Origin of the sequence: Pectobacterium polonicum, assembly GCF_005497185.1 — a bacterium.
Taxonomy (GTDB): Bacteria; Pseudomonadota; Gammaproteobacteria; order Enterobacterales; family Enterobacteriaceae; genus Pectobacterium; species Pectobacterium polonicum.
Genome location: NZ_RJTN01000027.1, coordinates 1 through 57,382, shown reverse-complemented (window position 1 = coordinate 57,382; position 57,382 = coordinate 1). Strand labels below are relative to the sequence as shown.

54 protein-coding genes, 1 other RNA gene and 2 pseudogenes (1 of these 57 cut by a window edge) are annotated in these 57,382 nt (G+C 49.9%); 25 read left to right on the top strand and 32 right to left on the bottom strand.

Annotation, left to right across the window (positions count from 1 at the left end):
- Window positions 1-728: the 3' portion of an AI-2E family transporter gene (locus EDI29_RS20300; RefSeq protein WP_137742332.1), read on the top strand. The gene continues 283 nt to the left of window position 1, outside the view; only the last 728 of its 1,011 coding nucleotides appear in the window; its start codon lies beyond the left edge, outside the window; it ends in the stop codon at window positions 726-728.
- A 141-nt stretch (window positions 729-869) separates the two neighbouring features.
- On the opposite strand, the gene EDI29_RS20295 is transcribed toward EDI29_RS20300, so the two are convergent.
- On the bottom strand, window positions 870-2,396 hold the full coding sequence (locus tag EDI29_RS20295) for an MFS transporter (RefSeq protein ID WP_137742331.1): 1,527 nt from the start codon (window positions 2,394-2,396) through the stop codon (window positions 870-872).
- A 383-nt stretch (window positions 2,397-2,779) separates the two neighbouring features.
- Between EDI29_RS20295 and EDI29_RS20290 the strand changes: the two genes are divergently transcribed.
- Complete coding sequence (locus EDI29_RS20290; protein WP_137742330.1) at window positions 2,780-3,154, top strand: hypothetical protein; 375 nt, start codon at window positions 2,780-2,782, stop codon at window positions 3,152-3,154.
- On the opposite strand, the gene EDI29_RS20285 is transcribed toward EDI29_RS20290, so the two are convergent.
- Window positions 3,147-4,634: a mannitol dehydrogenase family protein gene (locus EDI29_RS20285; RefSeq protein WP_137742329.1), complete on the bottom strand. Its 1,488-nt coding sequence runs from the start codon at window positions 4,632-4,634 to the stop codon at window positions 3,147-3,149. The two genes, EDI29_RS20290 and EDI29_RS20285, sit on opposite strands and share 8 nt — an antisense overlap.
- A gap of 322 nt (window positions 4,635-4,956) precedes the next feature.
- On the opposite strand from EDI29_RS20285, the gene EDI29_RS20280 reads away from it, so the two are divergent.
- Window positions 4,957-6,237 carry an O-acetylhomoserine aminocarboxypropyltransferase/cysteine synthase family protein gene (locus EDI29_RS20280; RefSeq protein WP_107170374.1) on the top strand — a complete coding sequence of 427 codons (1,281 nt, stop codon included), beginning with the start codon at window positions 4,957-4,959 and terminating at the stop codon, window positions 6,235-6,237.
- A gap of 61 nt (window positions 6,238-6,298) precedes the next feature.
- On the opposite strand, the gene EDI29_RS20275 is transcribed toward EDI29_RS20280, so the two are convergent.
- From EDI29_RS20275 to nifJ, 4 genes are all read right to left on the bottom strand, one after another.
- Complete coding sequence (locus EDI29_RS20275) at window positions 6,299-7,369, bottom strand: L,D-transpeptidase family protein (RefSeq protein WP_137742328.1); 1,071 nt, start codon at window positions 7,367-7,369, stop codon at window positions 6,299-6,301.
- Between the two features lie 181 nt (window positions 7,370-7,550).
- Window positions 7,551-8,348, bottom strand: coding sequence for a deaminated glutathione amidase (locus EDI29_RS20270; protein WP_137742327.1), 798 nt, complete (start codon window positions 8,346-8,348; stop codon window positions 7,551-7,553).
- Between the two features lie 21 nt (window positions 8,349-8,369).
- Window positions 8,370-8,906: a cytochrome b561 gene (gene cybB / locus EDI29_RS20265; protein ID WP_137742326.1), complete on the bottom strand. Its 537-nt coding sequence runs from the start codon at window positions 8,904-8,906 to the stop codon at window positions 8,370-8,372.
- 208 nt (window positions 8,907-9,114) lie between these two features.
- Complete coding sequence (gene nifJ, locus EDI29_RS20260) at window positions 9,115-12,648, bottom strand: pyruvate:ferredoxin (flavodoxin) oxidoreductase (protein WP_137742325.1); 3,534 nt, start codon at window positions 12,646-12,648, stop codon at window positions 9,115-9,117.
- A 390-nt stretch (window positions 12,649-13,038) separates the two neighbouring features.
- On the opposite strand from nifJ, the gene EDI29_RS20255 reads away from it, so the two are divergent.
- Window positions 13,039-13,464, top strand: coding sequence for a hypothetical protein (locus EDI29_RS20255; protein WP_137742335.1), 426 nt, complete (start codon window positions 13,039-13,041; stop codon window positions 13,462-13,464).
- 77 nt (window positions 13,465-13,541) lie between these two features.
- Here the strand turns inward: EDI29_RS20255 and EDI29_RS20250 are convergent, their stop codons facing one another.
- The 3 genes from EDI29_RS20250 to EDI29_RS20240 all read right to left on the bottom strand — a co-directional run bounded on the left by EDI29_RS20250 (window position 13,542) and on the right by EDI29_RS20240 (window position 17,890).
- Window positions 13,542-15,110, bottom strand: a complete 1,569-nt coding sequence (locus EDI29_RS20250) for a glycoside hydrolase family 43 protein (protein ID WP_137742324.1) — start codon at window positions 15,108-15,110, stop codon at window positions 13,542-13,544.
- Window positions 15,111-15,164: 54 nt separating this feature from the next.
- The gene (locus EDI29_RS20245) at window positions 15,165-16,601 is read right to left on the bottom strand and encodes a glycoside-pentoside-hexuronide (GPH):cation symporter (protein WP_137742323.1); all 1,437 of its coding nucleotides are present in this window, start codon (window positions 16,599-16,601) and stop codon (window positions 15,165-15,167) included.
- Window positions 16,602-16,957: 356 nt separating this feature from the next.
- Window positions 16,958-17,890, bottom strand: coding sequence for a LysR substrate-binding domain-containing protein (locus tag EDI29_RS20240; protein WP_137742322.1), 933 nt, complete (start codon window positions 17,888-17,890; stop codon window positions 16,958-16,960).
- 91 nt (window positions 17,891-17,981) lie between these two features.
- On the opposite strand from EDI29_RS20240, the gene EDI29_RS20235 reads away from it, so the two are divergent.
- Window positions 17,982-18,464: a GNAT family N-acetyltransferase gene (locus EDI29_RS20235; protein ID WP_137742321.1), complete on the top strand. Its 483-nt coding sequence runs from the start codon at window positions 17,982-17,984 to the stop codon at window positions 18,462-18,464.
- A 45-nt stretch (window positions 18,465-18,509) separates the two neighbouring features.
- Here EDI29_RS20235 and EDI29_RS20230 read toward each other — a convergent pair whose 3' ends face one another.
- Together EDI29_RS20230 and EDI29_RS20225 are read right to left on the bottom strand one after the other, a co-directional pair.
- Window positions 18,510-19,136, bottom strand: coding sequence for a LysE family translocator (locus EDI29_RS20230; RefSeq protein WP_137742320.1), 627 nt, complete (start codon window positions 19,134-19,136; stop codon window positions 18,510-18,512).
- A gap of 202 nt (window positions 19,137-19,338) precedes the next feature.
- Window positions 19,339-19,797, bottom strand: coding sequence for a hypothetical protein (locus EDI29_RS20225; protein ID WP_137742319.1), 459 nt, complete (start codon window positions 19,795-19,797; stop codon window positions 19,339-19,341).
- 104 nt (window positions 19,798-19,901) lie between these two features.
- Here EDI29_RS20225 and EDI29_RS20220 point away from each other — a divergent pair, with 104 nt between their 5' ends.
- From EDI29_RS20220 to EDI29_RS20200, 5 genes are all read left to right on the top strand, one after another.
- Window positions 19,902-20,231, top strand: a complete 330-nt coding sequence (locus EDI29_RS20220; protein WP_137742318.1) for a DUF1493 family protein — start codon at window positions 19,902-19,904, stop codon at window positions 20,229-20,231.
- Window positions 20,232-20,715: 484 nt separating this feature from the next.
- The gene (gene abiEi, locus EDI29_RS20215) at window positions 20,716-21,261 is read left to right on the top strand and encodes a type IV toxin-antitoxin system AbiEi family antitoxin (RefSeq protein WP_137742317.1); all 546 of its coding nucleotides are present in this window, start codon (window positions 20,716-20,718) and stop codon (window positions 21,259-21,261) included.
- Complete coding sequence (locus tag EDI29_RS20210) at window positions 21,245-22,162, top strand: nucleotidyl transferase AbiEii/AbiGii toxin family protein (protein ID WP_137742316.1); 918 nt, start codon at window positions 21,245-21,247, stop codon at window positions 22,160-22,162. Before abiEi ends, EDI29_RS20210 begins: the two co-directional genes overlap by 17 nt.
- Before the next feature lie 206 nt (window positions 22,163-22,368).
- Window positions 22,369-22,860, top strand: a complete 492-nt coding sequence (locus tag EDI29_RS20205) for a YhfG family protein (protein ID WP_137742315.1) — start codon at window positions 22,369-22,371, stop codon at window positions 22,858-22,860.
- The gene (locus EDI29_RS20200; RefSeq protein ID WP_137742314.1) at window positions 22,853-23,449 is read left to right on the top strand and encodes a Fic/DOC family protein; all 597 of its coding nucleotides are present in this window, start codon (window positions 22,853-22,855) and stop codon (window positions 23,447-23,449) included. The genes EDI29_RS20205 and EDI29_RS20200 overlap by 8 nt, the downstream gene beginning before the upstream one ends.
- 164 nt (window positions 23,450-23,613) lie before the next feature.
- Here EDI29_RS20200 and EDI29_RS20195 read toward each other — a convergent pair.
- Together EDI29_RS20195 and EDI29_RS23170 are read right to left on the bottom strand one after the other, a co-directional pair.
- Window positions 23,614-23,897 (bottom strand): annotated as a pseudogene (locus tag EDI29_RS20195) (type II toxin-antitoxin system RelE family toxin).
- A pseudogene (locus EDI29_RS23170) lies at window positions 23,887-24,136 on the bottom strand (type II toxin-antitoxin system Phd/YefM family antitoxin). Before EDI29_RS23170 ends, EDI29_RS20195 begins: the two co-directional pseudogenes overlap by 11 nt.
- Before the next feature lie 36 nt (window positions 24,137-24,172).
- Between EDI29_RS23170 and EDI29_RS22820 the strand changes: the two are divergent.
- Complete coding sequence (locus tag EDI29_RS22820) at window positions 24,173-24,337, top strand: hypothetical protein (protein ID WP_167494542.1); 165 nt, start codon at window positions 24,173-24,175, stop codon at window positions 24,335-24,337.
- Window positions 24,338-24,367: 30 nt separating this feature from the next.
- On the opposite strand, the gene EDI29_RS20185 is transcribed toward EDI29_RS22820, so the two are convergent.
- The 3 genes from EDI29_RS20185 to smpB form a co-directional block, all read right to left on the bottom strand.
- Window positions 24,368-25,555 (bottom strand): integrase domain-containing protein, encoded by a 1,188-nt coding sequence (locus tag EDI29_RS20185; RefSeq protein WP_137742313.1) that lies wholly within the window; start codon window positions 25,553-25,555, stop codon window positions 24,368-24,370.
- A 216-nt stretch (window positions 25,556-25,771) separates the two neighbouring features.
- Window positions 25,772-26,134, bottom strand: a transfer-messenger RNA (tmRNA) gene (gene ssrA / locus EDI29_RS20180).
- Window positions 26,135-26,184: 50 nt separating this feature from the next.
- Window positions 26,185-26,667, bottom strand: coding sequence for an SsrA-binding protein SmpB (smpB, locus tag EDI29_RS20175; RefSeq protein WP_010282425.1), 483 nt, complete (start codon window positions 26,665-26,667; stop codon window positions 26,185-26,187).
- A gap of 155 nt (window positions 26,668-26,822) precedes the next feature.
- On the opposite strand from smpB, the gene EDI29_RS20170 reads away from it, so the two are divergent.
- The gene (locus EDI29_RS20170; RefSeq protein WP_137742312.1) at window positions 26,823-27,269 is read left to right on the top strand and encodes a type II toxin-antitoxin system RatA family toxin; all 447 of its coding nucleotides are present in this window, start codon (window positions 26,823-26,825) and stop codon (window positions 27,267-27,269) included.
- On the top strand, window positions 27,259-27,540 hold the full coding sequence (locus tag EDI29_RS20165; RefSeq protein ID WP_374213747.1) for an RnfH family protein: 282 nt from the start codon (window positions 27,259-27,261) through the stop codon (window positions 27,538-27,540). Before EDI29_RS20170 ends, EDI29_RS20165 begins: the two co-directional genes overlap by 11 nt.
- Before the next feature lie 235 nt (window positions 27,541-27,775).
- Here EDI29_RS20165 and bamE read toward each other — a convergent pair whose 3' ends face one another.
- From bamE to nadK, 3 genes are all read right to left on the bottom strand, one after another.
- Complete coding sequence (gene bamE / locus EDI29_RS20160; protein WP_137742310.1) at window positions 27,776-28,111, bottom strand: outer membrane protein assembly factor BamE; 336 nt, start codon at window positions 28,109-28,111, stop codon at window positions 27,776-27,778.
- 153 nt (window positions 28,112-28,264) lie between these two features.
- A complete protein-coding gene (recN, locus tag EDI29_RS20155) occupies window positions 28,265-29,926 on the bottom strand; it encodes a DNA repair protein RecN (RefSeq protein ID WP_137742309.1) in 1,662 nt (553 codons plus the stop codon).
- A gap of 79 nt (window positions 29,927-30,005) precedes the next feature.
- Window positions 30,006-30,884, bottom strand: coding sequence for an NAD(+) kinase (gene nadK, locus EDI29_RS20150; RefSeq protein ID WP_107170356.1), 879 nt, complete (start codon window positions 30,882-30,884; stop codon window positions 30,006-30,008).
- 148 nt (window positions 30,885-31,032) lie between these two features.
- On the opposite strand from nadK, the gene grpE reads away from it, so the two are divergent.
- Both grpE and EDI29_RS20140 read left to right on the top strand, forming a co-directional pair.
- Entirely contained in the window at window positions 31,033-31,620 is a 588-nt protein-coding gene (gene grpE / locus EDI29_RS20145; protein ID WP_137742308.1) for a nucleotide exchange factor GrpE, read from the top strand.
- Between the two features lie 438 nt (window positions 31,621-32,058).
- On the top strand, window positions 32,059-33,297 hold the full coding sequence (locus EDI29_RS20140) for an Nramp family divalent metal transporter (protein WP_137742307.1): 1,239 nt from the start codon (window positions 32,059-32,061) through the stop codon (window positions 33,295-33,297).
- A gap of 46 nt (window positions 33,298-33,343) precedes the next feature.
- Here EDI29_RS20140 and EDI29_RS20135 read toward each other — a convergent pair whose 3' ends face one another.
- From EDI29_RS20135 to EDI29_RS20115, 5 genes are read right to left on the bottom strand one after another with little or no spacing between them, the layout of a single operon-like run.
- Window positions 33,344-33,634 (bottom strand): hypothetical protein, encoded by a 291-nt coding sequence (locus EDI29_RS20135; RefSeq protein WP_137742306.1) that lies wholly within the window; start codon window positions 33,632-33,634, stop codon window positions 33,344-33,346.
- Window positions 33,621-33,923, bottom strand: coding sequence for an immunity 53 family protein (locus tag EDI29_RS20130; protein WP_137742305.1), 303 nt, complete (start codon window positions 33,921-33,923; stop codon window positions 33,621-33,623). The genes EDI29_RS20135 and EDI29_RS20130 overlap by 14 nt, the downstream gene beginning before the upstream one ends.
- A 21-nt stretch (window positions 33,924-33,944) precedes the next feature.
- The gene (locus tag EDI29_RS20125; protein WP_137742304.1) at window positions 33,945-34,610 is read right to left on the bottom strand and encodes a hypothetical protein; all 666 of its coding nucleotides are present in this window, start codon (window positions 34,608-34,610) and stop codon (window positions 33,945-33,947) included.
- Window positions 34,611-34,623: 13 nt separating this feature from the next.
- On the bottom strand, window positions 34,624-35,076 hold the full coding sequence (locus EDI29_RS20120) for a hypothetical protein (RefSeq protein ID WP_137742303.1): 453 nt from the start codon (window positions 35,074-35,076) through the stop codon (window positions 34,624-34,626).
- 2 nt (window positions 35,077-35,078) lie between these two features.
- Window positions 35,079-35,309 (bottom strand): 2-hydroxymuconate tautomerase family protein, encoded by a 231-nt coding sequence (locus EDI29_RS20115; RefSeq protein WP_137742302.1) that lies wholly within the window; start codon window positions 35,307-35,309, stop codon window positions 35,079-35,081.
- A 180-nt stretch (window positions 35,310-35,489) separates the two neighbouring features.
- On the opposite strand from EDI29_RS20115, the gene nudK reads away from it, so the two are divergent.
- The 6 genes from nudK to EDI29_RS20085 all read left to right on the top strand — a co-directional run bounded on the left by nudK (window position 35,490) and on the right by EDI29_RS20085 (window position 42,345).
- Window positions 35,490-36,071 (top strand): GDP-mannose pyrophosphatase NudK, encoded by a 582-nt coding sequence (nudK, locus tag EDI29_RS20110; protein WP_137742301.1) that lies wholly within the window; start codon window positions 35,490-35,492, stop codon window positions 36,069-36,071.
- Between the two features lie 392 nt (window positions 36,072-36,463).
- Window positions 36,464-37,729 (top strand): ABC transporter substrate-binding protein, encoded by a 1,266-nt coding sequence (locus EDI29_RS20105; protein WP_137742300.1) that lies wholly within the window; start codon window positions 36,464-36,466, stop codon window positions 37,727-37,729.
- A 63-nt stretch (window positions 37,730-37,792) separates the two neighbouring features.
- Window positions 37,793-38,674: a carbohydrate ABC transporter permease gene (locus EDI29_RS20100; protein ID WP_137742299.1), complete on the top strand. Its 882-nt coding sequence runs from the start codon at window positions 37,793-37,795 to the stop codon at window positions 38,672-38,674.
- Window positions 38,675-38,759: 85 nt separating this feature from the next.
- Entirely contained in the window at window positions 38,760-39,488 is a 729-nt protein-coding gene (locus EDI29_RS20095; protein WP_241664978.1) for a carbohydrate ABC transporter permease, read from the top strand.
- Between the two features lie 36 nt (window positions 39,489-39,524).
- Entirely contained in the window at window positions 39,525-40,610 is a 1,086-nt protein-coding gene (locus EDI29_RS20090) for an ABC transporter ATP-binding protein (protein WP_137742298.1), read from the top strand.
- Between the two features lie 211 nt (window positions 40,611-40,821).
- Entirely contained in the window at window positions 40,822-42,345 is a 1,524-nt protein-coding gene (locus EDI29_RS20085) for a glycosyl hydrolase 53 family protein (RefSeq protein ID WP_137742297.1), read from the top strand.
- Window positions 42,346-42,406: 61 nt separating this feature from the next.
- On the opposite strand, the gene EDI29_RS20080 is transcribed toward EDI29_RS20085, so the two are convergent.
- The 8 genes from EDI29_RS20080 to pdxA form a co-directional block, all read right to left on the bottom strand.
- Entirely contained in the window at window positions 42,407-43,438 is a 1,032-nt protein-coding gene (locus EDI29_RS20080) for a LacI family DNA-binding transcriptional regulator (protein ID WP_137742296.1), read from the bottom strand.
- Between the two features lie 230 nt (window positions 43,439-43,668).
- The gene (gene tkt / locus EDI29_RS20075; RefSeq protein ID WP_137742295.1) at window positions 43,669-45,663 is read right to left on the bottom strand and encodes a transketolase; all 1,995 of its coding nucleotides are present in this window, start codon (window positions 45,661-45,663) and stop codon (window positions 43,669-43,671) included.
- Between the two features lie 15 nt (window positions 45,664-45,678).
- A complete protein-coding gene (gene tal, locus EDI29_RS20070; protein WP_137742294.1) occupies window positions 45,679-46,629 on the bottom strand; it encodes a transaldolase in 951 nt (316 codons plus the stop codon).
- Window positions 46,630-46,812: 183 nt separating this feature from the next.
- Window positions 46,813-47,271 (bottom strand): RpiB/LacA/LacB family sugar-phosphate isomerase, encoded by a 459-nt coding sequence (locus EDI29_RS20065; RefSeq protein WP_137742293.1) that lies wholly within the window; start codon window positions 47,269-47,271, stop codon window positions 46,813-46,815.
- Window positions 47,272-47,349: 78 nt separating this feature from the next.
- Window positions 47,350-47,718 (bottom strand): PTS glucitol/sorbitol transporter subunit IIA, encoded by a 369-nt coding sequence (locus tag EDI29_RS20060; protein WP_137742292.1) that lies wholly within the window; start codon window positions 47,716-47,718, stop codon window positions 47,350-47,352.
- A gap of 10 nt (window positions 47,719-47,728) precedes the next feature.
- Window positions 47,729-48,754: a 2-keto-3-deoxygluconate permease gene (locus EDI29_RS20055; RefSeq protein WP_137742291.1), complete on the bottom strand. Its 1,026-nt coding sequence runs from the start codon at window positions 48,752-48,754 to the stop codon at window positions 47,729-47,731.
- A gap of 102 nt (window positions 48,755-48,856) precedes the next feature.
- Window positions 48,857-50,575: a four-carbon acid sugar kinase family protein gene (locus EDI29_RS20050; RefSeq protein ID WP_137742290.1), complete on the bottom strand. Its 1,719-nt coding sequence runs from the start codon at window positions 50,573-50,575 to the stop codon at window positions 48,857-48,859.
- A 33-nt stretch (window positions 50,576-50,608) separates the two neighbouring features.
- Window positions 50,609-51,613 (bottom strand): 4-hydroxythreonine-4-phosphate dehydrogenase PdxA, encoded by a 1,005-nt coding sequence (gene pdxA / locus EDI29_RS20045; RefSeq protein ID WP_137742289.1) that lies wholly within the window; start codon window positions 51,611-51,613, stop codon window positions 50,609-50,611.
- Window positions 51,614-51,858: 245 nt separating this feature from the next.
- Between pdxA and EDI29_RS20040 the strand changes: the two genes are divergently transcribed.
- The 4 genes from EDI29_RS20040 to EDI29_RS20025 all read left to right on the top strand — a co-directional run.
- Complete coding sequence (locus EDI29_RS20040; protein WP_137742288.1) at window positions 51,859-52,683, top strand: triose-phosphate isomerase; 825 nt, start codon at window positions 51,859-51,861, stop codon at window positions 52,681-52,683.
- Between the two features lie 3 nt (window positions 52,684-52,686).
- A complete protein-coding gene (locus tag EDI29_RS20035; RefSeq protein ID WP_137742287.1) occupies window positions 52,687-53,652 on the top strand; it encodes a sugar-binding transcriptional regulator in 966 nt (321 codons plus the stop codon).
- A gap of 221 nt (window positions 53,653-53,873) precedes the next feature.
- A complete protein-coding gene (gene maeB, locus EDI29_RS20030; RefSeq protein WP_137742286.1) occupies window positions 53,874-56,153 on the top strand; it encodes an NADP-dependent oxaloacetate-decarboxylating malate dehydrogenase in 2,280 nt (759 codons plus the stop codon).
- 347 nt (window positions 56,154-56,500) lie between these two features.
- On the top strand, window positions 56,501-57,382 hold an 882-nt coding region (locus EDI29_RS20025; protein ID WP_137742285.1), incomplete at its 3' end, for an IS110 family RNA-guided transposase.

The window sequence follows — 57,382 nt, the reverse complement described above, 5'->3', positions numbered from 1 at the left end:
CGTTCAACGTGCGTATTGGCTATATCCTCAATGATATCCAGCAGCAGATTGTTCACTACTTACCGGGATATTTGCCGGTCAGTATTGAAGAGCTTCAGCATGAGTTGCTGCAATGGGTTCAGGCGCACATTGTGATGTTGCAGAACATGGGGAAGAGCTTCCTGCATGGGTTTGTGACGATGCTCATCGGTATGGTGCTTGGAGCGATTGTCTCGCTTTATAACGTCGATCAGGATACGGAAAAACCACTACTAAAAGCGGAGTTGCTGCGCCGGGTTTCACTGCTGTCGGCATCGTTTCGCAACATTGTTTTCGCTCAGGTAAAAATCTCTGTGGTTAACACGGTGCTGTCCGCCATTTTTATCCTTGGCGCTCTGCCGCTATGCGGTATTCATCTGCCGTTTGCCAAAACGCTGGTGGTGCTCACCTTTGTTTTTGGCCTGCTACCGGTTATCGGTAACCTGATCTCTAATTCGATCGTTTTTCTTTCTGGTTTATCCCTTTCGTTACCGATCGCGTTGGTTGCGCTGGTGTATTTGATGCTGATTCACAAGCTTGAGTATTTCCTGAATGCACAAATAGTCGGGACGAGGATCAAAGCTCACGCGTGGGAAATTCTACTGGCGATGCTGGTGTTTGAAGCGGCATTTGGTCTGTCCGGTGTGATTGCCGCGCCGATATACTACGCCTACCTGAAAAGTGAGTTGAAAGAAGCGTCGCTGATTTAATCCTGCATTCTGGCAGGTGATTGACGCGATCGCCTGCCATATCTTGCTTGCTCTGCTAGTCAAAAAGCCAAAATAAATCAGCCCAATACGAGATTGGGCTGATGGTTTTCAATAAACATCCGTATAAATGATTGGCTTCGATTAATGCTGCGCCGTTGCAACCTGAGGTTTCGTCTCTTCTGACTGAACACCTAACGGGTTGTTGCCCCAGCACTTCTCATATTCCCAACCTGTCAGCTCTTCTGCGACTGCACGAGCATGAGCTGGCACATCGGCAATGGCACCGCCCGCTTTGATACGTGCAATTTCTTCCAGCAGAATAGCGTGGTTCTTACGATCCAGTTTCATCTGCGTCGTGTAGTAAATCGCAACCAGCGCAAGAGCGATAACGCCCAGTGAGAACACGCCAACAATCGCTTGTACGGCAGATTCCGGCTGTACTGACTGCCCAGAGACAAAGCCAAATTGGCTCAGCGTCCAACCCATAGCGAAGACAATGACGGAACGCACCATTTTGCCAGCAAACGTCATTGCACCTGCGTAAATACCTTCACGGCGACGTCCAGTCAGGACTTCATCCACATCGGCCAGGAAGGTATAAACCGTCCAGGGAATGTAGTAGATACCGCCAGTGCTCAGACCAAATACAGCGGTAATCGCAAACAGGACGAAGATGGTCATGTCTTCTGACCAGTTTGTGAAATAGAGCGCGGCATAGGCCAATACGCTGACAATCACCACCATCAGTGCCAGACGGAACGGCCGTGCAAAGCCCATTTTCACGCAAATACCGATGAAGGCTGCGGTAGAAATAAGCTGCATGACAGAGCTGAAACTGTTGAGGTGCGACACCAGCGCCGTGTTTTGTTTCAGGCCAAAGACGATGAAGTAGGTAAACGCGGAAGCGAAAAGCCATTCAGCGCCGAAGCCAAACAGGTACATCCCCAGATGCTTGCGAAAAATACGCAGGCGGAAGGTAGAGACCATATCCACGCTCAGCTTTTTCATGGCTTGCCACAGGCTGGACGTGCTTTCACGTACGATTTCGTTTACCGGGCGCTCCCAGGATGTCATATACAGCGCGATCATTGCCGCACACATGATGGCACCGTAGACCAGCCCGGTGTAGAAGAACGGCGTTGCAGAGTCTTTACCGTAGATGGCAATAAACTGCCCTGGAATGAACGCTGCCAGGAAGTTGGCGATTTTACCGAAAATGGCTTTAGAACCTGTCAGCTTAGAGCGCAGTTTAAAGTCGGAAGTCATTTCAGTAGCCAGCGTTTCATACGGCACCATGATCGAGGTATAAATTAGCTCGAACAGCACGTATGTTGCCAGATAGTACCAGAAGCCAAAGCCTTCAACCCACAGCATGGGGTAGACCAGTACCAGCGGTGCACCCAGCAAAATAAAGAAGCGTCGGCGACCAAATCGGCGGCCAATACGGGTGTTGTAGAAGTTATCGCTGATGTAACCCATGATCGGGTTACTGATAGCATCAATGATGCTGGCGACGGAGAAAATAGCAGCAGCCTGAACCAATGTTAACCCACAAAATGTGGTGTAAAAGTACATCAGCCATGCGCCGCTGATAGCGAGCGCGCCACTGCCAAGCAGGTTTGCGCTGCCGTAGCAGAAGGTGTGTTTAAAAGAGATTGGTTTATTCATGATCAGCCTAATTACAAATATGAAACAATATTTCAGTTCGATTGAACTATCATTTCTTTATAATTTGCTCTATTGAAAAGAAAGTAAACTGACGATCACGCTTTTGAGCGCTTTTAATGGCGATCTGTCAGGTTGATCATGAAATTAGATATTTTAATTTGCTTTTTATTTTTTTTTGATTTTACGTTTATGTTCTTAATTTACAAAATGTGTAGATTTATTACGGTGAAGTGATCGGTATGCACGCGGGTGACGAGGCAATATTGAGCGCTGCCCCACAAATCGATAGCGTGGCGTGCAATAACGCATTGACCTGATAGAGGAAATGTCGTCATCATCCCGTGCAGTGTGCTTTATCGTATTCCCTCATCAGGAGCCGTAACGTGAGTCATTTGCTGATCTATGCCATTATTTATGTGATTTTTATTGCTGTGGTTGGGTTGTTTGCTTTTCAGGCTTGGCTACCTGCATCCGCGCCGCGTGGGTTGAGAGATCGCTCAGGTATTGTGGTCGGGGTATTACGCTGCGTTACGTTGTTCCTTGTGGTTTCTGCGTTGCAAATTCTGTTTCCCAATTCTCTGCTGGATAAGCTTGTCTGGCTAGTTGCCGCTGCGATGTTGGTGATCGCGGTTATCGGTGGGGGAATGAGTTGGTCAGCGCTGCCGTGGCTGGATGAAACAAAAGGCAAAAGCCGCACTCTGGTGTTGGGTGTCCAGAGTGCGTTGTACCTCGGCCTGCTTGGGTTTATCGTTATTTAATGCCTTGTACCAGTGCAGCCACGGTGTTTTTGGCACCGTGATCGCGCAGCTTCAAATAAGCCTGTGCGATGGCGTTAAATACATCGTGGTTTGCTGGCAGATCCTCGCCGAAAATAGAGCGAATATTGAGAAACGCACCGACCCGTTCTGCACTATCTGAGGTTTCCGCAGCGATGTGTCCGAGCTTGTCAGCGAGCGGATCGCGAATTTCGATCGGGTTACCTACATCATCTTTTCCGCTGACATAGCGCATCCAGCCTGCGATCCCCAAGGCCAGAGCGCGATAGTCTCCGCCATTGCGCACATGCCAACGTAAGGATTCCAACATACGTTGAGGCAGCTTCTGTGAACCGTCCATCGCGATCTGCCAGGTTCGATGCTTGAGTGCCGGATTGGAAAAGCGGGTAAGCAGTTGAACGGCGTAGTCTTTCAGATCGATATCCACCACGCTGAGCGTCGGTGCCTGCTCTAGCAGCATCAGGTGGGACACGGCCCGGCGATAGTTCTCATCATTCATACAATCGTTGACGTGATCATACCCGGCGAGATAGCCAAGATAGGCTAAAAATGAGTGGCTGCCGTTCAACATGCGCAGCTTCATTTCCTCAAACGGCAGGACATCATGCACCAGCTGTACGCTTGCCTTTTCCCACTCTGGACGTCCGGCAGTGAAGCGATCTTCAATCACCCATTGAATAAAGGGTTCACAGGCTATCGCACAGGGATCGGCGACGCCAAGGTGATCGGCAATTTCCTGCAACGTTTCAGGCGTCGCAGCAGGGACAATGCGATCCACCATTGTGTTGGGGAAGGAAACATTAGCGTTGATCCAATCGATCAGCTTCTGATCGTTGATCCCCGCAGATTCCAGCACAGCGGCTTTGGCCGTTTTACCATTTTCTGGCACGTTATCACAGGAGAGTACGGTGAACGGCGCAATTCCACGTTCGTGGCGCAAGCGCAGCGCTTCCGCCAGTAACCCCGGTACGGAGGCGGGATGACGCGGATCGGCAAGATCCTGTTGAATCAGTTTATTGGTACGATCCAGCTTGCCGCTCGCACCGTCCATGCAATAGCCTTTTTCGGTAATCGTCAGGGAAACGATGGCCGTTTCTGGCGCAGCGAGTTTCTCAATAATGGCGTCAATGCCTTCTATTTTGGCATGTAACGATTCGCACACGGCACCGACGACAATCGGTTGATTGCCCGTTGCGGCTTTTTCCAGCACGGTAAACAAATGATCCTGCTGGCGAAGTGCATTGATCATGGTGTCGTCGCTGAATAGCACGACTTCACAAATCCCCCAGTCACCTCCTACCCTATTCAGTACGCGATCGGTGAGCAGCGCCTGATGAGCGCGATGAAAAGCGCCAAAACCGATATGGACGATGCGCGGTTTCAGCGTCTGGCGATCGTAGCGGGGGAACTGAACGGTGCCTGGTAGTTCGCAGGTGGCGATATTTTTTATTTTATCAGTCATTTATTGCGCTTTTGGGTGGGGAGATCCATGACGTTAAAAGTAGCTGTGATTTGCAGGCGGTGCAATACGCTACGCGCAGATAGGTTACGGCGAGCACGTTTTTTTCTCTGCGTAAATTTTAGTACTTTTTCAGATTCGGTTCAGCGGCAGAGTGCGGTTTTGTGAGGAGGCTCCAGCGTAATAATGTAACGCTGAAATTTAGTCTTGTTTTTACTAACTTATCTCCATTTCTTCTACATCATCAAGTGCTTTTCCCGATCGTAGTCTGCTATTTTGTCTCAATATTTTCCTCACTCCAACGATCAACAACAAGGTCTGTAAGATGAAACTTGAATCCCTCGCGCTACATCATGGTTATGAGTCTGAAGCGACAACGAAGTCTGCTGCCGTGCCGATTTATCAGACGACCTCTTACACCTTTGACGACACGCAGCACGGTGCCGATCTGTTTGATCTGAAGGTGGCAGGCAATATCTACAGCCGTATCATGAACCCGACGAATGCCGTGCTGGAACAGCGGCTGGCGGCCATTGAGGGCGGCATTGGCGCGCTGGTGCTTTCATCCGGTATGGCGGCAATTACTTATTCGCTTCAGGCGCTCACGCAGGTTGGCGATAACATCGTCAGCACCAGCCAGCTGTATGGCGGCACCTATAACCTGTTTGCTCACACATTGCCGCGTCAGGGGGTTGAGGTACGGATGGCCTCTTTCGATGACTTTACGACGTTGGAATCGCTGATTGATGAGCGCACTCGCGCTGTTTTTTGTGAATCTATCGGGAATCCTGCGGGAAATATCGTAGACATTGCCAAAATCGCGGAGATTGCGCATCGCCACGGCGTCCCGGTGATTGTCGATAACACTGTGGCGACACCTGTGCTGTGCCGGCCTTTTGAGCACGGTGCGGATATCGTCGTCCACTCGCTGACCAAATATATTGGCGGTCATGGCACCACGATTGGCGGTGCGATTATCGATTCTGGCAAGTTTGACTGGGTCGCGAATAAAGCGCGTTTCCCGTTATTGAATGAGCCCGATCCTTCTTACCACGGTGTGGTGTACACCGACGCTTTCGGTCCGGCTGCCTATATTGGGCGATGCCGCGTGGTGCCTTTGCGCAACACGGGGGCTGCGCTTTCTCCTCACAGCACGTTTTTGTTGTTGCAGGGATTGGAAACCCTCAGCTTGCGTATCGAACGCCACTGTAGTAATGCGGAGGCGCTGGCTGGCTACCTGAATCAGCATCCGCTGGTGACGTGGGTGAACTATGGTGCGTTGCCGGACAGCCCATACAAAGCGAACTGCGACAAAATTACCTCAGGTAAGGCATCTGGGATTATCAGCTTTGGCATTAAAGGCGGGAAAGCGTCGGGTGGTCATTTTATTGATGCACTGAAGATGATCTTACGGTTGGTTAATATTGGTGATGCCAAATCGCTTGCGTGTCATCCTGCAAGTACTACACATCGGCAACTGAATGCGGAAGAGTTGGCGAAAGCGGGAGTGAGTGAAGATCTGGTGAGAATTTCAGTGGGTATCGAACACATTGACGATATCATCGCTGATGTGGCGCAGGCGCTGGAAGCCTCGCAGAAAAATTAACGCGTCGGGAATTTGAGAACCGCGTTGGAAACCGGAATCGATTTCCAACGCGTTATGACGATTACGAACGGTTGGCGTTGGCCTCTGCCGTCGTCGCTTGTGATTCAACTGGCGCGGTATTTTGATCCGCATTAAGGCTATCTTGCGGCTGTGCTTCTGGAGCGATTGGCGCAGCAACAGATTCAACTGGAATCGCAGGCGTGGCTTGTTCGATCAGACCATTGATTTTGGTCGGCATACCAGAACGTCTCTGGATGGCCTGATCCACTTCGCTGGTATTCACGCTGGCATCAGCCAGAACTTTGCTCACTTTTGGCGTCATGCTGATCGGTGCTGGAGAATCAGAATGGAATTCTTCTACCGTACGGGACAGCGGATTGTGAACTTCGACATAACGTGAACCATCTGGCTCAACGGTGGCTTTCACGGGCTCATTGATAAACTGAACACGTGTACCGACCGGAACGGTGTTGAACAGATATTTAATATCATCAGCACGCAGACGCACACAGCCGTGGCTTACGCGTAAGCCAATACCGAAATTGGCGTTGGTGCCGTGGATGGCGTACAGGTTACCGATGTACAGCGCATACAGTCCCATTGGGTTATCTGGGCCTGCTGGGAATACTTTTTGCAGCGTTTCACCGCGTGCCGCATATTCTGCGTGCATCTTGGCGGTTGGCGTCCAGGTTGGACCTGCTTTCTTACGCTGAACGGAGGTTGTCCAGTTAATCGGCGTATCTTTACCCAATTCGCCAATACCGATAGGCAGCACGACCACGGTCTTGGAGCCTTTCGGGTAGTAGTACAGACGCATTTCTGCGCTGTTGATGACAATGCCTTCACGCGGTGCATCTGGCAGAATTAACTGATGAGGGATCACCATTTTGCTGCCGGGAACGGGCAGGTAGACATCCGCATCTGGGTTGGCTTCCATCATGTTGCTTAGTCCCATTTGGAACTGTGCAGCAAAATGCTCCAACGGCTGCGTGCTATCTTCCGGTATGGTGATTTCGATATTCTCACCTACCAGCCGGCTATTAGCCGCGGGGAGAGGATAAACAACGGCAAAAGCGGCCTGGCTGAATGCGGCGGCTGCAAGAACTAAAGTAAAGATCGCGCGAATACTCATTTTCATTTCTTTATTTGAGTGATAAATGCGCCTCCGAATAGGGAGGCCGGGCTGCTTGGGTCGATAAAGACCGGATGCGCATTATATGTGCAGAATGGTCTTCTAGGGAAACAACATGTGCAACTAATCACACTTTTTGACGCGCCAATGAGAGAGCGGGCTTATCCCGTATATCGTTGACTCAGTTTTCTCCTTCCAGCGTGGGTTTTTGAAAGCGTCGATTAGCGAGTACCGGAAGAACCTGACGGGCGTGCGCCAGCCGCTCTGGCTGAATATCGGCATACACGAGCGCAGGTGTTTCCGGTGCCTGAACCACGACAACGCCTAAAGGATCGACGACCATGCTGTTGCCGATATTTTTGACGCCGCATTCGCCAACGGCGACGAGATAGGTGGTATTTTCCAGTGCTCTTGCGCGCACCAGTAGCTCCCAATGCGCTTCTTTCAGCGGCCCTTTAATCCAGGCGGAAGGGAGAACAAGTACGTCTGCGCCGTCCAGTACCAGGCGACGTGCAAGCTCAGGGAAGCGAATGTCATAGCAGGTCATCAGCCCGACGTTTAATCCAGCAATGGTTAATAACGGCGGGATTGCTTCGCCGGGCAGAACGTTTTCCGACTCTTGTACGGAAAATGCATCGTACAGATGCAGCTTTCGGTATTGAGCAATAATCTCACCGTCACGCAGCGCCAGCAGCGTGTTCCAGACTTTCCCTTCGCCATTTGGGATATGCACGCACAGCATGGTTGTCATGTCACTGCCTTTGCTGGCCTCCAGCAGATGCGACACAAACGGGCCATCAAGCGGTTGCGCGGCGGTGAGCACCATATTCGGGTTGGTGATATCGCGAGCCAGCACACCTTCGGGTAGCACCAGCAGATCGGCACCGTTTTGCCGTGCTGCTGACATAAACTCAGCAATGGTCGTGGCGTTTTGTTGCCACTCGCGGTCAACGGCGAATTGTCCCAGCGCGACTTTCATTTTTGCTCCTTGGCTGCCTGATTAATCACGCTTGGCTGGCATCATGCGCAGCAGCGTGTTGTCTTTCATAACATAGTGGTGGAACAGGGCGGCTGCGGTATGCAGTGCAATGAGCCAGTACCCTAGCGGTGCCAGCGTTTCATGCCAGCCAATCAGCGTTTCGGCCAGTTCGAAATTCGGCGTGCTTGACGTTGGCATACCGATACCAAAAAGCATCCAGTCCCGGCCGTTGTAGTAACGTGAGGCTACGCCCAGTATCGGCAGCGTGATAAACAGTAGATAAATGATCGCGTGGGTGAGTGAACCCAGCGCACTCTGCAAACGGGACGGTGGAGGCGTAATCGTGGGTGAAGTGTGTCGATGGCGTAACAACAGACGAGCCAGCATAAGAACCAGTATGGCTACGCCACAGCTAAAATGCGTCACAATCATCACGGTGCGCAGCAGTGAACCTCGTTCAGCAAATCCGCGTAATTCTATTGTGGCATAGGTAACAACGAGCAATATAAAAACCAGCCAGTGCAGTGCAATCTGCGATGGTGCGAACTTTCCTTTCATGTCTCATCCTCTGCAACGTTGAGATCGATTTAACACCGTAACGAGCGAATAATCCCATAAAGTATAAGGTAACGCGCCTCTTGTCAGCCCTTCTTTACCCTGCCTGACAAACTGGGTTATCAGCGGCGGATTCTTAGGTATTCCTCCCGTTTGGATAGGAAAACGTTGATATAAAAAAACCGGCCGAAGCCGGTTTGGAGGGAAAAAGTTATTCCTGTGGGCTTTTCTCTGCCTTGCCTGCCATCATGGTCAGGAAGTCAAAGCGGCGGCGCAAATCCAGCTCTGCTTCTTCATAGAGCTGTGCGGTTTCTTCCGGCATCATGCTATTCAGGCGGCGGAAGCGTTGCTCTTTCAGCAGCGTTTCACTCAGGCTGCTTGATGGCGGACGAGAATCCGTCACCAGCGCCGCTTTACCTTCTTCGGCACGACGTGGATCGAAGCGATAGAGTGGCCAGAAGCCGGTTGCCGTCAACTGACGCATCTGATCGTGGCTGAATGCCAGATCGTAACCGTGTTCTTCACACGGGCTGTAGGCGATGATGAGTGACGGACCCGGCCAGGCTTCCGCTTCCTGAATCGCTTTCACCGTTTGATTAAGCTGCGCACCCAGCGAGATCTGCGCCACATATACGTGACCGTACATCATGACGTTAATGCCCAGATCTTTACGCGCTTTGCGTTTCCCTTTCTCACCAAATTTAGTCACTGCGCCTAGCGGGGTGGCTTTGGACTGCTGGCCGCCAGTGTTGGAGTAACACTGCGTATCCAGCACCAGCACGTTGACGTTTTCGCTCAGGCTCATAACGTGATCCAACCCGCCGTAGCCGATGTCGTACGCCCAGCCGTCTCCACCAATGAGCCAGATGGATTTATCGACAAAGTGGTCGGCTTCGTTCGCCAGCACCTTGGCGTCGGTATCATTGACGGCTTTCAGCAATCCACGTAGTTGCTCAATCTGCTGACGGCGCAAATCGGGCGCGATAGACGCTTCCTGCAAGGCACTGACCAGATCTTGCGGCAGCTGCGGTGCCAGTTTATTGAGCAAGCGTACGGCGCGCTGACGGTGTTGATCGACGCTCAGACGGAAGCCCAGGCCGAATTCGGCGTTATCCTCGAACAGCGAGTTAGCCCAGGCTGGGCCGCGACCGTTAGCATCGGTAGTCCACGGCGTGGTGGGCAGGTTACCGCCATAAATAGACGAGCAGCCCGTCGCATTCGCTACCAGCAGACGATCGCCATAGAGCTGCGTTAACAGCTTGATATACGGCGTTTCGCCACAGCCGGAACAGGCACCAGAGTACTCGAATAGCGGTGAAATCAACTGAGAAGTACGGATATCGATACGTTCCAGCGTGGATTTGTCGATCTCCGGCAGTTGCAGGAAGAAATCAAAGTTCTCTTTTTCCGCCGTCAGATTATCCAGACGGGATTCCATATTGATGGCTTTGATTTCTGGGTTCTGGCGGTCTTTGGCCGGGCAGACTTCAACACATAAATTACAGCCAGTGCAGTCTTCTGGAGCGACCTGCAACACGTATTTCTGGCCACGCATGTCGCGTGCTTTTACATCCAGTGATTGCAGCGAAGCAGGCGCATTCTCCATTGCATCGGGCTGGACAACTTTAGCACGGATGGCCGAATGTGGGCAGGCGGCGACACAGTGGTTACACTGCGTACAGAGCTGCGGTTGCCACAGCGGAATTTCTTCCGCGATATTGCGTTTTTCCCACTTGGTGGTGCCAGTCGGCCAGGTGCCATCGGGTGGCAGCGCGGAAACGGGCAGCGTATCACCCAGCCCAGCCAGCATGGCAGCGGTGACGGTCTTGACGAAATCGGGGGCTGCGTCAGAAACCACCGGTGGGCGTTGTGGGCTGTCTGGGTTGACAGCTTCCAGCGGCACTTCTGCCAGCGCTTCCAGCGTGGCGCTCAGCGCCTGCCAGTTACGCTCAACCAGCTCCTGACCTTTACTGCCGTAGCTCTTGGCAATGGCGGTACGCAGTTTTTCTACCGCCACATCGGCTGGCAGAATCTGTGACAGGTGGAAAAACGCCATCTGCATCACGGTATTAATACGCGCGCCCAGATGACACTCGCGGGCAATCTTGGCGGCATTGATGCAATAAACGCGGGCGTTGCGCTGATTCAGTCCCGCCTGCACTTCCTGTGGCAAACGGTGCCACAGATCGTCGCTGCTATACGGCGAGTTAATCAGGAAAACGCCGCCGGGTTTTAGTCGTTCGACCATGCTGTACTTGTCGATAAACTGCCACTGATGGCAGGCGACAAAATCAGCCTGATCGATCAGATAAGCTGAGTTTATCGGATGCGGGCCCACACGCATGTGGGAAACCGTCAGACTACCGGCTTTCTTCGAGTCATAGACAAAGTAGCCCTGTACAAACATCGGCGTGGTTTCACCGACGATTTTGATTGCGTTCTTGGTCGCAGAAACGGTGCCGTCACTCCCCAAACCGTAGAACAAGGCTTCGAGTGAGGCGCTGCTTGGAAAGTGCTGTTCCGGCAGTGGCAGAGACAGGTTGGTAACATCGTCATAAATCCCGACGGTGAAACGGGGGCGTGGGTTAGCAAGCGCTAACTCATTAAAGATGGCCTGTATGCACTGCGGGGTAAATTCTTTGGAAGACAGTCCGTAACGCCCGCCAATCACACGTGGCATAAGTGAACGCTCACCTGCGGAGAATGCCTCTGCCAGCGTGGTCATCACATCGAGATACAGCGGCTCTGCCAGCGCACCCGGCTCTTTAGTTCGATCCAGTACCGCAATGCTCTTTGCCGTTTGCGGAATGACGGCTAGCAGATGTTTGGCGGAGAACGGACGGTACAGACGGATTTTCACTACGCCAACTTTCTCACCGTGCGTCAACAGGGCATCAACCACTTCTTCGCAGGTGCCGACGCCGGAACCCATTAGGATGACGACTTTGGTCGCTTCCGGGTGGCCATAGTATTCAAACGGCTGGTACTGACGTCCTGTGGCAGCGGCGAAATCATTCATCGCCTGCTCGACGTGCGCATAAGCGGCGTCATACCACCGATTGGTAGCTTCACGCGCCTGGAAGAAAGTATCTGGGTTAGATGCCGTACCTCGAATCACCGGACGTTCTGGTGTGAGTGCTCGCTCACGGTGTGCATCAATAGCCTGCTGTGGTAGCAGTTGGCGTATCACCTCATCACTCAGTGGCTCAATTTTATTAATTTCGTGTGAGGTACGGAAACCGTCGAAGAAATGGATAAACGGTAGGCGACTGTTCAAGCTGGCAATCTGTGAAATCAGCGCGAAGTCCTGCGCTTCCTGCACATTGCTGGCGCACAGCATGGCGCAGCCTGTCTGGCGTACAGCCATGACGTCCGAATGATCGCAAAAGATGGAAAGTGAATGCGTAGCAACCGTACGGGCAGCGACGTGCAATACGAACGGCGTTAGCTCACCGGCCAGCTTATACAGCGTGGGGATCATCAGCAGCAAACCCTGCGATGAGGTAAACGTGGTGGCGAGTGTACCTGTCTGCAATGCGCCGTGGACGGTAGCGATCGCGCCGCCCTCCGATTGCATTTCAACAACGCGTGGCGTGTCTCCCCATATGTTTAGCCCACCGTCGCTCGACCAGGCGGCGGCGTGTTCAGCCATACTGGAACTGGGGGTGATGGGATAAATGGCGATGACTTCATTGCTTCGCCACGCCACAGAGGCGACTGCGTTATTACCGTCGGTGGTGATCATGACTTATAGCCTTCTTGCTCACTAAGCCCTTTATTTTACATGGTCTTTTCAGGCGATGAAAATGACTGGGCATAAACGAAAATACGATTTTTATCGGAGGATTATCGCATTTCAGAAAAAAAGAGGGTGGAACGATGTGTGCGGAGTTGTATCAAACTGTGTTTTATCCCCGTCATACTTCAAGCGATCTTTCTGTACGTTGCCTTCGTGATTAGGAAGAACCGCGTTTCCGAAAAATTGGCGTTATTATATACCTCAAAGCAGGTCGGTGTCTTTTTGTACCTATTCAAGAGTACTGATGCATGATTTTGTTTGCTCATTGCCGCCATGACAGGTAGCGTGCTGGTATTAAAAATAACATCTGTAATGAATGTATGAAGGAACCGAATGATGGCAAATGATGAAATAAAAAATAAATTGGTTTCCGTACTGGCTTCACAACAGGCACAGGGAAAAACGCCAGAACAGGCCGTCGAGCATATCCTTCAGGCATTGGGCGGACGAGCGGGTGATGTGTCCCGCATTTCAGTGTTGACGTCAACACTCATTGCCGATGTGCTTTATACCGTGTATCAAGATGCGATAACACACCAGCAGATTGCGGTGATTTTACACAAACTGGGTTACGCTGCCCGCGACATCGCCGTTGCATCACACGCCATCTACCCTCAGTTGACGGTTCAGGAAATCGGCCAGCTTTTGCAGCGCTCGGATATTTATCCGACGATCGATCGGGCTGCGTTACTTGATGCGCTGACCTATGCAAACTTTTCCAAGGCGGAAGGCGAGCAGGCTGCTGATGCTCTCGGTATTTAATACTAAACAATGTGATACCCGTGCTGCACCGAAGCGCAAGCAGCCAAACTCGTGACTTCTCTATAGCCGCTATTGGGTTAGTGATCGATAGCGGTAATTTTCACCTCTTTGACCCAAGCGTGACTCGTGCTATTTCCTGATGCCGTTGTCAGCGCATACAACCCCACTTTAGCGCCCACCCATTTGCCAGGTCCTGCGGCGAAGCTATCGTCAAGCGAACAATATTCCCCGTCATCGCCCAGCCAGGCGAACTGGCAAATGGCGTTTTGCCGCACGGTGACGCGCAGGGTGATGTTCAACTGCCCAGATAACACCGCTAAAATCTTCTGGTGTTGTTCCAACTGCTGTGCATCACTCATCCAGCCGAATCCGGTCACTAATTCAAGACCTTCTGCGCTTTTCTCTACGCCGAGGTAAGCGAAACGCTCGCCATAAATAATCAGGCCGCAGCGGTCGCCCACCTGCTCTAACATTGGCACCAGGCTTGTTGTGACCTCGAATTCCTCAGCCGGGAATTTTTGCATGAGCAAATTCGGCACGTCATACCACGAAGACTCGCCTGCACGAATCGGCATAGTCTGGCAGAATAGCTTAAGCCCCGGTTGGGTATGCGCTAACCAGCGTTCATCGGGGCTTGCTTGCCATTGCCACTGTCGCCCCAGTGTTGCCGAAGAAAAATCATCGGAGGTTGAGGGCTGCTGCGTACTAACCGGAAAGCTTACGCGAGGCTTGATGGCTTCCAGCACCGGTTGCCCTAATCCTTGTGCGTTATGCAGTTCACCGATCAGTGGCCAGTCGTCCTGCCAGCGCATCGGCTGTAGGTGGACGACTCGTCCATAGGCATGGCGATCCTGAAAATGTATAAACCAGCTTTCACCGTTATCTAATTCGACCCAGCCACCCTGATGCGGACCATTAACCGATGTGGTGCCCTGATGCAGTACGATCCTGCTTTGCCACGGCCCATTCAGTGAGCGTGCACGTAGCACCGTTTGCCAGCCAGTGGGAACGCCACCTGCTGGTGCGAAAATGTAATACCAGCCGTTGCGCTTATACAGCTTCGGCCCTTCAATAGTGGGTTGCGTTGCCCGACCATCAACTACGATCTTTCCTTCATCAAGCAGGGAACGACCATCTTCTGCCATTCTGCACAGTTGCAGAAGGTGTTTCTTACCGCTGCGGCTGAAGGCGAAAGCGTGGATTAGCCAAGCGGTGCCGTCATCATCCCAGAACGGGCACGGGTCGATCCAACCTTTAGCCTGCTTCAGACAATGTGGTGTGCTCCATTCGCCTCTGGGATCGTCAGCCTGTGACATAAAGATCCCTTCATCTGGCGTGCTGAAAAACACCCAAAATTTTCCAGCATGGTAACGAATGCTGGGTGCCCATACGCCTTTTCCCGGCTGAAATTGTTCATATCCTGGCAGATCGAACCGGCTGAATACGTGATTGATCAGCGTCCAGTTCACCAGATCCTGAGAATGCAGGATCGGTAGCGCGGGCATGTGGTTAAAGCTGGACGACACCATATAAAAGTCATCGCCGACGCGCACGATGTCAGGATCGGAATAATCAGCGCATAAAATCGGATTTTTATAGCGCCCGTTACCCAAATCTGGATTCCAGGGAGAATGTGTTGTACTCATGTCATCATCCTGATAGTTAAAGGGCGGGCAGCGTGCTGCCCGCAGATATCGCGATCAGGCTGCACCTTTTGGCGTCAGGCCCTGATCGACAGGAAGTTCGCTTTCCGCCGCGCGGTCGGCCGTATTGTGGCGTTTCGCCAGATCGGCCTGAATGGTTTCCATCGTTTTATCGTCTAGCTTGTAAAAACGTACCAGCCAGTAAAGTACCAGATAGGAAAGTGAAGGGCCGATGCTCAGCAGGCCAATAATCCCTGCGGTGGCGAGCGGCGTTTGCGTGGGGGAACCCGCCACATAGCCGAACCAGCCGAGCGAAAAGCCAACGATCGCCCCCGCAATTGCCATACCCAACTTCAGTGCAAACAGATTGCCTGAGAAGGAGAGACCGGTAATGCGGCGGCCTGTTTTCCATTCTCCATAATCGGCGGCGTTCGCCATCATGTTCCATTTGAATGGTTGGTACATCTGGTGGAAAAAGCCGATCAAAAAGTAGAGTGGGAAGACGACAGCCAGCCACTGTGGCGGCACCATGAACAGGATGATGCCAACAAATACCAGCAGCAGGTTGATGTTTTTGAACAGGCTTATGCTGCTGAAGCGCTTGCCAAAATAACCTGCCATCATCGCACCAATAATAGTGCCGACAACGCTGGTGGTAATAAACGCAGATTTCATTGCCGTTCCGGCGGCGCTGCCTTGTTCCGGTCCTACCATCAGGTAAGTTGCGTAATACAGCGTTGCCGCGCCACGCATGACGCCTGCCATACTGGAAAAGAACGTAATAATGGCCACGATGCGCCACTGATCGTTGCTTAGCAGGTTTTTGACATCGTCCCAAACATTCTGATTTTTATCTACGGCAGGGTTAATGCGTTCGTTTGTAGTGAAAAAGCAGAAAAACAGCATCACGACAGCCAGGCTGCCCATGATCATCATCGTGCCTTGATAACCCAATTGTTTGTTGGTGCCGCCAATCCAGTCAACCAACCACAGCGTGCCGACCGACACCAATAGCCCAGCCATTGAGGAAATGGTAAAGCGGTACGACTGCGCGGAAATTCTGTCCTTTTCATCGCTGGTGATGACACCACCGAGTGAACAGTAAGGGATGTTGATAAAGGTGTAGAACAGCATTAGCAACGTATAGGTAATGTAGGCATAAACCAGTTTACCCGTGCCATTTAGCTCTGGTGTGGTATAGGCCAATACGGCAATCACGGCGTAGGGGACGGCAAACCAGACCAGCCATGGGCGAAAGTGCCCCCAGCGGGTTTTAGTGCGGTCTGCAATCAGGCCAATCAGCGGGTCAACGATGGCGTCCAGCACGCGAGTCACTAAAAACATGACCCCTACTGCGGCGGCGGAGATGCCATAGATATCCGTATAAAAGTAGGTAAGGAACATGGTTACGGAAGAATAGACGATGCCACAGGCAGCATCGCCCATGCCAAAGCCGATTTTCTCCGCAACGCTCAGCTTATTATTGTTGGTCATTGGAAACTCCGAAAGAGGATGAGGAACTTCTTGCCAGGCTCGCGGCTATTGTTATCTCCTTGGCTGAGATTAACTATTGCGGATTTTATTAAGAAGGTTACGTTTCTTGGTATGTGTTAGACAGGTCACAAAAAAAATAACAATAAAAGTAGCGTGACCAGAAGGTGTGCGAAGTTATTTCCATTTTATATCAATAAATTAACGTGGCCTTTTTCTTATTTATCTGTATGACAAGTCACCTTAGAGAACTATTTTGAGGGGAAATTGCTATCTGTGGGGGCTTTTGAATCCCATCATTGGAGCAATTATAGGGGCGGAGATATGGGGTTGGTCATGCATAGCGAAAGCCCATAGCGCTACTGTGTCGAGGGATTAATCAAGCTGTGTAACAGGTTTTTAATCCACTGGCTGGCTTCTGAACGGCTATTGCGGCGATGGCTGTAAATTTTCACGCGATAGGACGGCACAGTGAAAGGCAGGGCGTGAATACGTAACGGCAGAAGTTGCGCAAAGATTTTCGCAACATTGCACGGTAATGCCATGATCAGCGTCGAATCGGCAATGATAAACGGCGCGCTCATCATGGACGGCGTTTTCAATGCAACATGACGTTTCCTATTGAGCTTATCCAGCGCGTAGTCAATCACCCCGCGTGATTCATTCCACGGTGTAACGACAAGATGCCGTGCGGAAAGGTAATCCTCCAGCGTAAGCGCTTCGCCTGACGGATAATCAGCGGCGCTGATGATGACATAGCTGTCTTCAATCCAGTCTATCTCTTCAATCTCTCTGTTCTCCGCTTGCGTCATATCGGTGAACCCTAAAGCAAAGTCGATTTTTCCTGCCAGCAAATCCGTAATCGCGACCCTCTGCGGCGAATAAACCAGATTGAATTTGATATGAGGGGCCAGTTTTTCCATTCGTGCCATTAGGGTAGGAAACACCGAAAATGCAGTGTAATCGGTGATGGAAAAGGTAAAGCTTTCCGTGCTGCGTGCAGGATTAAAGCGTGGCCGTGGCGTTAAACCTTGCGTCAGCAGGGTCAGACTCTCTGCAATCGGCTCGGCGATATCTTCTGCTAATACGGTTGGGTGCATGGTGTTGCCAACCCGAAAAAACAGCTCATCGGAAAACGTATTGCGTAAACGCGTCAGCGCGTGGCTGACTGCCGATGCACTCATCGCCAGCTCTTTTGCCGCGGCGGCGACGGATTGATGTTGGTACACACTGTTAAACACCACCAACAAATTTAAATCGATACGTCGTAAATCCAGATGCATGATGTTCATTAGTCACTGTAGGAAATGCAGTTCATACAGTATTTTTAATCCGGTAGCATGGCAAGCCTTGGTTATGGTGAGCACTGGAAAAAGAGGCTTTATGAACATTGTTATCCGCGCTGCGCAGAAATCAGATGCGAGCGTGATTCTGGATTTAATCATTGAACTGGCCGTATACGAGAAGGCGCGTCACGAAGTATTAGCCTCGCTTGAGGATATTGAGAACTCGTTATTTGGCGAGGGTGCGACGGCCGAAACGCTGATCTGTGAGATTGATGGCAAGCCCATCGGCTATGCGATTTTCTTCATGAGCTATTCAACCTGGCTGGGGAAATATGGCATCTATCTGGAAGATCTCTACATCGCGCAGGCGTATCGTAATGCAGGCGCGGGCAAAGCGCTGCTGAAACAGGTTGCGCGTCTTGCACAGGAAAGACAGTGCGGGCGGCTGGAATGGAGTGTGCTGGACTGGAACCAACCTGCGATCGATTTCTATAAAAGCATTGGCGCGAAGCCGCAGGATGAGTGGGTTCGCTATCGGATGGACGAGAAGGGCATTGCTGATTTTGTTACGGCATCGTAAAGACCGTGGCTCCTGTTGGCCTGAAGGCAGCAGGAGCCATGTTTCTTAACGCGTCGACGCCGCCAGTGTGGTACCTGCCAGAATAAAGATCCCACCCGTTGAGCGGTTGAACAGCTTGATGCGGCGTGGATTGGAAAACAGGCCCGATAAACGGCGGCCGGTGCAGGCATAGATAAACATGATGCTGAAATCGAAGAAAGCCCAGGTCACCGCCAGAATGATGAGCTGTAAGGCGTGCGGGGCGCTAGTATCGATAAAATTTGGGAACAGTGCTGCGAAAAACAGCAGATCTTTAGGATTGCTGATTCCAACCAGAAAGCCCTTTCGGTATAGCGAAAACCAGCTCGGAGCCCCTGTTTCCAGCACATCTTGTTCCGCGGTGGTCATATCTTTGGAACGCCATGATGCGATACCTAACCAGATGAGATAAACCGCACCAATAATTTTTAATACGATAAATGCGGTAGTTGACGCAGCGAGGATGGCGCCTAACCCCAATGCTGAACAGGACATTAATATCATTGCCGCGCTGACTCCACCGAGCACGGTGGCCGTTGCGCGTGAAGCGCCGTAGCGTAAACCGTGCGACATGCTGATGAGGGCAGAGGGGCCCGGTATGGCAATCAGGGCGATGATAATACCTGTATAAGCCAGCCAGAGGTGAAGGCTCATGATTTCTCCTGCGTGTCGTTCGTTGTGAAAGTGTGCTTGAGAGCGGCGATGTGATGCGAGATATATTCACATACATACCGCTATTTTCCAACGCGCGATAGTAACAGAAAAGGGGACTGACGGCGCTCCCCTTCTTATCAACATTCTGTTGCTAACGCAGGTGTGAGCGGAATATCACTCATTGCCAGGCTATGAGGAAGCATCAGTTCTTAAACACGACCTTTTGTTCATAACCGTTTTCTTCGATCACACAGTATGTGGTTCCCGGTGGGGTCGCTATGATCGTATTCACTTTTGTCAGCGCACAACTTTCTTCATAGCTGACTTGATATTGCAGTTGGTCAAAGAAATGTCGCAGCAGTGGCCTGATTTTCCCAATGACGAATGGATCAGTGCTTTTTATGTAAAAGGGGGCGATATCTAATTGCTCCGTCATTCCAACATGGAAATCGATGATGAAATAGGTGTCGGGGAGCGAAGCTGAACGGTACACCCAAATGTCCCCCTGACCACAGACGACATCATCAAAATAGTGATCGCACAGCGTGCACAGATTCACGTCAATATCTAACAGGCTTAAAACGTCCTGCATGATTGGATTGGGAACAGAAATATCATCATTGTTTGGATAAGTAACGAGATCGCCAATAAAGGTACTCATTGAAAATACGGTTACGGGTATAGTCTGCATTTTTCTACCTGATTAATGTGCCTGTGTATAATTCAAGACAAACGATTTTCACCCTACAATACATTCAAACAGGTATGAGCGAGAAAAATACTGAAAATGAGGTTATTCAATATCTCATGGAACATTACCCTATTAGGGCTCATTGGTTTAAATCCAGTATTAGGCAAGTCACTAAAGACTGGACATTGCAGGATGACTATCAGTTTCTGCCGGAAGATGCGCACGATTTCCTTCTCGATGTATTCGGACACTTTACTATCGATTATTCAAATTTCGAGGGAAGAAATTATTTTGCATACGAGTACCCAATCTGGCAAAAAAAACCACTACGGCAAGCGTTAAAACCGCTCACTGTAGGGATGATTATTGAGTCAGCTAAAGCAGGGAAGTGGTTATACGATTAAAAGAATCTCATCGTTGATGTCGTATTGATGTGTTCGTTTGACGCCAGCTCACATTTTGGCAGCCAGTCGGCGCTGGTTCGTCTTTCAGCTCAACGTTAGTCCGTATGCCTTGTTTATGACCAATAGTCACTGAATCTAGCCGGATTATCTCGGACAATCACAGACACAAAAAAGCCCGCAGGGCTTGCGCCATGCGCTGGGGGAATCTGAATATACAACGTAACGTTATGATATTAATGTTTTAAGTTTGAATTCAGACTTTGTTGGTATACCTAAGCGTATACCAATGCTGAAAAGTGATAGGGATTTTGTCCAACGATCTCACCCTGTGAAACCCACCTTTTTGTCACCTAAATCTATGACTATTCTTCGGTAAGTACACACGAATGTCATTTATTGGTGTCATTCGTGTGTACTTGACGAGGGTTTTTTATTCAAGTATACGTGAATGACGCAATTATATGGTTTTCATGTGGACTTATAAATGAACAGGATCACTGCTATTGAGCGTTTAAACGCATTCGATAAGCAAGGGCGTTATGTCTTCACCTCCCGTGATTTAGCCAAGATTTTCCATGAGGATACGCCAAGAGCGTTTAATGCCGGGCTAAATCGTTTGGTAAAAGATGGCATCCTGACCCGTGCTATTCGCGGCGTGTACGTTTATAACCATGCCAAAAGCAAAGATGCCTATACGCTTGAACGCATCGTGTTAGCGCTACGCCGTGGTGAATATAACTATCTTAGCCTCGAATCCGCCTTGTCTGAATATGGCGTGATTTCTCAAATCCCGATTGACCGGATCACGGTGATGACCACCGGACGTTCCGAAGAACATAAAACGCCTTTTGGGGTGATTGAATTTACCCATACCAAGCGGTCACCAGAGCAGATTTTGCAGGATACCTATTTTGGCAATTCTCCGTTACGGCACGCGACGAAGAAAACCGCCGTGAGGGATTTACGCCGCGTTGGACGCAATACCCATCTGATTGACGAATCGGAGCTATATCATGAATCAGAAAGTTAACTTTGCCGAACTGGTCAGCAAAGCGGTGGAATCAGCCGAGCTTGAAGGTTTACGCAATGTGGTGGAAAAGGAGCTTTTGCACTACGACATTCTCTACTGTCTTGATAGCGCCGGCTTGTTAGAACAGCTTACTTTTCAGGGCGGGACATCGTTAAGGTTGTGTCATGGCGCAAACCGCTTCAGTGAAGATTTGGATTTTGCCGGCGGTGTTGCGTTTTCTGGCGCAGACCTAAAAAACATGAAAGCCTGTATTGAAGATTATCTGGGGAATCGTTACGGCCTTGGGGTCAACGTGAAAGAGCCAAATGAGTTACGGAATGAACCCGGCTATGAGGAAGTCCGTATCGACAAATGGCAGGTGTCCGTGACCACCGCACCGGAAAAACGTGATATGCCGAGACAGCGGATCAAGATTGAGATCGCCAATATTCCGGCTTATACCCGAGCGCCGATGACGCTAAAACGTAACTATGAGGTTTTACCCGATGGTTATTCCGATACGCTGGTCATGTGTGAAACGCTAAATGAAGTGATGTGTGACAAACTGGTTTCGCTCGTCGCGACCACCAAATATATCCGCTACCGTGACGTTTGGGACTTACCGTGGCTGATCCAGCAGAACGCGACTTATGATATCGATCTGATTCGTAAGAAAATACAGGATTACCGCATCCCGAATTATGATGAGCTACTGGCACAGCGCATAGAAAGCATTGATCAGGTTGTGGGGGATGGCCGCTTTAGCGCTGAAATGCGCCGATTCCTGCCACAAGCGGTATTTAATAGAACGTTAGGACGGGAGGCATTCAGCCAGTATTTGAGCGGTGAACTAAAAGCACTCTTAGGCTCGTTACAGCAAGCGTTAAAAGGAGAGGACGGAAAAGCACCGTTCGTCATGTAACCGTCAGTAGCCAAAATAAAAAGATTTTGCACAAAACTGTTCACCCTCTACACCTTTCATTTTTTATCTTTATTTTTAGCGAGTTAAGTGATGAACAGTGAATGAACAGGTGATGAGTCACTCGTCACCCATGTAGGTAAGATACTGGCAGTCCGTAGTTATGGTACTCTTTATCGCATATATATGCGGATTAAAGGTGAAGGCACATGCGTTATGAAATGGCGGTACTCGCAGCTCTGGTACAAGAGGATTCTCCTAATACGCAATCTATCGTCACCGCTACGGGTATCTCTGAAAGAAAAGTACAGGACGTGTTAAACACGCTCCAGTCAACTATGGATATCAGCATTACGCGAGTAAAAAATGGCAAGCGGCAAGCCTTGTCTATCGCGTCATGGGGCGTGTTTGGCGACGGGGAACGGCTGATCGAGAAACTGAAAAATACCGATCTGTTGATATTCAAACAACATCGTAAAATCACCACAAAAGCATTGCCAAACAAAACGCGATCCCCGCGTATGGTGACGCTGGAAGAAAAGCGTGATTACTACAACCAGGTGAAACTCAAAAACTATCGGGACAGTATGCGTCTTGAAGGGTTTAGCGTTGAGGATACTCCGCTTCCCGCTGACAAGCAGGAAAGGGATGCGCTGAGAAAAAATCTGATTGCTATGTATAAAGCGGGTGGCTATGTCTGATAAATACGGCTCAGGGCAAGATCCTTATACCTATCCTGATAGTGATGTTCTGATAAATAAGCTCGGCATTAACGATGACAGCCAATTCGACGATGCGGAGCGTCAGCTATCCGAATTGGCCGTTCTCGATATTGAATTTGAAGAACCGTCTTACGATCTGCATTATTGGTGTGGGCTGCACGGGAAAATATTCGGGGATTTATTCGATTGGGCAGGAGAAATACGGCGTATCGATATTTCTAAAGGTCAAACACGTTTTTGCACCGTATCCCGTATTGAAATTGAAGCCAATAAAATCTTTACGCAACTCCCTAATGATGATTTTTTACAAGGCCTTGAGCGTCCGGCTCTAATCACTCAGTTAGCTGAATATTATTCAGATTTAAATGTGGTTCATCCGTTTCGGGAAGGCAATGGACGTTCTCAGCGTTTATTGTTCGAGCATATGATTATAAATTGTGGCCATGGTGTCTCTTTTGAAAAGATCGGCGTTCAGGAATGGTTAGCGGCTAACGTGGCCGGATACCACGGCAATACTCGGCCATTAGCCGATGTTTTTGAGAAAAGTATTCTCTGGCTTTCCAAATAAAAAGATTTTGCACAAAACTGTTCACCCTCTTCACCAGAGGTTTTTATTTTTAATAATCAATAAATTAATGGATGATGAGTTGGTGAAAAGGTGATGAGTCACTCGTCACCTTGATGGTAGGTATGCTGCATAGCAAGGAAGCCGCGAGTTTAAGACATCCGCGTTTATAGTTGGTCTTTGGCTGCTTTATAAACCTCTGAGCGTTCCCGTTTGCCCACAGCTAAAACCAGTACTACGATCTCATGTTCAAGCACTTGATACACTAACCGATAGCCAGCGGAACGAAGTTTGATTTTGTAGCAGTCAGCCATTCCGTGAAGCCGGTTGGCGGGAACGTGGGGATGTTGTAAAACCTCTTTCAGTTTTTTGGTAAACTGCTCCCGCACGGGCGCGCCAGCTTCTTAAATTCTTTCAGCGCGTGCTCTTCAAACTCCAGCTTATAACTCATCCAGATCGACCTTCACACGTTTCCCCTTCATCCGGGAACGGGCAATTTTGGCGAGTTCGATATCTTCCTGATAATCGGCCAGTGCTTCCCATATTTCAGGAGAAACATAGTAGCCAGAGACGGCCATTGGTTAGCACGGCTACAGGCTCGCCGTTAGCTTCTTTAAGCGCGGCATTAGGGGACTTTTTAAAGTCGCTGATACTCACGGCTGCATTGGCAAGGATAGATTGTACGGACATAATCAGCCCCCTTTAAGTATGATAAGAAAGAACTTTGTGTGGGTTAAAGCTAAAGTTGATAAAGAAATAAATAAAAAACTTGGGATTAAATCAGCCGAAAGAAAAAATATCACAAACTCTCAGTACGATGAGTTTTCAGCCCGTGGGGAAATTGGGATTATAAAAGAATCTTGCCTAGATTATTTTAAAAACAAACTTTAAAGTAGTGGCCTCTTGATTGAGGCCATCATTTTATTTCCGTATTTCGCTTCCCCACCATTCCATCAACTCTTTACGTTGTTCAAGATAGGTAGAGCGGTTATAAGCCCGTCGAACTTCATTCTTATCACAATGCGCTAATGCTGCTTCAATCACATCAGGGTTAAAACCGGCTTCATTCATGGCGGTGCTGGCTATTGAGCGTAAACCATGTGCGACCAGTTTTCCACCGTAGCCGATGCGTTTTAGCGCGGCGTTGGCGGTCTGGCTGTTCATGGGTTTTTTAGGATCGTTACGGCTGGGAAATACGTGTTCGCGGTTGCCGCTGATAGGGAGCATTATGTTGAGAAGTTCCAGCGCTTGATCGGAAAGCGGGACGATATGATCGCGCTTGGCTTTCATTCGTTCAGCCGGAATGCTCCACGTTCTTTTCTCAATATCGATCTCTGCCCATGCTGTGGCGGAGGCTTCCGCTGGGCGGATCAGCGTCAGTAGCTGCCATTCCAGCAAGCAGCGGGTTGGAATGGACAAGTTAGACATGGCGATGGTGCGCATCAGCTTAGGAAGTTCTTCTGGCCGGATAGTCGGCATGTGCTGCTTTTTCGGGCGCTCAAAGGCCATGCCAATGCCGGAGGCGGGGTTAGTGTCAATCAGCCCCGTGTTTACCGCATAAACCATGATTTCATTAATGCGCTGTACCAAGCGTCTGACGGTTTCTAGTGCGCCACGGGCTTTAATCGGTTCTAGCGCCTGTATCAACGTGCGGGCTTTGATTTCCTGCACCGGGATATTTTCAATCGCTGGTAGCACATCCTTTTCCAGTGAGTGCCAAATGTCTTTGGCGTGATCGGTGCTGACATTCGTCTGTTTCAACGTGAACCAGCTACGCGCCACATTGATGAAGATGCTTTCTACAGCGATTTGCGCTTCTTCGACTTCTTTAGCCACTTTTTCCTGTGGATCGATACCTTTGGCTAACAAAGAGAGTTTCTCGTCTCTCATTGCGCGGGCATCAGCTAGCGATAATGCTGGGTAAGCGCCAAACCCGATCATGGTGCGTTGGCCGGTTGTTGGTTTCTGGTAACGGAACCGCCACAGCTTTTTCCCGGTAGTTTTGACTAAGAGAAATAACCCGTTGCCGTCATGCAACGTCAGATCTTTATCTGTCGCTTTGGCTTTTTGTACTTCAGTGTGGGTGAGGGGGCGGGTTGTCCGTGCCATGAAGGAATCCTTTGTCATTGGTATACAGGTATACACATGCAATTGGTATACGCCTTTTGGTATATATCCTGCCGTATACCAATTCGTATACCAATAATCTCTGGATTCAGGCGAATATCGTCGGACAATAACGGACACAAAAAAGCCCGCAGGGCTTGTGCCATGCGGGCTTTTCGTACTTCATCGGACTTATCTGGTAATACCCGATGTCTAAATTGGTGGAGCTGGGGGGATTTGAACCCCCGTCCGGAACCACTCTACCGTCGGTACTACATGCTTAGTCTATCTTTACATTCGCTTGCCAGCTGCGAATAGACACGCCACTAACAAACTAGCCTGATTAGATTTAGTGCTTCAACCCCAGGCAAGGCATCCACACGATCTCTTTTGGGTTTGACCTCTCTTGATCCCCGTCCTAAGAGCGGAGGCTAGGGAGAGAGGGCTCAAAGCAGGTTATTAAGCTGCTAAAGCGTAGTTTTCGTCGTTTGCGACTATTTTTTTGCGGCTTTTTACGAGGCCAACCGCCCCTCGGCATGCACCTTGGGCTTTGCAAATCCCGTCGAATCCAGAATCAGCCCCCAAGAAACTATTGCCAGTATACCAGAACTTACCGTTGTTAAGCCAGTGACTTAACGATTGGCGTTCTTCATGATACGGGCTTTGTCTAACTTCCATTCACGTTCTTTAATATCATCACGCTTGTCGTGATCTTTTTTACCTTTCGCCACGCCGATTTTGACTTTGCTCCAGGCATTTTTCCAATACATGGACAGCGCGACGACCGTGTAGCCATCGCGACTGACGCGGCCAAACAGCGAATCTAGTTCGCGTTTGTTGAGTAAGAGTTTACGCGTGCGAATCGGATCGCAAACGACGTGCGATGAAGCCACATTCAGTGGCGTGATCGTTGCGCCAAACAGGTAAGCCTCACCGTTCATGAAGGTGACATAGCTATCGCTGAGGTTTGCTTTGCCTGCGCGCAGTGATTTGACTTCCCATCCTTGCAGCGCAAGGCCAGCCTCAAATTCTTCCTCAATGAAGTATTCGTGACGGGCGCGCTTGTTCTGCGCAATGGTGGCGGAACCGGGTTTGTATGCTTTTTTCTTTGTCATAGTGCCGTCATTATACTGGATGTCATTGGGAATGAAATCCCCGCCGTGCGTCCGTGTCGTGGTTAATGATATCGTGCGATAAGCTTCGCAGAATTTTTGTCTGTCGGTCTATCAGTGCTATTATTTTGCGCGTTTTATGAATTTCGGAAAATAGTATGCCAAAGATAAGTCGCTCCGCACTGGTATCGTTCAGTGCAGAACAGATGTACAAGCTGGTGAATGATGTCGCTTCCTATCCCGCGTTTTTACCGGGCTGTACGGGGAGCCGCGTGCTCTCTTCGTCAGAAAGGGAGATGACTGCCGCAGTCGACGTTTCCAAAGCCGGTATCAGCAAGACATTTACTACACGTAATACGCTGACGCACAACCAGAATATCAATATGCAATTGGTCGATGGCCCATTCCGTCAGTTAGGCGGCGATTGGCATTTTACGCCGTTGAGCGTCGATGCCTGCAAAGTCGAGCTGCACCTGGAATTTGAATTCACCAATGCCTTGATTGAACTCGCTTTTGGCAAAGTATTCAAGGAGCTGGCAGGAAATATGGTGCAAGCTTTCACGCAACGAGCAAAAGAGGTCTACCGTGTCCGCAATGCAGGTTGATGTGGTGTACGCGTTGCCAGAACGTCAGTACCTACGCACGGTGACGCTGGAAGAGGGCTGCACGGTTGAGCAGGCTATTGTCGCATCGGGACTGCTGGAGCTGCGCCATGATATCGATTTGCAGGTGAATAAAGTGGGGATTTACAGCCGTGCAGCGAAGTTGAGTGATATGCTGAATGACGGCGATCGCGTGGAAATTTATCGTCCGTTGATTGCCGATCCTAAAGAGCTACGCCGTCAGCGGGCGGAGCGTTCTAAGAGTAAATCCTGAGTTGTGTCGTTAAACGACATATGGTGTTTCCACCGATTGCTCTGACCGATATTTCCTGACAAAAAATACAGGCAAATCTGAAGACTTCAGATTTGCCTGCTGTTATTCCTGCCATACCAGACACCAAACCTCGTGTGCGCCGATTTCTCTAAGAGCCAGCCCATTGTGGGCTTCGTCTCAAAGCATTGGCTGCCAAGATCGTTCATCTTGATTCAACTAAGCAGCGTGGAAAGTATTAATCCAGCGCAGGCTTGTTGTTGATGTTGGTCAGCACACCACCGCCGCTGAAGGTGAGCGTCAGCGTTTGCTGTTTTACCGATTCATGACCAGGCTGTTGGCGGAAGACGTAAAACCACGTATCGCTGCCAAACGGGTCCTGCATCATAGGTGTACCCAGCGTATAAGCGACCTGTTGTTTGGTCATGCCGGTGTGAATTTTTGCAACGTCAGCCGGTGCCAGATAGTTTCCCTGATTGATGTCCGGCCGATAGACCACCTTTTCCAGTGTGGAACAACCGGCGGTCAGCATAACAACCACCGCGGCGACGACAGTCAGCGTTTTACAGCGCATAGTGATTACATTCCTTAAGGGCATAGGTTGCCGATGATAATAGACCTTGCAGGACTTGGAAACCTGCAAGGCGATTGTATGACCTCAGGAAGGTAAAAAAGTTGAGCTTTTTTACCCGCTACGCCTCTTTCTAGCCCTTGGTGGCAGCAAATTTTACGCCGCCAGCAGTTCTTTCGCGTTCGCCAGCGTGTTTTTGGTCACGGCGCTGCCACCCAGGAGGCGAGCTAGCTCTTGTAACCGTGCTCGTTTATCCAACGATTGCATCAGGGTTTCCGTTTCTGCACCGTCCGTTTGTTTACTCACGAAGAAGTGTTGGTGACCACAGCCTGCGACCTGCGGCAAGTGTGTCACACACATAACCTGCGTAGATTCGCCGAGCTGGCGCAGCATCCTGCCGACGATGGCGGCGGTTGGCCCGCTGATTCCCACATCGACCTCATCGAAGATCATTGCAGGGGTGTCCATTTTCTTCGCGGTGATGACTTGAATTATCAGTGCGATACGTGACAGTTCGCCGCCCGATACCACTTTCGCCAGCGTCTGGTGCGGCTGGCCGGGGTTAGTGGTGACGCGGAATTCAATACTGTCGGCACCGGTGGCCGTCAGGCTGTCCGGCGTAAACGAGACATCAATGGTGAAGTGACCGTGCGGCATTGCCAGTTCACGCATATTGGCGGTGATGAGCTGTGCCAGTTCACTCGCGTGGTGCTGACGACGCAGGTGAAGCTGTTGCGCCAGATGCAATGCCTGCTGGTGATATTCGCCGACGGAGGCGCTGAGCGAGTCATGGTCGCTTTCCTGCTGTTCCAACTGTTGCTGTTCTTCCAGCAACTGCTGATGGAACGCTGGAAGCGCTTCTGGAGCAACATGGTGTTTGCGTGCCAGTGTAAGCTGGCGCGACAGGCGTTGTTCTAGCTCATACAGCCGAATCGGGTCGAGGTCCATTTGTTCGCTGTAGTGGCGCAGTTCATCGCTGGCTTCGCTAAGCTGAATGCCTGCTTCTTCGATCATGGATAACACGCCGGACAGCTTGTCATCCATACCGATGAGTTCGCCAAGCTGATGTTTTACGCTGTGCAGCATACTGATGATGTTCTGCTCTTCGTCTTCGCTCAGCAACTGCATGGCCTGCTGGCTCATCGTCAACAACTGGCCGCTATTTGCCAGACGTTTATATTCAACGTCAATCTGTTCGTATTCGCCGGGCTGTGGGGAGAATTCATTCAGCTCTTTTAATTGGTATTGCAGCAGCTCCCGGCGGGCTTCGCGTTCAATAGCCGCCTGTTGCAGCTGCGCCAGAGCGCGGCAGCTTTGGTGCCACTGATGCCAAACCTGCTGCATAGCAACCAGCAGTTTCGGTTCATCGGCATAGGCATCCAGCAGGTGTTTTTGATGATCGGGGCGCAGCAGTAGCTGATGGGCATGCTGGCCATGTACCTGAATCAGGTGCTGGCCGAGTTCACGCAGTTGAGACAGTGGCACGGCGGTGCCGTTAATAAAGCCGCGTGAACGACCATCAGCACTAATGACGCGACGTAACAGGCACTCGTTGCTGTCATCCAACTGGTTTTCTTCCAGCCACTGACGTGCCGTTGGGGTATCTGCTAGCGCAAAACGGGCGCAGATGTCGGCTCGGGCAGATCCCGGCCTGACCATGCTGGCGTCAGAACGATTTCCCAGACATAAGCCGAGGGCATCAATAGCAATCGATTTCCCCGCACCGGTTTCCCCGGTGATGACACTCATTCCTGATTGAAAATCGATCTCTAATTCGCGCACGATGGCGAAGTTACTGATAGTGAGTTGCGCCAGCATGATAGTTTTCCTGTATGAGGACTGTGTTTACATACAGTATAAACTGGTTTTATATACAGTAAAGTAGATTAGTGGAATCTTAGAATAATTTTTTTGACCAGCCAAGTTTTGAACTTAGTGTATTGAAATAACTGTAATTTTCTGGATGAATCAAATTCAGGTGATGTTCGCTGCGGCGAATCAGAACCTCTTCGCCCTCTTGCACCGGTAGCGCAATCTGGCTGTCGCAGCTGATTTCCAGATCGTTAGTGATGCAAGAAAATTTCAGCCGAATTGTGCTGCTACTGTTGATGACCAGCGGGCGGGCAGACAATGTGTGCGGGAACATGGGCACCAGCGCAATGGCTTCCAAAGACGGCGTTAAGATCGGGCCACCGGCAGAAAGCGAATAGGCGGTTGAGCCGGTTGGCGTGGCGATAATCAGGCCGTCTGAACGCTGAGAGAAAGCGAATTTGTCGTCAATATAGACTTCAAATTCAATCATGTGTGCGACTTTCCCTGGGTGAAGCACGACTTCATTAATGGCGGTGCTGATGCTATCGGGCTGGTTTGCGCGGCAAACGTGCGCTTCCAGCATGAAACGCTGTTCGCTCAGGTAATGGCCGTCGAGCACGTCAGAAAGTTGCTGCTGGGCATGATCGGGATCGAGATCGGTTAAAAAGCCGAGATTACCACGGTTTACGCCGATGACTTTGATGTCATAGCGCGACAGCACGCGTGCTGCGCCCAGCATGTTGCCATCACCGCCGACCACCACTGCCAGATCCGCCTGCTGACCGATGTCGGCAAGGCTAGCTGTCGGTGCGTTTTTGAGGTTAAGTTCCCGCGCAATCTGCTGTTCGATCAGAACGGAGTAACCTTTTTCGGTGAGCCAATGATAGAGCATCTCATGCGTTGCCAACGCCGTTGGGTGGCGCGGGTGGCCGACAATGCCAATACAATTAAACGGCCTGTTCATTGTAAGCGGTGTGTTCATTGCTGTTTTGTCCTCAGCGTGGTGTATCGGCAGCGTTGGGAACCAATATATGACAGGTTCTCTTGAATCCCCGATTTTGATCCCCATAATAAGCAACTAGCGAGATTAATGCTAAACCGCGGAGAATTTCATGAGTAGTAAAGAACAGAAAACGCCTGACGAGCAAGTCCTGGATCAAAAGGAAGCAGCAAAAGGGCAGCAAGCGGATGCCGCGCCAGAGACGGCAGACGTAGCTGACCCGCGTGATGCGCGCATCGCCGAGCTGGAAGCCCAGTTTAGTGAGCTGCAACAGCGCGAACGTGACAATATGCTTCGCGTTCGTGCCGAAGCCGATAACGTTCGCCGCCGTGCGGAAATGGATATCGAGAAGGCGCATAAATTTGCGGTAGAGAAATTTGCCAATGAAATGCTGCCAGTCATCGATAATCTGGAACGTGCGCTGGATACGGCGGACAAAGCCAACGAATCATTGTCTGCGATGATTGAAGGTGTCGAACTGACGCTGAAATCGTTGCTGGATGCCGTGCATAAGTTTGGCATCGAGGTTGTGGGTGATGTGGGTGTGCCGTTTAACCCAGAAGTGCATCAGGCGATGACCATGCTACCTTCGGCCGATCACCAGCCGAACCATGTCATGATGGTCATGCAAAAAGGCTATACGCTGAACGGCCGTTTACTGCGCCCGGCGATGGTTGCGGTTTCAAAAGCACAAGACTAATATTTTCTGCTTTTACGCACGCTATTTAAGACGTATCTTCATCCAAACCCCGTGTCCACCGCATGGGGTTTTTTGTTTATATCCCCGTCATACTTCAAACGGCATGTGCGTTGGCAATACTCGGCTCATCTCTGAGCCTCGCCCTATTAGGCCGCCGCAAGCGGCGTTCAAATCGGCTTAGCCGATTTGTCCTCGCTCACCCCAGTCACTTATTTATGTAAGCTCCTGGGGATTCACTGTGTTGCCGCCTTCCTGCAACTTGAATTATTTAGTGTACATTTTGTTAAGATTTGTTTGATAAAAAAGATGTTTTTTAGCTTTTGAATGACTCATCATCGTTAACTATCAAAAGAATTGGTATTACCACCCTAAATGCACTTGATAATCATTATCGTTTTTGTGAGAGTAATAAAACAACAGTGTTAGAAGGGTCATACTATGCCGGGTAGTCGTGCTATTGAGTCCACAAGCCGTACATCAAGGAAGGTCAAACTTTCTCTGATGGGCCCGGCATTTATCGCGGCAATTGGCTATATCGATCCCGGTAACTTTGCCACAAATATCCAGTCAGGCGCGGCCTATGGCTACACGCTGCTGTGGGTGGTGGTGTGGGCCAACCTGATGGCGATGCTGATCCAACTGTTGTCCGCCAAATTGGGGATCGCAACGGGTAAGAATCTGGCTGAGCATATCCGCGATCGTTTCCCGCGCCCGGCCGTTTGGGCTTACTGGGTGCAGGCCGAAATTATTGCGATGGCGACTGATTTAGCCGAGTTTATCGGGGCGGCGATTGGCTTCAAATTGTTGCTGGGCGTGTCACTGCTGGAAGGCGCAATCCTCACCGCCATCGCTACTTTCCTGATTCTCATGCTGCAACAACGTGGGCAGAAACCGTTAGAAATGGTCATCGGCGGGCTGCTGCTGTTTGTGGCAGCAGCGTATATTGTCGAGCTGGTATTTTCTCAGCCTGAACTGTCCGCGTTAGCCACAGGCATGGCAATCCCTAGTCTACCGACCTCCGATGCCGTGCTGCTAGCGGCGGGTGTGTTAGGGGCAACCATTATGCCGCATGTGATTTACCTGCACTCTTCGCTGACGCAACATGAGGGAAACCATACCCGTGCCGAACGCTATTCGGCAACGAAAGTCGATGTCGCGATTGCGATGACGATAGCGGGATTCGTCAATCTGGCGATGATGGCAACAGCCGCCGCAGCGTTCCATTTTAGCGGTAATCAGGATATTGCCGATCTGGATAAAGCCTATCTCACGCTTGAGCCGCTGTTAGGAAAAGCTGCCGCAGTCATTTTCGGCTTAAGTTTGGTGGCTGCGGGCCTTTCCTCTACCGTCGTTGGTACGCTGGCAGGGCAGGTGGTGATGCAGGGATTCGTGCGTTTCCATATTCCGCTCTGGGTTCGCCGTACTGTCACAATGTTGCCGTCATTTATCGTGATCCTGTCCGGTATGGACCCGACGCGAGTGTTGGTGCTGAGTCAGGTGATACTGAGCTTCGGGATTGCGCTGGCACTGGTTCCGTTATTGTCTTTCACTGGTAACCGTGAACTGATGGGCTCGATGGTTAACGGCAAATGGGTACAGCGCATCGGGCAACTCATTGTCGTGCTGGTCGTTTCCCTGAATATGTATCTGCTGGTTGATACGATGCTGGGAATATAAGTCTGGGGGAGACGGGCATATTTCTCTCTACCGAAACGGTGCCGCGTTATTGATCCAGCGTGGCCTTACCCACATAGTGTGGTCCTTCCCATAGCGTCCATTCGCCGACGCGAGAAAGCGTTTCAAGTTGTTCTGTGGACGCGATGACGGTGACGGTGGCTGAGGTGGTTTGCCCAGGGGCAATTTCACCGTCAAAATGGAATTGCCCCATAAAATAAGCGCCGCTAGCCGGATCTTTATGGTTAGGTCGATAGCCAGAGCGGCAGGGGGAGTGCCTTGTTGATTCAGCGGCTAAACATAGCCTTACTGTAAACTCAGCGGTTTTATGTTTTATCATCACCACACCAGTTGAGAAAAATGGCTAACAGTTTTGGCAGATTACTGACGCTACAAAAGCCAATGAATTGCAGGTTTTCCGTTTTACAGAATAGCCAATCGCTGTCTTCTGATTGCTCGCCCTGACTCAGTGGGGCAAAAGGCTTGCCAGCAAGTGATGTTTCAGCCAGATCGATTTTTACTTTCCAGCCAGGGTTATCCAGCGTATCGATGCTAATACCGAACGTGTGTTCCCACGTCCCGTTACACTGCGCCTGATACCACTGTTGAATTTCTTGCAACTCGTTCATTCATCATCGTCTCATGAGCATTCAATATGCGGTGTTTCCTTGGTCTGCTGATATTTCAGTCTCGGGGAAGATTTCTTGTAGTTCCACATGTTTGCAGATGACAAAACCAGCATCAAAGAGCAAGGCTTTAACGCCCCCTTTCATTTCAACGGAGGGAACGAAGCGAGTTTTAAGCACGCTGGATAACGCGTGTTGATAAGCGTCTAGTAAAGGTTTGGGGCCGTTAGCGAGTAATCCGTTGCCATCATTGCCAAATATTAACTCTCCTTGGTGTCGATACGTGTTGATGTAACGACTCATTGGTCGCCAGTCGCTGAGAAGATGTTGGTGAGCCGCCCAGATGCGCCCGAGTAGTTCATAGCTTGATGTCGTTGTCGCCGTGGAATAGTACAAACCGCCTTTCTGTGTGTTGTAGTCCCACAATAGCGGATGCCGATCGGTAAATGTCAGTTCGCCGGAGCTGGCCGGTTGGATGTCATGTTCGGCAACGCCATAACAATAAATAATAAAATGGCGAAGATAAGATTCAGGTGGTTCACAGTACACAGAGCAATGGTTCTGCTCGTCATAGCGCCAGTTATCGCAATAAAAATGAATCGTTAGCGTATTCGTATTGGTGTACTGCACGCTGGAAATATAGCCGTTTAAATCCTCGTATAGCGCATCGGCTAACTGTTCAATATCCATATTTCTTGATCCCTTAAGCGGTGGACTCCCAGAAAAAATGCAGGTATTCCTGTTCATATTCGGCAAAGATGGATACCAGCATATCAGTATCTGGTTCGTACATCAGTAAGGCTCCGAGAAAGAGTTGGTTAGACAAGGGTAAGGCTGGGGGGTGTCGCAGATCGCCGCAATAATTCTTGACCTGCGTATTAAATGTGGCTTCGTCTATGCGCTTAAAATAAGCGTTTAGCAGATAGTGTTCAGGATTGCACAATCCCTCTGCCAATTCCGCATAAATCCAGAATAGCAATCCGTTATCCGTAGCGGTTTTCGGGGCTCTGCTGATGCCAATACGCTGTTCAGATTCAACAGAAGTAAAGTCTTCTGCGGTATAGCGCTGTACAGAAAATCTGGGGTAAACGACATCTAATAGCACGGTTCCAGATTGGTTTTTCAGGAATAAAATTAATGCATTGCGATTAAACATCGCTAATCCACATCAGACGGCGTTGATGGCTTTCCTGCCGCTTTTCTCAACGCTGTTACTGGCACGCCGCCGATCCCCCAATTGTCTGTTTCGACTTCATCAATTACGACCACGGTTGTTTTCGGGTTTTTGTCGAGCACATCGACCAGCAACTGTGTCACGCCCTCAATCAACTGACGTTTTTGTTCAGCGGTGACACCTTCATTGGTAATTTTGATATTGACGTATGGCATGGTTTCTCCAGGGCGATTGTAGCGATCAGCGATAAGGTAGAGAGGTCTATCATACGACGAACCAGAACAGGAATGCGCCGTTATCCTGCCCGTTTTCTCATCAAATAAAAGGGGATATGATGAATCTACGTTGTTATAAATGAATGAGCCTTTCCAATCATCGATCGCCGAGGTGTTTGCATGTCGTCTCCTATTGATATCGTCGAAAAGAAGCTGCTATCCGATAACTGGTATATTCTGAATAAATATACTTTTGATTTAAAAAGAAATAATGGCGGTACAGTTCGCCAGGTCCGTGAAGTTTACGACCGGGGTGATGGTGCGACGATTCTGTTGTACAACCGGGAGAAAGGCATGGTGATTCTGACACGACAATTCCGTATTCCCACCTTCGTTAACGGCAACGAAAGCGGCATGCTGCTGGAAACTTGCGCGGGTTTGCTGGACGATCATTCGCCCGAAGAGTGCATTCGTAACGAGGCAATAGAAGAAACGGGCTATGCGATCGGCAACGTCGAGAAACTGTTCTATGCCTATATGTCGCCGGGCAGCGTGACGGAACGTGTGTACTTTTTCGCTGCCGAATATGATGAATCGCTGCGGGATAATGCGGGCGGTGGCGTGGAAGATGAAGATATTGAGGTACTGGAACTGCCGTTCAGTGAAGCCGTCGCGATGATGAACGATGGCCGGATTAAAGACGGTAAGACCATCATGCTGCTACAGCACGCCATCATTCACGGTTGGTTTGCCAGAACGTAGACATACTTTGCGGCACACCGGTATCCTCGTGTGCCTCTTGATTCAGTGTGGTAACGCTTTCATTTTTGTGTAATTCCAGGGTGAAGGTTCGATTATGGTTAATATTAGCTGAATAATCTTTTTATTTGTTTTTGTATTTTCATTTTTTGTTTTATTTTCAATTACTTATTGTTTTATTTGCTTTTGATTTGATCAGTGTTGTCAACTGGAATGGGATTTATGGGAGGAAATTTTTCCTAAATTTTTTGTATTTAGATCGAATATTTAGTCATTTTTTCCCCTGTTGTGTGACCCGTATCACCGGATGAAAGAATGTAAGCGGTGTAACTCGTTGCTTCATTATGCGGTAACTCATATCCTCTCTTTACAAAAAGTAAAGAAGGACTGCTCTGATGAAGATCAAGAATAAAGTACCTGCCCTATTTGCAGTTTCATTCCTCACGCTGGGTTTATCGAGTCAAAGCCTGGCTGCTGAAGTCACCGTGTGGGCTTGGGACCCTAACTTCAATGTCGCGGCAATGCATGAGGCATCGTCGGTATATAAAAAGTCCGATCCAGGTTTTAGTCTGAAGGTGATCGACTCAGGTAAAGAAGATATTGAGCAGAAATTAAATACAATGCTGGCTTCTGGGGTTAAAAACTCTCTTCCTGATATTGTACTTATTGAAGATTATAATGCTCAGAAATATCTTCAGGCTTATCCTGACTCGTTTATCCCATTACAAGATTCTATCGATTATAGCAAATTTGCACCTTATAAAACTAAAGTGATGACGGTAGAGAATAAGGTATACGGTGTTCCTTTCGATTCTGGCGTGGCAGGAATGTTCTATCGACTCGATTATCTGGAAGCTGCCGGCTATAAAGAAAGTGATATGGTGAATATTACCTGGGATAAATATATTGAGATCGGCAAGCAGGTAAAAGCGAAAACCGGCGTTGATATGCTGACCTACGATATGAACGATGTGGTTCTTCCTCACATTATGATGCAGTCCGGTGGAGAATGGTTCTTTGATAATCAAGGGCAGCTCAATCTCACTAAAAACAATGCACTGAAAGAAACATTAAAAACGATTAAAGCGATTAATGATGCAAAAATAGCACGTCCTATTTCTGGTTGGTCTAGTTTTGTGGGGAGCTTTAATGCCGGGAAATCAGCGAGTGTGGTTTCTGGTGTATGGGTGATTGGTTCAATTAAAAGTGCTGAGGATCAGAAAGGGAAATGGCGTGTTGCGCCTATTCCACGGTTGAATCTCGACAAAGCAATACATGCCTCCAATCAGGGAGGATCGAGCTGGTATGTCTTAAAGGGTGGGAAAAACACTAAACAGGCGATTGAGTTTTTGCAGAAAACCTTCGCGGCGGATAGCAGCATGTATCAAACCCTTTTGGTCGATCGTGGTGCGCTCGCAACTTTCCTTCCTGCCACTTCCGGCCCTGCTTACGCAGTAAACGATCCGTTCTTTGGTGGGCAACCCGTGTTCGCTGATTTTTCTAAATGGGTGACTGAAATCCCACAAGTTTCCTACGGTATGTATACCCAGGAAGTTGATAACGCCATTGCCGCGGAAATACCTGCATTACTGAAAGGTGATTCTGTTGATAACGTTTTAAAACGTGCTGAAGCGACATTAAAAAACCAGATTATGCAGTAGCGAGTGTGAGCTTGAGGGTGGCAAGCCCTCAAGCATTTCTCTCCAGAAATAGATGGTGTAATAATGATGTATAAACCTAAAATGAATAGGCTTTATAACATCAACGGCTGGGCTTTTGTTGCTACCGCTGTTGGGTTAATTGCTTTAATGACGATATACCCTATTTTCAAATCACTTTGGCTCTCTTTTCAGTCTGGCCGTGGGGTGGTGACACAATTTGTTGGCTTGGGAAATATCATTCGTTTATTCAGTGATCCTATGTTCAAAACGGCACTTTGGAATACGTTAACGTTTCTGGTAATCCAAGTTCCCATTATGATTCTATTATCACTGGCTATTTCTTCTTGTTTGAATTCGTCTCAGCTTAAATATCGCCAATGGTTTAGAATTGCCATCTTTTTGCCTTGTGTGACCTCACTGGTGGCCTACTCAATTCTTTTCAAGAGTATGTTTGAACTGGATGGCGTGATTAACTCATTCTTGCTGTTTATTCATGTTATTGACGATCCGATTCCATGGCTATCCGATCCTTTCTGGGCAAAGGTGACGATTATTATTGCGATCACATGGCGTTGGACAGGATATAATATGATTTTTTATCTTTCTGCTATGCAGAATATTGATAAGTCAATTTATGAGGCGGCTAGGGTTGATGGCGTCAGCCCCATTAAGCAATTTTTCTTCATTACGATACCCTTATTGAAACCGGTTATTCTTTTTACCAGTGTGACATCAACCATTGGCACATTACAGTTGTTTGATGAAGCGATGAATATCACGAATGGTGGTCCGGCAAATGCGACGCTGACGTTATCGCTTTATATCTATAATCTGTCATTCAAATTTGTGCCTAACTTTGGCTATGCTGCAACGGTTTCATACGTCATTGTTGTTTTTTCAGCAGTGCTGGCACTGATTCAGTTTAAAGCCGCACGGAAGGGATAATATGAGAAAAAGTAAAGTTAACAGTATACTCATGCATATTTTTCTCGTGTTGATGAGCATTTTTTCGCTTTTCCCTTTCTATTGGATGGTGGTGTCAAGTACCAATAGCACCAGTCAAATTAACATGGGGAAATTCACGTTTGGCGATCAATTGCTGGTCAATTTTACCAATCTGACGAGCCAGGTGGATCTGGCGCTGGTATTCTGGAACACGTCAAAAATTGCGTTGATTAGTACGGTATCAACGCTTGTCGTGTGCTCTATCGCAGGCTATGCGTTTGAAATTTATGCCAGCAAGAATCGTGAGCGTGTCTATGTGGCGCTATTAACGACGATGATGATTCCGTTTGCGGCATTAATGATCCCGCTCTTCACCATGTTTGGTCAGGCTGGGCTACTCGATACGCATTTTGCTGTGATCATGCCGACAGTGGCCGGGGCATTTATTATTTTCTACTTTAGGCAGTGTACTAAAACGTTTCCGAGAGAATTGATCGATGCGGCGCGTGTGGAAAGCGTCGCTGAGTGGAAAATTTTCTTGTACGTCTACGTGCCGATTATGCGTGCTAGTTATTCTGCTGCTTTTATTATTGTGTTTATGACGTCATGGAATGCCTTTCTCTGGCCGCTTATTGTCCTTCAATCTAACGAATTAAAAACGATTAATCTGGTGCTATCGAGTTTTGCTTCCGCTTATTCTCCAGATTTCGGACTTATTATGGTTGGAACAGTGATTTCTACACTTCCCAGTTTACTTATCTTCTTTGCCATGCAGAAGCAATTTATCGCCAGCATGACGGGAGCGGTAAAGTAATACGCTCTCAATGGCAAATTAACGTTTGAGGTTCACATGGCTGATATTTTACTAAAAAATATAGTGAAACGTTACGATAAGACGGAAACGATCCATCGTATCAATCTTGAAATTAATTCTGGTGAGTTTGTGGTATTCGTTGGCCCATCGGGATGTGGTAAATCGACGCTGCTGAGAATGATCGCTGGACTGGAATATATCACGGATGGTGAAATTCATATTGATAACCGTCTAGTTAACCATTTTGATCCCGCAGAGCGAGGGATTGCGATGGTTTTCCAATCCTATGCGCTGTACCCACATATGACAGTGGCTGAAAATATGGGATTTGGGTTAAGAATGAATGGGCACCCTAAAGCCGAAGTCGAAAAAATGGTGCGAAAGGCGGCGATGACGCTTCAGCTCGAAGCCTTGTTGGATCGTACACCGAAGCAGCTGTCTGGCGGTCAGCGTCAGCGCGTCGCGATCGGGCGGGCAATTGTACGCGATCCTAAAGTGTTCTTATTTGATGAGCCGTTATCGAACCTTGATGCCGAATTACGCGTGGAAATGCGTTTACAGATTGCCCGGCTGCACCAGGAAATGCGTAATACCATGATTTATGTGACGCACGATCAAGTAGAAGCAATGACGCTGGCGGATAAAATCGTGGTGCTAAACAAAGGGGACATTGAGCAGGTCGGCACGCCAATGGAGCTCTACCATAAGCCAGAAAATCTTTTTGTCGCCGGTTTTATCGGTTCGCCGAATATGAATTTTCTACCCGGTGAAGTGATACAGGTTGAAGGAAATAACGTGAGTATATTGATCAATACGCTTAATACACTTTCCGTTAATGCTGCCAACCACGGGCTGAAAATAGGACAAAAAATTACCGTTGGCATTCGGCCAGAACACCTGAGTATTGATCCAAATGGCGGAGATGTCAGCCTGGCAATCAATAGTGAGGTAACCGAAAGGCTGGGTAATGCCACATATATTTTTGGTGCTTATTCTGGCGTTAATCATTTCAAAGTTCATTTGTCGGGTGACAACAGTATTGTTCCTTATTCAACGATTCCACTGACATGCCGTAGTGAAAATCTGCATTTTTTTGATGAAGATGGAAAGAGAATTAATTAAAAATAACGGTCAAAAATACTGATAATAACGCCATTAAAAAGACTATATGGCGTCAGTGAAAAAAGACAAGCCTAACCAAGCAGCGATTAAAATTAGCTGCTTGGTTTCGTATGTGAAATTTATTTTTATAAATATAGTCTTCTGTTTTTAATTTGTACCTGGGTATTTAAGTCATAAATACTTTTTAGTGTATTACCTCAAGGAGAAGTGAATGAAAAAGAATAATTATTCAGGAATCATCTCTGTATTGTTAATGCTATTTATAGGGTTCACGGCGACCAATCTGGCGAAAGCGGCACAGCCGTTTGCTTATGGCGCGGATATTGGCTGGGTAAAGCAATTAGAAGATCGAGGAGTAAGCTGGCGTGATGATGCCGGAACGCCGCGCGATGTATTACAGATATTGCGCGATCACGGCATCAACGCTGTACGGTTGCGTATTTTTGTTAACCCCGATCCTAGCGCGTTATGGCATAAAGATAATACGACCTGGACGATGCTTGGCTACACGGATAAAACCCGCGTGGTGGATGCCGCACAGCGTGCCAAAACGATGGGAATGCGCGTCATGGTGGATTTCCACTACAGCGATGTTTTCGCAGATCCAGGTCATCAAATCAAGCCAGCCGCGTGGGCGAATTACAATCTTGGTCAATTAACGACGGCCGTTTATAACCATACACATGAGGTGATGACTGCGCTCATTGCCGCAGGCGTGACGCCGGAATGGGTGCAGGTTGGTAACGAAATGAACCCCGGAATTTTACTACCGGAAGGCAGTACAAGCCGATTTGCCAATTTAACGCAGCTACTGAATGCTGGCTATGATGCGGTTAAAGCAGCCAGCCCTTCTTCCAAGGTGATCAGCCATTTGGCGCATGGGAATAATAATTCGAACGCTCGCTGGTTTTTTGACAATTTCCTCACTACGCACGGTGGGAAAACCGATGTGATTGGTTTTTCATTTTACCCCTATTGGGAGGGGAAAAATTATTGGGAGCTTACTGGCGCACTGGCTAGCAACCTCAATGATATGGCGAGCCGCTATGGTAAGGAAGTCATGGTTGTTGAAGTGGGTGGTTTGGAGACCAACCCGACAGATAGCTACTGGACGATTAAGGATACGATTAATCTTGTTAAAGCGGTACCGGGAAATAAAGGGATTGGGGTTTTTTATTGGGAACCCGCGGGGAATGCCAGCGTGTTGCCGGATGGCTACGCATTAGGTACGACGACGCGAGTTTCAAACAATGTATTGCAATTTACCCGGGCACTGGATGCGTTTGCTGAGTCGCAAATCAATTTTATCACTGGAACACGTTATAAGATCGCTAATCGACATAGCGGTAAATCGCTCAATGTCGTGGGCGGTTCACACGAAGATGGCGCATTGCTTGAACAATACAGCGATGGTAACTGGGACAGCCAGCGTTTTTATTTTAACGCGATGGGTAACGGTTATTTTAATGTGGTGAGTGTTAATAGTGGAAAGTACATTGATATTGCTTCCGGTGCCAATGAAGAGGGGGCGCAAATTATCCAAATGTATAACACCGGCCATTTTAGCCAGCAATGGCTGATTTTGGATGCTGGAGACGGTTATTATAAAATCATGAATAGAAATAGCGGAAAGCTTTTGGATATCAGTAGTCGTTCGACAGAGAATGGTGCATCAGGTATTCAATGGCATGATAATGGAGGATTGAATCAGCTATGGAAAATAACCGCTAATTGATGCTCTCTGGCCGCGCAACTTACTCATAAAGGTAAGAAATATAACTATAATACGGGTAAGGTTATATCGGGCTGAGTGTGAAACTTTCGCGCCAGACCATTTCATAACCAACCTGTACGTGTTTCTTATAATAGCGTCCCGCGACCAGCTCTAAAAATAGATCGACGGCGGCTTCACCCATTTCAGTAGGGTAGAGCCGCATTGTGGTCAAGCTGGGATTGAGGTGCTGTGCCGTAGGGATATCATTCATCCCGATCACTTTGATTTGCTTAGGGATTGAAATGCCTTTCTCTTGGATCGCACGATACACGCCAATAGCGATAATGTCTGTTGCTGCGAATACGACATCAGGCCATTCTTTTTGTTGCAGTAACTCATTCATTGCCTGATAGCCGGACTCAATACAGAATAACTGGCTGATCTTACATCGCGATTCGTGGTAGATACCGTATTTTTGGGTTATCTCTTGAAATACATGCAGTCGGCTCTCATTGTTCCCTATAAATGCGGGGCGTTGAGCTCCGCTATTAACAATGTAATGTAAGACTTCGCGTGCAGCCGCTTCGCGATCAAAAAGTACGGCATCGCATTGTTTATCGAGGGGAGCAGAATCTATAAAAATCAAATTCTTATTTAATGAATAGATTAAGGCGGTATCGTTATCGCTAAAGTGACCTACGCAAATGATCGCCTGTGCCTGCGCTAAAGTCTGACCATTGGATGATAAATTTGTGGTGAATAGATTGCGCAACGAAATATTAAAATGGTGGCAGCGGTTTTCAATACCAATACGCATTGCGGTAAAATAAGGGTCGTTGAGTTCTTCTGAAGGCGTAAGAAAGTGGACGACGGCAAGATTTAATAAGTTGTCATTATCCATTTTGAAATGAGATCGCACCACAAGCGAGTTCTCTAACCTTTTTTTCTGCTGCTTACGTTGTGTGGGCGATAAATATGCCAGCTCATAGGCAATTTTCTTGATGAGCTGACGCTTTTCTTTGGTTACGGACAAGGTAGGATCGTTATTAAGCACGCGAGAAACGGTTGACGCTGCCACCCCGGCTTTTTGAGCGATATCTGCAATTGTTGCCACAAAAAATTTTCCATAATTTTTCTATAAGGCTGATATTAGCGAATGCTCAATTCATTTAACATCCTCATGGGCTAAAAATACGATTAAATGTTCAGTCGTACCACCGTGTCTGGAAGGGACTAACAGATACTGCTGATATAGTGAAATCAATGAATGGTGTTGGATCGCAAGCGGTGTATCTGTTTGCGATCCTTGTTCACACCACATCGTGGTACTACTTTATTACCCTGTCAGTTCAGCAACGCCTGCGCTTTTTCGACCACGTTATCAACGGTAAAGCCGAATTCTTCGAACAGCAGTTCAGCCGGCGCTGATTCGCCGAAGCTCGTCATACCAACAATCGCACCGTTCAGGCCGACGTACTTGAACCAGTAGTCCGCGATACCGGCTTCAATCGCCACGCGCGCCGCTACCGCTTTCGGCAGCACCGCTTCACGGTAGGCTGCATCCTGCTTATCGAACGCATCCGTTGACGGCATCGACACCACGCGCACCTTGCGGCCTGCGGCAGTCAGTTTGTCATACGCCCCCACGGCCAGCTCCACTTCAGAGCCGGTGGCAATCAGGATCAGCTCCGGCTGCCCGTCGCTGTCTTTCAGCACGTAACCGCCTTTCGCTACGTTCGCCAGTTGCTCAGCGGTACGGGGTTGCTGCGCCAGGTTCTGACGTGACAGGATCAGCGACGTCGGGCCGTCCTGACGCTCGATGGCGTATTTCCACGCTACCGCCGTTTCCACCTGATCCGCCGGACGCCAGTTGCTCATGTTTGGCGTTACGCGCAGGCTCGCCAGCTGTTCAACCGGCTGGTGCGTCGGGCCGTCTTCGCCCAGACCGATAGAGTCGTGGGTGTAGACGTAGATGCTGCGGATTTTCATCAGTGCAGCCATACGCACCGCATTACGGGCGTATTCCACAAACATCAGGAAGGTCGCGGTGTACGGCACAAAGCCACCGTGCAGCGCAATCCCGTTGGCAATCGCCGTCATACCGAATTCGCGCACGCCGTAGTGGATATAGTTGCCTGCGTGGTCTTTATCCAGCGACACCGAACCAGACCAGATGGTCAGGTTGCTCGGTGCCAGGTCGGCAGAGCCGCCCAGGAATTCCGGCAGCAGTTTGCCGTAGGCTTCCAGCGCGTTCTGTGAGGCTTTGCGGCTGGCAATTTTCGCCGGATTCGCTTGCAGGTCTTCGATAAATTTCTGTGCCTCTGCCTGCCAGTTGGCGGGCAGTTCACCGCCAGTGCGGCGTTTGAATTCGGCAGCCAGTTCCGGGTACGCGCTGGCATAGGCAGCAAATGCCTCGTCCCAGGCCGCTTCCTTACGCTGACCAGCCGGTTTGGCATCCCAGGCGGCATAAATGTCAGCCGGGATATCAAACGGCGCGTGCGTCCAGCCCAGTTGTTCGCGGGAAGCCGCAACTTCTGCCTCGCCCAATGGCGCACCGTGCGAGTCGTGCGTACCTGCCTTGTTCGGAGAACCAAAACCAATCACGGTTTTGCACATCAGCAGTGACGGTTTATCAGTGACAAGCTGGGCTTCGCCGATGGCGCGTTTGATAGCGTCCGCGTCGTGACCGTCCACGCCGCGCACCACATGCCAGCCGTAGGCTTCAAAGCGGGCGGCGGTATCGTCGGTAAACCAGCCTTCAACATGGCCGTCAATGGAAATGCCGTTGTCATCATAAAACGCAGTCAGTTTGCCGAGCTTCATGGTGCCTGCCAGCGAACAGACTTCGTGGGAAATCCCTTCCATCATGCAGCCGTCACCGAGGAAGGTGTAGGTGTGGTGGTTAACAATCTCGTGGCCCGGACGGTTGAACTGCGCCGCCAGCGTGCGCTCGGCAATCGCCATGCCCACTGCATTGGCGATACCCTGCCCCAGCGGGCCGGTGGTGGTTTCAACGCCGGCGGTGTAGCCGTATTCAGGGTGACCCGGCGTTTTGGAATGCAGTTGGCGGAAGTTTTTCAGTTCTTCAATCGGCAGGTCGTAGCCGGAGAGGTGCAGCAGGCTGTAAATCAGCATGGACGCGTGACCGTTAGACAGTACGAAGCGGTCACGGTTGGCCCAGTTAGGGTTAGCCGGATTATGGTTAAGATAGTCGCGCCACAGCACTTCGGCGATATCGGCCATGCCCATCGGTGCACCCGGGTGACCGGATTTGGCTTTCTGCACCCCATCCATGCTCAGCGCACGGATAGCATTGGCAAGTTCTTTACGAGAGGACATGCTTGACTCCAGAAATTACAGCTTGGCTGCCAGCAGCGCTTCCAGCTTTTGTTGATCGGCAGCGAACAGGCGAATGCCTTCCGCCAGTTTATCGACGGCCATCGCATCCTGATGGTGTTCCCAACGGAACTCGGCTTCGGACAGCGGCGAAGGTGGATTGAACGCTTCGGTTGACGGCGTCAGTTGGCGTTCGATGGGGGCGTCGCGGTTTTTTAACTGCTCCAGCAGCGCAGGGGAAATCGTCAGGCGATCGCATCCCGCTAAGGCGAGAATCTGTTCCACTTTACGGAAGCTGGCCCCCATGATGACGGTTTGGTAGCGGTGGCGTTTGTAATAGTCATAAATATTACGCACGGAGATCACGCCGGGATCGCTTTCGGCCTGATAGTGACTGGTGGGCTGTTTTTCCTGATGCCAGTCATAAATCCGGCCAACGAATGGGGAGATCAGGAAGACACCGGCTTCAGCGCAGGCACGCGCTTGCGCAAATGAGAAAAGTAGCGTCAGGTTGCAGTTAATTCCTTCTTTTTCCAGCTCTTCTGCTGCGCGAATGCCTTCCCAGGTGGCGGCGAGTTTGATCAGAATGCGCGAGCGCGGAATGTCTTTTTCCTGATACATCCCAATCAGTTTACGGGCCTTGGCGACGCACATCCCGCGATCGAACGAGAGGCGAGCATCCACTTCGGTGGAGATGCGGCCGGGAATGCTTTTCAGCACCTCTGCGCCAATATTCACTGCCAGTCGGTCGCTGGCGTTGATAAGCCGTGTTTCCGGGCTGCCGCCTTGCTGGTTCGCATAGGCAATCGCGTCATCAAACAGCGGCTGGTATTGGGGCAGGGTGGCGGCTTTCAGAATCAAGGATGGGTTCGTGGTGGCATCTTGTGGTGAAAATTGACGAATAGAGTCGATATCGCCGCTATCGGCGACCACCACGGTAAACTGTTTAAGGGCTTCGAGTTGGTTCATGAGTGAGCTCCTTGGCATATCAAAAAAGCAATGAACGGAACGGTGTTCGCAGCGCTATGCCACACTGCACCACTGGAGAGCAGAATGACATGCGCTTTTTCTGATTACTGTAATTGGAAATGCACCTGAAGAGGGGGCATTCGCCCTGTGCGGATCGGAATGGGTTACCGACCACTGTCGCGCTTAACGGGTATTTTCCTGATGTTCGTAATAACTGATTTTTTCAATCTTCGGTGCGGAGCCACCGCCTTCAAATTCCGATTCCAGCCAGGCTGCGACGATCTCTTTCGCCAGTTCAGGCCCGATAACACGCGCACCGAGCGTGATGATCTGCGCATTGTTACTTTTTCTGGCTCGCTGGGCGGAATAGGTGTCATGGCACTGTGCCGCACGTACCCCGGTCACCTTATTCGCCACAATACTCATGCCAATACCTGTGCCGCACAGCAGAATCCCGCGTTCGTGCGTCCCTTCTTTAATTGATATTGCTACCGTATGTGCGACGTCGGGATAGATGGCGTTATCCTGATTTTTATCGCTGCTAAAATCGACCCAGGGAATATTAAGCGAATCCAGATAGCGGGTAAGTGTATCGCGTAAACTCCAGGCCGCATCGTCTGCGCCAATAGCGATTGGTTTCATGGTGATAGTCCTTACATTTTATTTAATTTAAAAAATCGGTTATCAGAAAACACGAGCGATTAATGCCAGCGCTAATGATTACTCTTCGAAAATCGTGATGTTTCCCTGTGCTAGCAAGGTTGTTGGTATTGGCCCAATTAGGTGAATCGTACCGGGTAATTCTGCTTTTTCTGCTCCATCAAATAACAGTGTTATGTGACCCAGCTCTTTCAGATTTTGGCTGGCGACATCACCTATTGCACTGAGCGAATATGTGATGCCGAATAACGCCATTTTTTGCTGAACAGAAAGCGGCTGAATTAACTCCCCACCATGATGGGTAATACAATAATCTCTGATGTCTTTAGGCGCATTATCGCTGAAAAGAATGAGACGTTTTTCTGCCAGAAATAATGCTGCATTTTCTCCCACCGTGCTTATTGTCGCCTGCCAGATAATTCGTCTCATTTTCTCTACCTTATTTGGGCTTATCTGCCTGCGTATTGAGTGAGTGAGATTGCCCGGTCGGTAGCGCATGATTTTCTTCGCCCGATGGGATAATGCCTTTTTTCTTCAATCGACTATCAAACCAGGCAACAAGTACGGGGGCGGTGAGCATGGTGATAATGCTAGCCGTTGCTAATTGCGCCGTAGCGGAGTCAACAAAAATCTGGAGGCTAGGATCGGCCTGCGCCACCATGGCGGGCGTCAATGCCGAACTGGCTGCGGTGGTGCCCAATGCTGCTCCCAGCGCCGTTTTTCGTTTCAGGAATAAGTTGTACAGGAAGTAGAAAATCAACCCGGTTATGGCGGAAATAATGCCCAGAACAATGCCAGATAAGCCCGCAGTAAAGACGGTGTGCATACTGGAATTGGCACCAATGGCAAACGACATGATAATAATGACTAGCGGTTGAGCCGCAGCGCAGAGTTGCTTGAATTTCTCATCAAGGTTGCCCCACATCATGCCAATGATTAGCGGGATGAGCATGGAAAGCAGGGCAGCAAACGGAATGTTGGCTAAACCGCTGACGCCGAGAACCACCATGGTTACGAAGGGGCCGTCTTTAATACAAAAAACGGAGATGGCACCCGCATCGCTGGCATCACCGTAGTTACTGCACAACGCAATGTACAATGAACTGTTTGAACTGGTGATACAGGCAATAAACGCCAGCGTAGAAATACCGAAGAACCCAGCGGGACCAAAAAAAGCGCCCATAAACCACACTGCCAGTGCACCCGCACAGAATTTCAGCATCAGTAGCATGGTGCCTTTATAGAGAGGGAGCCCGGCTTGACGAATATTAATTGACGATCCGCAGATGAGAAGAAATATTCCCATCATTGCACTGGAACCTGCTTTAAATAATGCAGTTGTGGGGCCGCCTATTTGTAATAGCGATGGCGCGAAGGTATTCATCAATATCGCCGCGAGCAGTGGGATAATGATCAGCCCTCCTGGGACTTTATTCATTTTTTCAAGAATATTTATATTTCTCATGGTGTTTCTCTCGTGTAGGGTAGAGCAACATCCAGGCCTGTTAATCAGACCTATGCAATACGTCGGTTTTATTGTTTATCGTGATTTTTATTGCTCTATTTTTTATTGCATTGTTTCCCGGTGAATATGATCAATAATGGTGTGAATAATATCTTCGGGGCCGGTTAAACCGCCTTTCCCGACACAAATTAATCCTTCGTAATCACCGCCAATGATTTTGACCAGATCGGTTTGAGGAATAACGTAATCCACCATCTCGATACCGTTAGCACCGAGCTGTTTGAGTACGTTCACCATCGTATCTCCACCTGTCATATACAGGCCTTTAATTTCAGAAGCCGCAGCATCCAGCACGGTTTTTACGATATTACCCAGACCCTGATTAATATTCTCCGCAGCTTGACCGTGCGCCAGCCCAAAACGCTGCTCTTCCTCATTGAGATCGAGCAGGCGACCGGTTAATGCGGATTCAAAAACGAAGATGGCATTCGCGTGCGTTTTCACACACTCCAGTGCCTGCCTGACCACTCTTGCCACTTCAATATCTGCTGAATGCTCTTTATCAATCAGGAGTTCGGCATCAATCGGAATGTGGCAAACGCGTGGGTCGGTTTCAATGAGTGCGGTAAGCTGTTTTTTGGTTACCGGCGTTGCGCTGCCGGCGACGACGATAATTGAACCCTGCTGTTGTTCCTGAGGGATGAGCGCTTTCTCCTTGCGTTCCTCGTCGCGGATCATTTCTCTGGTAAAGGCCAGGCGCTCGGTAAAAGGACCGGGATCGACAGCCAGCACATTCCAGTTCAGCTTGGTAACCGCGCGAGCAATATTTTCCACATCGGCCAGTGAAATGGCATCCACAACAATGACGCGAGCGCCTTCCCGCTGCTGTTGAACCAGCGCATCGCTGATGGCGTTATAGCCTTTTAACACGCAAGACAGGGGAATATGCTTCACCTGATGATGTGTTTGCTCACTGAGTAGCCCGGGAACAAAAGTTTCCGTCACTGGCGTGCGAACATCTTTGGCGACATCGGTACAGGACAAGGCGACGGAATCAATGACTGAGTAGCCGCCGACCACGATGCGGCGCGATTGCGGCATGGCGGGAACGACCACCGCGACCGTTTCCTGCGGCAGTACTTCCAGCATGGCATCAATTTCGTAGCCGATACCGCCGCGTAGTGTGGTATCGACACGTTTAGTGAAATACACCGCACCGCGTTCCAATAGCGCTTGCGTCGCGTTTCTCACACGGTTTTTCGCTTCAGCTTTGGGCAGCGGACGGCTATCGCTGCTGATCACCATCGCCTGCCAGTCTGATTCACAGTCCGTGAACGACGTGGTATTAAAAAAGGCGGCCGTTTTCATGCCGCTGCGCGCCAAGAGAACGCCGATCGTCGTTGCGCCAGTGAGGTCGTCAGCGACAATCCCCAGTTTGTCTCCCTGTTTTCCCTCCGCCCGTAGCCGAATACCCGCGGGTGTGACATCCGAGACATAGATATCCTCTCGAATGTATTCTGCCAGCGGCCCCGTTTTTGCCGTCGGGTGGAGATTGATCGTCGGAATCCCTCGTTTGGGATAAAGACCGCAGCGCAGCGTGCCGCCGCAGTCGATAACCACTAAACCAATCTCTTGTTCATCCGGTTCCCCGTGTTTGAAGACATCCACAGATTCCCAGCCGGTGAGTTCCATCAACCGGTCTACCACGGTAGGACGGATTCCCCCGGTAATGTAGGCAATTTTTTTCCCTGGTGTGACATTAACGAGTAGCGGTCCGCCCCAGCCTTTACCGCCTCTGATAATTTCCAAATATCGCGTCATGGTGTGTTCTCCATCAGTGGCCTGAAACTCACATTAGTGCTTCATTTTCCAGTAACGTGCGGCAACCAGCGTCGATTCCAGCATGCTGACCGTACCTGCCTTGCCTGTGCCTGCAATGTCGAAAGCGGTGCCGTGGTCGACCGAGCTGCGCATGAATGGCAAGCCGAAAGTGATGGTGATGGAGCGCTCGAAGTCGAGCGTTTTGCAGGCGATATGTCCCTGATCGTGATAGAGCGACAGAATTGCGTCGTAATGCCCTTGTTTTCCGAGATGGAAAACGGAATCCGCTGGAATCGGGCCTATCGCGTTGATCCCCATTTCCTGAGCGGCTTTGACGGCAGGAATCAGGTTGTCTTTCTCTTCATGACCGAACAGGCCGTTATCTGAGGCGTGCGGGTTGAGTGCAGCGACGGCGATACGTGGATTTTTAATATTCAGCGCGGTGAATTCATGGTGAATTTGCTGTACACAAGCAAGAACGCGCTCTTTGTTGGCGTAGTCACAGGCTTCTTTCAGCGCGATGTGGCGGCTGACAAAAAACACCCGTAGCTTTTGCACATGGAACATCGTCAGGCCGTAATCCGAACCGGTTTCAACCTGATAAATTTCGGTATGCCCTGGCAATTTGCAGCCCGCGAGCTTTATCGCTTCTTTATGGATGGGGGCGGTGGACACAACATCAATCTCACCCGCCATGCCTAACTCAATGGATTTCATGACGTAATCAAGCGACATCTTCCCAGCGAGCTGTTGGACCTTACCCCATTCGATGCTATCGCAATCATATTCGCCCGTTTCCAACACATCCAATGTACCCCAGCTGAATTTGGCTTCGGCAGGAGAGGTGATGATGTTGAGCGCAAAATCGCAGTGTTTAATGGCCATCGCACGGCGAATGATGGGGACCGAACCGATGAGGAAAGGACGGCACTCTTCATACACGTCTTTATCCATCATGGTCGCTACCGAAATTTCAGGGCCGATCCCTGCTGGATCGCCGATAGTCAGAGCTACAACGGGTTTTTTTACGGTCGACATAATTTCCCCTTTTATCGTAAACCGGAATGGTTTGGTTGTTCATATGTTCATTGATTGAACTTTTGTTTTATGGGATTTTACGGTCTAGCGAAGAAATAGCTTTGAATTCGATCACATTAAGCACAATTTTTTTCTTTTTGATGCATTTTCGTGATCGGGCATTTGTTTGTTGCGTGAATATAAGTTTGGTGATGGGGCTTTTGTTACGCTACAACGAAAGCCACGGTGCGAAAGAAGGAGATGACATGAAAAAAGTGATGATAGGCACGAGTTGGAAAATGAATAAAACCCGACAGGAAGCGATCGACTACTGTACGGTTCTATCCAAACAGCTTACCCCTGCTGCCGGTGCATTCATTCAGCCTTTTGTGATTCCCCCTTTTACCTTGATAAGGGAAGTGACTGAGTACCTGTCCGCGCACAAGGTGAATTGCCTGACAGGGGCGCAAAACATGCATTACGCTGACAACGGCGCGTGGACCGGAGAGGTTTCTCCGATGATGGTATCTGATTGCGGTGCGACGCTTGTCGAGTTAGGGCATTCCGAGCGGCGGCAATACTTCGCGGAAAACGATGCGGATATCCAGAAAAAAGTGCAGGCCGCGCTACGCTATCAGTTGCGACCATTAGTCTGCGTGGGTGACAGCGCACAAGAGAAGGCGTGGGGCGTTTCCAAAGAAAGCGTGATTCGGCAAATGAAAATTGCACTTGCCGGTTTAAACGCGGAACAGGTGACACGCGTCATCATTGCCTATGAACCCATCTGGGCCATTGGTGAAGGGGGAACGCCAGCCTCTGCACAGGAAGCACAGGATATTCATGCCGCGTTACGCCAGGCGTTGGTTGCCCTTTATGGCGAAAAAATCGCTTCCTGTATTACGCTTCTGTACGGCGGAAGCGTGAATCCGCATAATACCTGTGAACTTATTCAATGCGCAGATATTGACGGGTTATTTATCGGCAGAGCCGCCTGGAATGCGGATGATTTTTGCCAACTGGTGCGCAGTGTTTCGGCATTGTTGAATGAACAGGGTGAACGCATGACCCTAAGCGAAGCCAAAATGAGTTAAGCCATGAGCGAATTTAATTCAGACAGTGAATTACTGACGGAAATAGCCGTTGCGTATTATGAAAATCAACAGACCCAGGAAGAGATCGCCAGCCGTTTTGGCATCTCGCGTATCAAGGTCGGGCGTTTGTTGAAACGTGCGCGGGCGGAAGGGATTGTTGAAATTAATGTCCGCTATCATCCGGTATTTAGCTCCCAACTTGAGCAGCAATTTATTAAGAGCTTTGGCATCAAGCGTGCGCTGATTGCTATCGATCACCATGATGAAGATGAACAGCGCCAACAGGTGGCATCGCTGGTGTCCACTTACTTGTCCAGCATCCTGAAAAATGGCATGTCCGTGGCCGTTGGGCAGGGGCGCAATGTGGCGGCGGTCGCTAGCCACGTGGGGGTTTTTCCCGAACGGCACTGCAAGTTTATCTGCGGTATCGGAGGCACGCAGCGCGATGGGGAACTGATTGATGCCGATCATATCAGTCGTCATCTGGCACGGAAATTTAATGCCACGAGCGAAACGCTGTATGCACCTGCTTATGTCGAAAACCCGGCATTAAAATCTTCCTTTATGCAAAATCGTCTGATCAATGACACGCTTGAACGTGCAAGCAAGGCGGATATTGCATTGGTGGGGTTAGGCGACATGAACGAAAACAGCTTCATGGTTCAACTTGGCTGGTTTACCTCACAGGAGATCATCACGGCGCGTCAGGATGAGGGCGTTGTTGGTGATATCGCCGGATATGCCTTTCTGGATATTCAAGGGCGGCCTGTCGATACGGTGATGAACGACCGAGTTATCGGCCTGAGTCTCGATCAGCTTCGCAAGATCCCTTACGTGATTGCCATTGCTTCTGAAAATACCAAAGCGACGGCGATTCTGGCTGCGCTGCGTTCTGGTATTGTGGATGTTATTGCCACCAGCGCCAGTAATGCTCGCACGGTGCTGAGCCTGATATCCGCCAGACACTAGTCATCGCTTTATCCTCCCTCTACATCGCGTCGTGCGCCTGCACTACGCGATTTCTCGTTGTAGCCTATCTGGTTTCTGAACGAAAAACCGTCAAATAAAATAACTATATTAACCAGCATTCCCCCGCAGTTTTTGCCATCCTCGGTAGTTTAGCCATTGGCAAACACTATACTGGGTACTCTTTACCCTACAGACACAACAAAACCGAAAAGGTACATAAAATGGATGAACAGCTAAAGCAAAGCGCCCTTGATTTCCACCAGTATCCGATTCCCGGCAAAATTCAGGTTTCCCCAACGAAGCCGCTGGCGACGCAGCGCGATCTGGCACTGGCATATTCTCCCGGTGTGGCGGCACCCTGTCTGGAAATAGCCGCAGATCCGCTGGCTGCCTACAAATACACCGCACGCGGTAATCTGGTTGCGGTGATCTCTAACGGGACGGCCGTGCTGGGCCTCGGCAATATCGGCGCGCTGGCTGGTAAACCGGTGATGGAAGGCAAAGGCGTTCTGTTCAAAAAATTCTCCGGCATTGATGTTTTCGATATCGAAGTCGACGAGTTAGACCCAGACAAGCTGATCGATGTGATTGCCGCGCTGGAGCCGACGTTCGGCGGTATCAATCTGGAAGATATCAAAGCACCGGAGTGCTTCTACATTGAGAAGAAACTGCGCGAGCGCATGAAGATTCCCGTTTTCCACGACGATCAGCACGGCACGGCGATCATCTGTACCGCCGCCGTTCTGAATGGCTTGCGCGTCGTAGAAAAGAAAATTTCCGATGTACGTTTGGTGGTATCCGGTGCGGGTGCGGCGTCTATCGCCTGTCTGAACCTGCTGGTGGCCCTGGGTCTTCAGAAGCACAACATTGTGGTATGTGATTCGCGCGGCGTGATCTTCCACGGCCGTGATGAAAACATGGAAGAAACTAAAGCCGCTTACGCGATTGAAGATAACGGTGCTCGCAAGCTGGCTGATGTGATCCCTGATGCCGATATCTTCCTTGGCTGTTCCGGCCCTGGTGTGCTGACGCCAGAGATGGTGAAAACCATGGCACCACGTCCGCTGATCATGGCGCTGGCAAACCCAGAACCGGAGATTCTGCCGCCGCTGGCGAAAGAAGTACGCCCGGATGCGATAATCTGTACCGGTCGTTCAGATTACCCGAATCAGGTGAACAACGTGCTGTGCTTCCCATTCATCTTCCGCGGTGCACTGGATGTTGGTGCGACCACGATTAACGAAGAGATGAAGCTGGCCTGCGTGCACGCGATTGCCGATCTGGCGCTGGCGGAGCAGAGTGAAGTGGTCGCGTCTGCCTATGGCGATCAGGAACTGTCATTCGGCCCGGATTATCTGATTCCTAAACCGTTCGATCCGCGTTTGATCATCAAGATCGCACCGGCAGTAGCGAAAGCGGCGATGGATTCCGGCGTAGCAACGCGTCCCATCGCAGATTTTGATGCCTATATCGAAAAACTGACCCAGTTCGTCTACAAAACCAACCTGTTTATGAAGCCGATCTTCGCACAGGCGCGTCAGCAGCCGAAGCGCGTGGTATTCGCCGAAGGTGAAGACGCTCGCGTGCTGCACGCCACGCAGGAACTGGTCACGCTGGGGCTGGCGTTCCCGATTTTGATTGGTCGTCCAAGCGTGATTGAAATGCGCCTGCAAAAGCTGGGTTTGCAACTGACCATCGGTAAAGATTTTGAAGTGGTTAATAACGAATCCGATCCACGCTTCAAAGCCTACTGGAGCGAGTATTTTGAACTCATGAAACGTCGCGGCGTGTCGCAGGAAAAAGCGCAGCGTGCGGTGATCGGCAACCCGACGCTGATTGGTTCGATCATGGTTCACCGTGGCGAGGCGGATGCGCTGATTTGTGGCACGATTGGCACCTATGAAGAGCACTTCGATGTGGTCGAGAAGGTGTTCGGCTATCGCGAAGGCGTACATGCGGCGGGGGCGATGAATGCGCTGATGCTGCCGAGCGGCAATACCTTTATTGCCGATACCTACGTCAACGCAGACCCGACGCCGGAACAGTTAGCTGAAATCACGCTGATGGCGGCAGAAAGCGTGCGTCGTTTCGGTATCGAACCGAAAGTCGCGCTGCTGTCGCACTCCAGCTTCGGCACCTCGGATTCTCCGACGGCGCAGAAGATGCGAGCCACGCTGGCGCTGGTGAACAAGCTGGCACCGGAGCTGGAAATTGACGGCGAGATGCACGGTGATGCTGCGCTGGTGGAAGCGATCCGCCGCGAGCAGATGCCAGACAGCCCGCTGAAAGGCTCGGCTAACATCCTGATCATGCCGAATATGGAATCTGCGCGTATCAGCTATAACCTGCTGCGCGTGTCGTCTTCTGAAGGTGTGACCGTTGGGCCGGTATTGATGGGGATCGCGAAACCGGTACACATCCTGACGCCGATTGCTTCGGTACGCCGGATTGTGAATATGGTGGCGCTGGCGGTGGTGGAAGCACAAACCAAGCCGCTGTAAGGCATTTTCATTTGTACTGACAAACCCAGTTGATGTGTGGCTAATGCTGATCGTTTCAGGATCGAGATACCGGGGCTACCACGGTGTGAGGCATCCCTGCGGGAACCTCATCACCGTGCTTCCCCTTATATCTCGATCATTCTCCTCAGGGTATTATGATCCCCGACTGATCATCGGGAAGTCGCGGGTGAGATGGGGTTTCCCCTCGGGCTCACAGCCTGTGTTTTAGATTCATCCCCTGCGGCTTATTTCCCGCCAGCAAAGACCGGACGGTATCCTGTGCTTCGAGCACGCATCTGTAAGGAAGGTCATGGCGGTTCTCTGATATGTTCACAAGGAGAAAAGCAATGCATACACTCACGCCTGTCGGTATTGATGTCGCCTCACAGAAATTTGATGTAGCGGTCTGGAAAGGCGGCACATCCTACAAAACCAAAGTGTTCCCCAATACCCCTAAAGGTTTTAAAGCGCTGCAAACCTGGCTTGAGCCCTTTGGTGAATGTCATGTCTGCATGGAAGCGACCGGGGTTTACAGCGAGCCGCTGGCCACCTTCCTGAGTGATGCGGGTTATGTCGTCAGCGTGGAAAATCCGGCGCGTATTAAATCCTTCGGTCGCAGCGAGCTGAGCCGTAACAAAACGGACAAAGGCGATGCACGTATGATAGCGCGCTATTGCGGTCAGCACTCTCCGGTGGAATGGCAGCCGATCCCGCTGAATGAAAGAAAACTCAGGGCTCTGGTAAACCGCCTGAATAATCTGCTGGAGATGAAGCAGATGGAAGAAAATCGTCTGGAGACAGCGGATGCAGTGGTGCAGCCTTCCATCAGCGAAGTGATAGCCATGCTGGATGCCCAGTCAGAAGAGACACGGCGGGCAATAAACGACCATATCGATAATGACCCGGGGCTGAGGAAAAACAGGAAACTGCTGGAGTCGATCCCCGGGATAGCAGGTGTGCTGAGCAGTACGCTGCTGGCGTATCTGGGCGATATGTCGAGGTTCAGCAGCAGTAAGGCGGTGGTGGCGTGGACAGGGCTGAATCCGATGCAGCAGGAGTCAGGACAGTGGAAGGGAAAAAGTCGGATCTCGAAGATGGGTAACAGCATAATGCGCCGCTCACTGTATATGCCAGCGATAGTTGCGATGCAGTATAACCCGGCGGTAGCTGCGTTGAGAGAGCGGATGAATGCCCGTAATAAGTCAGGGAAAGTGGTGGTGTGTGCAGCA

Excerpts from the sequence above, each read along its gene's own strand:
- EDI29_RS20295 (WP_137742331.1), bottom strand. The coding sequence starts at position 2,396 with ATGAATAAACCAATCTCTTTTAAACACACCTTCTGCTACGGCAGCGCA.
- EDI29_RS20285 (WP_137742329.1), bottom strand. The coding sequence starts at position 4,634 with ATGACTGATAAAATAAAAAATATCGCCACCTGCGAACTACCAGGCACC.
- EDI29_RS20280 (WP_107170374.1), top strand. The coding sequence starts at position 4,957 with ATGAAACTTGAATCCCTCGCGCTACATCATGGTTATGAGTCTGAAGCG.
- EDI29_RS20275 (WP_137742328.1), bottom strand. The coding sequence starts at position 7,369 with ATGAGTATTCGCGCGATCTTTACTTTAGTTCTTGCAGCCGCCGCATTC.
- EDI29_RS20270 (WP_137742327.1), bottom strand. The coding sequence starts at position 8,348 with ATGAAAGTCGCGCTGGGACAATTCGCCGTTGACCGCGAGTGGCAACAA.
- cybB (WP_137742326.1), bottom strand. The coding sequence starts at position 8,906 with ATGAAAGGAAAGTTCGCACCATCGCAGATTGCACTGCACTGGCTGGTT.
- nifJ (WP_137742325.1), bottom strand. The coding sequence starts at position 12,648 with ATGATCACCACCGACGGTAATAACGCAGTCGCCTCTGTGGCGTGGCGA.
- EDI29_RS20255 (WP_137742335.1), top strand. The coding sequence starts at position 13,039 with ATGGCAAATGATGAAATAAAAAATAAATTGGTTTCCGTACTGGCTTCA.
- EDI29_RS20250 (WP_137742324.1), bottom strand. The coding sequence starts at position 15,110 with ATGAGTACAACACATTCTCCCTGGAATCCAGATTTGGGTAACGGGCGC.
- EDI29_RS20245 (WP_137742323.1), bottom strand. The coding sequence starts at position 16,601 with ATGACCAACAATAATAAGCTGAGCGTTGCGGAGAAAATCGGCTTTGGC.
- EDI29_RS20240 (WP_137742322.1), bottom strand. The coding sequence starts at position 17,890 with ATGAACATCATGCATCTGGATTTACGACGTATCGATTTAAATTTGTTG.
- EDI29_RS20235 (WP_137742321.1), top strand. The coding sequence starts at position 17,982 with ATGAACATTGTTATCCGCGCTGCGCAGAAATCAGATGCGAGCGTGATT.
- EDI29_RS20230 (WP_137742320.1), bottom strand. The coding sequence starts at position 19,136 with ATGAGCCTTCACCTCTGGCTGGCTTATACAGGTATTATCATCGCCCTG.
- EDI29_RS20225 (WP_137742319.1), bottom strand. The coding sequence starts at position 19,797 with ATGAGTACCTTTATTGGCGATCTCGTTACTTATCCAAACAATGATGAT.
- EDI29_RS20220 (WP_137742318.1), top strand. The coding sequence starts at position 19,902 with ATGAGCGAGAAAAATACTGAAAATGAGGTTATTCAATATCTCATGGAA.
- abiEi (WP_137742317.1), top strand. The coding sequence starts at position 20,716 with ATGAACAGGATCACTGCTATTGAGCGTTTAAACGCATTCGATAAGCAA.
- EDI29_RS20210 (WP_137742316.1), top strand. The coding sequence starts at position 21,245 with ATGAATCAGAAAGTTAACTTTGCCGAACTGGTCAGCAAAGCGGTGGAA.
- EDI29_RS20205 (WP_137742315.1), top strand. The coding sequence starts at position 22,369 with ATGCGTTATGAAATGGCGGTACTCGCAGCTCTGGTACAAGAGGATTCT.
- EDI29_RS20200 (WP_137742314.1), top strand. The coding sequence starts at position 22,853 with ATGTCTGATAAATACGGCTCAGGGCAAGATCCTTATACCTATCCTGAT.
- EDI29_RS20185 (WP_137742313.1), bottom strand. The coding sequence starts at position 25,555 with ATGGCACGGACAACCCGCCCCCTCACCCACACTGAAGTACAAAAAGCC.
- smpB (WP_010282425.1), bottom strand. The coding sequence starts at position 26,667 with ATGACAAAGAAAAAAGCATACAAACCCGGTTCCGCCACCATTGCGCAG.
- EDI29_RS20170 (WP_137742312.1), top strand. The coding sequence starts at position 26,823 with ATGCCAAAGATAAGTCGCTCCGCACTGGTATCGTTCAGTGCAGAACAG.
- EDI29_RS20165 (WP_374213747.1), top strand. The coding sequence starts at position 27,259 with ATGCAGGTTGATGTGGTGTACGCGTTGCCAGAACGTCAGTACCTACGC.
- bamE (WP_137742310.1), bottom strand. The coding sequence starts at position 28,111 with ATGCGCTGTAAAACGCTGACTGTCGTCGCCGCGGTGGTTGTTATGCTG.
- recN (WP_137742309.1), bottom strand. The coding sequence starts at position 29,926 with ATGCTGGCGCAACTCACTATCAGTAACTTCGCCATCGTGCGCGAATTA.
- nadK (WP_107170356.1), bottom strand. The coding sequence starts at position 30,884 with ATGAACAGGCCGTTTAATTGTATTGGCATTGTCGGCCACCCGCGCCAC.
- grpE (WP_137742308.1), top strand. The coding sequence starts at position 31,033 with ATGAGTAGTAAAGAACAGAAAACGCCTGACGAGCAAGTCCTGGATCAA.
- EDI29_RS20140 (WP_137742307.1), top strand. The coding sequence starts at position 32,059 with ATGCCGGGTAGTCGTGCTATTGAGTCCACAAGCCGTACATCAAGGAAG.
- EDI29_RS20135 (WP_137742306.1), bottom strand. The coding sequence starts at position 33,634 with ATGATAAAACATAAAACCGCTGAGTTTACAGTAAGGCTATGTTTAGCC.
- EDI29_RS20130 (WP_137742305.1), bottom strand. The coding sequence starts at position 33,923 with ATGAACGAGTTGCAAGAAATTCAACAGTGGTATCAGGCGCAGTGTAAC.
- EDI29_RS20125 (WP_137742304.1), bottom strand. The coding sequence starts at position 34,610 with ATGGATATTGAACAGTTAGCCGATGCGCTATACGAGGATTTAAACGGC.
- EDI29_RS20120 (WP_137742303.1), bottom strand. The coding sequence starts at position 35,076 with ATGTTTAATCGCAATGCATTAATTTTATTCCTGAAAAACCAATCTGGA.
- EDI29_RS20115 (WP_137742302.1), bottom strand. The coding sequence starts at position 35,309 with ATGCCATACGTCAATATCAAAATTACCAATGAAGGTGTCACCGCTGAA.
- nudK (WP_137742301.1), top strand. The coding sequence starts at position 35,490 with ATGTCGTCTCCTATTGATATCGTCGAAAAGAAGCTGCTATCCGATAAC.
- EDI29_RS20105 (WP_137742300.1), top strand. The coding sequence starts at position 36,464 with ATGAAGATCAAGAATAAAGTACCTGCCCTATTTGCAGTTTCATTCCTC.
- EDI29_RS20100 (WP_137742299.1), top strand. The coding sequence starts at position 37,793 with ATGATGTATAAACCTAAAATGAATAGGCTTTATAACATCAACGGCTGG.
- EDI29_RS20095 (WP_241664978.1), top strand. The coding sequence starts at position 38,760 with ATGGTGGTGTCAAGTACCAATAGCACCAGTCAAATTAACATGGGGAAA.
- EDI29_RS20090 (WP_137742298.1), top strand. The coding sequence starts at position 39,525 with ATGGCTGATATTTTACTAAAAAATATAGTGAAACGTTACGATAAGACG.
- EDI29_RS20085 (WP_137742297.1), top strand. The coding sequence starts at position 40,822 with ATGAAAAAGAATAATTATTCAGGAATCATCTCTGTATTGTTAATGCTA.
- tkt (WP_137742295.1), bottom strand. The coding sequence starts at position 45,663 with ATGTCCTCTCGTAAAGAACTTGCCAATGCTATCCGTGCGCTGAGCATG.
- tal (WP_137742294.1), bottom strand. The coding sequence starts at position 46,629 with ATGAACCAACTCGAAGCCCTTAAACAGTTTACCGTGGTGGTCGCCGAT.
- EDI29_RS20065 (WP_137742293.1), bottom strand. The coding sequence starts at position 47,271 with ATGAAACCAATCGCTATTGGCGCAGACGATGCGGCCTGGAGTTTACGC.
- EDI29_RS20060 (WP_137742292.1), bottom strand. The coding sequence starts at position 47,718 with ATGAGACGAATTATCTGGCAGGCGACAATAAGCACGGTGGGAGAAAAT.
- EDI29_RS20055 (WP_137742291.1), bottom strand. The coding sequence starts at position 48,754 with ATGAGAAATATAAATATTCTTGAAAAAATGAATAAAGTCCCAGGAGGG.
- EDI29_RS20050 (WP_137742290.1), bottom strand. The coding sequence starts at position 50,575 with ATGACGCGATATTTGGAAATTATCAGAGGCGGTAAAGGCTGGGGCGGA.
- pdxA (WP_137742289.1), bottom strand. The coding sequence starts at position 51,613 with ATGTCGACCGTAAAAAAACCCGTTGTAGCTCTGACTATCGGCGATCCA.
- EDI29_RS20040 (WP_137742288.1), top strand. The coding sequence starts at position 51,859 with ATGAAAAAAGTGATGATAGGCACGAGTTGGAAAATGAATAAAACCCGA.
- EDI29_RS20035 (WP_137742287.1), top strand. The coding sequence starts at position 52,687 with ATGAGCGAATTTAATTCAGACAGTGAATTACTGACGGAAATAGCCGTT.
- maeB (WP_137742286.1), top strand. The coding sequence starts at position 53,874 with ATGGATGAACAGCTAAAGCAAAGCGCCCTTGATTTCCACCAGTATCCG.